The organism is Pseudomonas sp. MF6755 (assembly GCF_016405635.1).
Lineage (GTDB): Bacteria > Pseudomonadota > Gammaproteobacteria > Pseudomonadales > Pseudomonadaceae > Aquipseudomonas > Aquipseudomonas haemolytica.
The window spans coordinates 56314-113984 of the sequence record NZ_JAEKDA010000013.1 but is presented as its reverse complement, the minus strand read 5'-3'; the positions used below and the strand labels follow the sequence as shown (position 1 = coordinate 113984).

Sequence of the window (57671 nt, the reverse complement as noted above, 5' to 3'; positions counted from 1 at the left end):
TACCTGGTGGCTGCTGACATAGCGCCCGGTATACGCCGACATCCGCGACGGGCCGCAGATGGTGCCCTGGGTATAAGCGCGGCTGAAACGCACACCGGCGGCGGCCAGGCGGTCGATATTCGGCGTGTGCAAATGGGCATGGCCGTAGCAAGACAGGTAATCGCGGCGCAGTTGGTCGCACATGATGTAGAGCACGTTGCGCACGGGTTGGAGGTTGGACATGAGGCTTCACCGAACGGAGGACAGGTGGGTTTTTTCGCCGTTCGAGGGGTGCGCTGGCAAGTGCATTTGGGGACTGGGTTCTATGCAGTGAGTGCATGGGTGTTGCTACCGGCGCTTTCGCGAGCAAGCCCGCTCCCACACTTGAAATGCGTTCCAAATGTGGGAGCGGGCTTGCTCGCGAAAGCGCCGGTTCAGACGGCGATATTCTCCAGCGTGCAAACGTCTTCATCCACCTCATCAATCTGCTTGATCTGCTCAATCATCGCCTGCGCCAACGGCGACAACCGGTACCCCGCACGGCTGACAATCCCGTAGCGGGTATAACGCTCCTCCAGGTTTTCATCCAGGCCCTCAATCTTCAGGCACACGAGTTCACCCCGAGCCATGTGCAGCACATCGCTGTTGGCGCTGACGATGCCGATGGCGTCTGAACGCAACACCACGCCCATCAGGCTATAGCCGTTTTCACACTCCACATTGGGTTGGTAATCGGGCCGGCCGCTGAGGTCGACGATGACTTTGCGCAGGTTCGGCGGGCGGATAGTCACCGCCAGCGGGTAACTCATCAGCTCGGCAGCGCTGACACTGTCGCGCCCGGCCAAGGGATGGCCGGCGCGGCAGCAGAAATGCCAGCGGCGCGGGCGCAGGCGGTGGGTGTGGTAGTCGGGGTTGGCTTCGAAGTGGCGGGTGTCGGCGACGAAGAATTCGAACTCTTCGCTGAGCAGGCGTTTGCCCAGGCTTTGCCAGTCATCCACCTGAAACTGCACACGGGCCTTGGGGTAGCGCCCGATAAAACTGCCGATGGCGCGGGGGATCAATCCACCTGCCGGCGCCGGGCCGCAACCGAAGCGCAGTTCACCGGCTTCCAGGCCGTTGAACTGGCTGATTTCGTTGGCCAATTGTTGGGCCCCGCTCACCAGCCGCCGCGCATGTTCGAGCAATACCTGGCCCTGCTTGGTGGGCGACAAGTCCTTGCGGCCACGGTCCACCAGTTGGCAGCCGGCACTGTGTTCCAGGGCCTGGATGCTGCGACTGAACGCCGACTGCGACAGGTTCACGGCCACGGCCGCCGCGACAAAACTGCGTTGTTCGGCGAGGGCGATGAAGTGGCGAAGCTGGCGCAGGTCGATATGCATTTTTCACATCAGAAATATCCGGGAAATGCATTGGCTATGCATTAGGTCGACTCCTTATAAAGGCTATCTCTTATGCAGTAAATGTTCGTAAAAACATAAATAAATAACCTTTTGGAATATCTGTTGACGGATATCTCCGGGTTCTGGAGCCGCTTATGAGTCTGTTCAAGTCCTTGCCCCTGGCCGTGTTGGTGGCCGGTAGCACCAGTTGGTCGCCGGCCCAGGCCGCAGAAACACCCGCATCTGCCAGCAAGGGCGAAAGCGCCAGTGGCCAGCTTGAAACCGTCACCGTCACCGCCAGGCGGCGTACCGAAAGTGCCCAGGCCGTGCCGACGCCCATGAGAGTGGTCGGCGGCCAAGCGCTGGAAACCCAGCGGGTGTACCGCATCCAGGATTTGCAGCAACTGGTGCCCAGCGTCAACGTCGCCTATATGCATGCGCGCCAGTCCAGCGTGTCGATCCGCGGCCTGGGCAACAACCCGGCCAGCGACGGCCTGGAAGGCAGCGTGGGGCTGTATATCGACAACGTCTACCTCGGGCGTCCGGGCATGGCGGTATTCGACCTGATGGACATCGAGCAGCTTGAGGTATTGCGCGGCCCGCAGGGCACGCTGTTCGGCAAGAACACCACCGCCGGGGTGATCAATATCAGCACCCGCGCGCCGAGCTTTGCCCCGGAGCGCAGCATCGAGACCTCCCTGGGCGAGGACGGTTACTTCCAGACCAAGGGCACGATTTCCGGCCCGCTCACCGACGACCTGGCCGGGCGTTTCTCGGCCTATCGCACGCGCAGCGACGGCGATATCAAGAACGAACACGACGGCCATGACCTTAACGGCGGCTCACGCCAGGGCTTTCGCGGGCAACTGCTGTACAAGCCCAGCGAGGCGTTCAACCTGCGCTGGATCGGTGACTACAACGAAGAGGATTCCAGCGCCGGCACCCGCGTGCTGTACAGCACCGGGCCGACCATCAATGGCACCAACCTGTATCAAGCTCGGGCCAACGCGGCGGGGGCGACCCTGGTGGATGGCACCCATCGCAAGGTCAACCTGGACAACGACCAGCACGTCACCGTGTTCCAGGGCGGTACCTCGCTGGAGGCCAACTGGACGCTGCCCAGTGACTTTACCCTGACCTCGGTGAGTGCCTACCGCTGGTGGAATTTCACCCCGCGCAACGATGACGGCCTCAACGTACCGGCGTCGTACAACGCCGGGGTGTCGGTGGAAGACAAGCAGTGGTCTCAGGAATTTCGCCTGGCATCGCCCACCGGTGGTTTCTTCGATTACGTGCTCGGGGCCTACTACTTCGGCTCCGACCTGGATAACAAATCCTTCGCCTATTACGGGCCCAAGGCCGATATCTGGAACGGCACGCCGGCCGGTGCGTTGAGCAATGTGAGCAGCGTCGGCAACGGGCATATCCGCACCGACAGTTTTGCGCTGTTTGCCCAAGGCACCTGGCACCTGACCGAGCGCCTGGACTTCACCGCCGGCCTGCGCGGCACCTACGAAGAAAAAAGCGCCTGGGTCACGCGCAATGCCCCAGTGGGCGGCGCTGCTGTCACGGGGGCAGCGGCTACGGCACGGCGCGGGCGTACCGGGGCGTATGACTCGGGTGACCTCAATCAGTACAGCGCCACGCCGTCAGGGCTGCTCAACCTCAGTTATCACTTCAATGAAAACCTGCTGGGCTACGCAACGCTGTCCCATGGCGAGAAGTCCGGTGGGGTCAACCTGGCAGTGGGGTCTGCGCCGACGGCCGGGGCCGACTCGCTGCTGATCGGCACCGAGCGCGCCAACAACGCCGAACTGGGGTTCAAGAGCACCTTGTGGGACCGCCGCCTGCAGCTCAATGCCAACCTGTTCTGGACCCAGGTCAACGGCTACCAGACTAACGCCTACGACCAGGACAACCGCGTGCAGTACCTGACCAACGCCGGTTCCGTGCGCTCGCGGGGCGTGGAAGTGGAAAGCACCCTGGTGCCGATCAAGGGCCTGACCTTGAATATCAACGGCTCCTTCAATGACGTGAGTTACCTGTCTTACAAGGATGCCCCATGCCCGCCGGAAGTCAGCCTGCGCCCGGGTGCACCGGCCTCCTGCGACTTGAGCGGCCATCAGGTGGTGGGTGCGTCAAAGTGGATCGCCAATGCCAACGGCGAGTACAAGTGGAACCTGGCTAACGGCTTCGAACCTTACGTCACCGCCAGCTATGCGTTCCGTTCCAAGGCGGTGGGCACGGTGGAAGATTCCGACTACGGGCAGATCCCGGCCTATGCGGTGGTCAACCTGTCCACCGGCCTGCGCGGCAATTATGAGCAGGGGCAGTGGGATGTGTCGCTGTGGCTGAAAAACGCCTTCGACAAAACCTACTACACCACCCTGTGGACCGGCGGTAACGGCGGTTACGAGGGCCTGCTGGGCACGCCGCGCACCTTAGGCGTGACTGGGCGCTACGACTTCTAGGTCGGTGCGATAGGTGGCCGGGCTGAACACCCGCGTCACCAGCAGCATCGCCACCACGGTCACGGCCAGCACCACCCAGGCGCTGACAAAACTGCCGGTGAGTTCGCGCAGCCAACCGGTCAGCCACGGCGAAATCGCATTGATCAAAAAGCCTACGCCTTGCACGAACGCCGCCAGTTGCCCGGCTACGCGAGGGTCGCGATGGTGGTCCAGGGTCAGCAGCAGGCTCAGGGCAAAACACGCGCCCAGGCCGAAGCCGATCAGCGCTACCCACAGGTGCGGGAACTGCTGTGGGGCCATCAGCAGGCCGAGGTAGCCGATGGTTTGCGCCAGCAGGCTGATGCTGAGCAGTGGGCGACGGTCAATGCCGCGTTGCGCAAGCACCGGCATCAACAGTGCAGCGATCACCTGGAAAATGGTCATGAACGCCAGCAATGAACCGCTGGGCAGCACGCCCCAGCCCAGTTGCTGATAGTAAGCGGGCAGCCACGCCACCATGCTCATATAGCCGCAATTCACCAAGCCGAAATACAGCGCCAGCAGCCAGGCGCGGCGATTGCGCAAGCCCTTGAACGCCGGTGCCTGCTGAAGATTGCGTGCGGCGCCCAGCGGCAGCCAGGCCCACAACAGCAACGCCCCCAGCGCCGGCAACAACCACACCCCCAGGCCCGCCTGCCATTGCTGGAAATGCGTGGCCACCACCGGGCTGAGCAGCGCCGCCAGCCCACCGCCGGCCATCAGCGAGGCCGAATACACGCCCATCGCCACCGGCACGCGGTGATGGAATTGGCGCTTGATCATGGCCGGCACCAACGCCTGGATCAGCGCCACGCCCGCACCACCGAGCAAGGCGGTGACCAACAGCGCCGACGCCTGGCCCATCAGCCAGCGCGCCAGGCACGCCAGTAGAATCATCAACAAGCCCAGGGCGATACCGCGACGTTCGCCCAAGCGGGCTTCCACGCGTACGCCCACCAACGCCACCAGCCCCATGCACACGACCGGCAGGCTGGTGAGCAAGGCGCTGCTCTGGAAGCTGAGGCCGGTGGCCTGGCGAATCTCGCCGAGCAAGGGGCTGATGGAGCTGAGGATGGGGCGCAGGTTCAGGCCTAGCACCACCAGCAGGCCCCAGCCGGCAAGTTTGCCCATGAATGAATGGTTAAGCGTCATGCAGGACCTGTCGGGTGCGCGAAAGAGGTATGAAGTATGGAGAGGACACGGGGTATGCTGAAATTAAATATAACCATGCCAATCAGTGGCAAACGCAATGGTGATGCCTTTGTTCGATCCTGTGTTGTTGCGCAGCTTTGTCGCCGTGGTGGATTGCGGCAATTTCACCCGCGCCGCCGAGCGCCTGCATTTGACCCAGTCCACCGTCAGCCAGCAGATCCGCCGCCTGGAAGACGCGGTGGCCTGCCAGTTACTGGATCGCGACCAGCGCCACGTGGTGGCCACCGCCGAGGGCGAGCGTTTGCTCGCGTATGCGCGCCGCATCCTGGCGCTGCACGAAGAAGCCGCTGACGTGTTGATCAACCAGCAAAGCGACGGTGTGCTGCGCCTCGGTGTGCCGGAGGATTTCGCCGCCGAGCGCCTGATGCCGTTGCTCTCGGCGTTTGTCGTGGCCTATCCACGGGTACGGCTGGAAGTCACCAGCGGCCTCGGCCCCGAATTGCAGCGCCAGTACCGAAGCGGTGAGTTCGATGTGTTGCTGGTCAAACAGATGGGCGACAGCGACGACTGTGTAGCGTCATGGCCAGAGCCGTTGTATTGGGTCGACAGCCTGAGCACCCCGGCGCTGGGCCGTGACCCACTGCCGTTAGTGGCGTTCCCGGTGGGCGGCCTGTACCGCAATGACATGCTCCACCATCTTGAACGGTGCGGCTGGCGTTGGCGTATCGGCTACTCCAGCGCCAGTTTGGCCAGCGTGTGTTCAGCGGTGGCGGCAGGGTTAGGCATCAGCCTGCTGCCGGAGCGAGTGCTGCAACCGGGCCATCGCATACTCGGCGCCGAGAGTGGCTTGCCCGCCGTCCATGGGGTGCGGCTGGCGCTGTATGGCCGCAGTGGCTTGGGCGCGGCGGGGCAGACATTGTTGGGTGAATTGCTGGCGTTATGCGGTGGAAACCCGCACTGACTCATACCTTTGCGGAATATTTTGTATGCCTTTAAGGCATTGAAAAACAACAGCTTGGCGCTAGGCCACGGCACACGTGGGTTTGGCGCTGACGGGCAGTTTTGTTATTCAATTTTGATCTATTTATAACTTCAAAGATTACTTTAAGAAATAAGTGTCTGGCCCCGATGATTCAGCCCACGACGGCCTTACATGCAGGCCCGTCGGTTTTTCAAAACCGTAGGGAGTGAATCAATGGGCAATGTCCAGACCGCCGCCAGTGCACACGAGGCGCAATGGCGCCAGGCACCGGGTGGTGAGTTGGTCGACCTTGGCCGGCCGCACCGCGCGCCGTTGGGGCAATTGCGAACGCAGAAAACGCCAAAGCGTTTCTCCAGCCGTCGCGAAGGGATTTTGCTCGGTCTGCTGGTGCTGGCCCTGCACGGGGCGGTGATCTATTGGGTGAGCCAGAAGCCCACCCCGGTGCTGCCGATTGTGCCGCCGGAAATTCCGCCGATGACCATCGAATTTTCCCAGCCGGCGCCGCCGGTGGTTGAACCGCCACCGCCTGTACCGCCGCCACCGCCGCCGCCCGTGGTCGAGCCGCCTGCGGTCGTGGATGAACTGGCGGCCAAGCCTGCGCCGCCTAAACCGGTTGCAAAACCCAAGCCCAAACCCGTGCCAAAACCTGAGCCCAAGCCGGCGCCCAAGGCCGTCGAACAGCCGCCTGCACCGCCTACGCCAGCGCCACCGGCTGCGCCCGTACCCGCGGCACCAGCTCCGGTGACACCTGCTTCGGCCAACGCCGCGTACCTGAAGAACCCGGCGCCGGAGTACCCGTCACTGGCCCAGCGTCGCGGGTGGGAAGGCACGGTGTTGTTGCGCGTGCACGTGCTGGCCAGCGGCAAGCCGGGTGAGATCCAGGTGCAGAAAAGCAGTGGTCGCCAGCAACTGGATGACGCCGCATTGGCGGCCGTGAAGCGCTGGAGTTTCGTGCCGGCCAAGCAGGGCGATGTGGCCCAGGACGGCTGGGTCAGCGTACCGATCGATTTCAAGATTCATTAATTATTCGGCTGCACAGAGGGAAAACATCATGGCATTAGCATCTCCACTTGAATCCATCGAAAGCGCGGTGATCTGGCTGCTGGTGGTCTTTTCGGTCGCTACCTGGGGCCTGGCTTTATTGAAGGGTGTGCAGTTCGGTCGCCTGAAGGCCCAGGATCGCAAGTTCCACAAACAGTTCTGGGCGGCGTCGAGTCTCGATTCGGCGGCTGAATTGGCTGAGACCCAACCGGGTGCCGCCGCTCGTGTGGCCCAGGCCGGTTATGCCGCGATCCAGGTGGGCGACGCCACTCACGCTGCCGACTTGAGCCAGGCGATCAATCACCAGGACCGCCTCGAACGTGCCCTGCGCCAGCAGATCGTACGTGAGCGTCGCTCCCTGGAAACCGGCCTGGCGGTGGTCGCCAGTATCGGCAGCACCTCGCCGTTTATCGGCCTGTTCGGCACCGTGTGGGGGATCATGGAAGCGCTGAAGGGGATCAGCGCGGCCGGCTCTGCCAGCCTGGAAACCGTGGCGGGGCCGATTGGCGCGGCACTGGTGGCGACCGGTGTGGGGATCGCCGTCGCGGTGCCCGCAGTGCTGGTCTACAACTATTTCCTGCGCCGCCTGAAGCTGACGGCGGCAGACCTGGATGACTTTGCCCACGACTTCTATAGCCTGGCGCAGAAGAACTCATTTCGCGTGTTGCTGCACCCGGCACTGACCAAAGCCAGCGCCGGCCAGCCGCAAAAAGTCAAGGAGGCGTCCTGAGATGGCCTTCTCCACGCAAGACAGTGATGAGGTGCTGAGCGAGATCAACGTCACGCCGTTGGTAGACGTGATGCTGGTGCTGCTGGTGGTGTTTATCGTCACGGCACCGCTGTTGACCAACTCGATCCCGATCAACCTGCCCAAGACCCAGGCCGTGGCGCCGGTGGAGCAGAAAGACCCGCTGGTGGTAAGCATCGATGGCGCCGGCAAGTTGTTTATCAACAAGGACGAAATCCAGCCGGACCTGCTGGAATTCAACCTGCAGTCGGCCAAGGCCAAGGACCCCGATGTGCGGGTGCAACTGCAGGCTGACGATGGAGTGAACTACGGCGAAGTGGCGCGAGCCATGGCGTCGATCGAGCGCGCAGGGATTACCAAGTTGTCGGTGATCACCGCACGTTAGTTTCAACAAGCCTCGACAAGTTTTTGGCCGTTTCCTTGGCAGGGTGCGGCCTTTTTTTTTGCCTGCGATTCTGGCTGCACCGCTGTGCTCAAGGTGAAAAGAGGGAAAGCCCTCCCACATGTGTACCTCGTGCAGGTTTGTTTTTTTGGTTATTAATAAATAGCTTCTTATTCCTTAACGAATATAACCCCCGTCCCTATACTGGTCAGCAACGTTAAACGCTGCAGGAGGGCACACCCATGCACAGCGAGTCGATTCGTTATCTGATCGTGCCGGGCTGGCAAGGATCGCCAGAAGATCATTGGCAAACCCATTGGCAGCACAGCCTGCCCAACAGCGCACGGGTGGAACAGGCCGACTGGCTGACGCCGCGTCGCGAGGATTGGGTGGCCGCACTGGCCGAAGCCATTGCTGCCGACAGCACACCGGTGATCCTGATCGCCCATAGCCTGGGTTGCATCACCGTGGCCCACTGGGCCGCCACCGCACCCGTGCATTTCTTGCGTCAGGTACGCGGTGCCTTGCTGGTGGCCCCGGCGGATGTCGAGCGCCCAGCCTGTGCGCCCGCCCTGCGTAACTTCGCGCCGATTCCCACCGACCTGCTGCCGTTCCCCAGCCAGGTGGTCAGCTCCGACAATGACAGCGCCGTCAGTGCCCCCCGGGCCCTGGAGTTGGCGCGTCAGTGGGGCGCCGAAGCCGGCATCTTGTCGGGCGCAGGGCATATCAATGTGAAGTCCGGCCACCGCCGCTGGGAGCAGGGTTTCGCCTACCTCTATCGCCTGCAAAATCGCCTCGAGCACCATGCTCGGCGCAGTGCATAATATTTTTTCAACGCCCCGTCCCTGAGTGGATTGGGGCGGGAGCCTGCCATGAGTCATGAAACCTTCGGCCAGCCATTGCTGACCTTTCCCGACGCCGAAAAAAGCCCGTTGAGCATCCGCGCCAAGGCGCTGGTGTTTGTCGACCCGCGCTCACGGCAACTGCGTGAAGAGCTGGAAAGCCTCGCTCCGCGTGCCTTGCCCGTATTGATTCGTGGCGAGACCGGTAGCGGTAAAGAGCTGCTGGCGCGACATATTCATCGAGGCAGTGATCGCACGGGCTTGTTCGTATCGGTCAATTGCGGCGCGATCAGCCCCACTTACGCCGATGCCGAGTTGTTCGGTTATGCCGCCGGCAGCCACAGCGGCGCAGCGAGCAGCCGGGCTGGTTGGTTCGGCTCGGCCAATGGCGGCACCTTGTACCTGGACGAGATCGGCGATTTGCCGCTGCCGATCCAAGTGAAGTTGCTCGCGGCCTTGGAAAACCACGAAGTCACCCGCGTCGGAGCTCATCAGCCAAGCCCGGTGGATGTACGCCTGGTGGCCGCCACCAGCATCGACCTGGCCCAGGCTGTGGCCGTCGGCAAGTTTCATGAGCGTCTGTTTCATTACTTGAGTGAAGGGCAGTTGGAGCTGCCGGCGCTGCGCGAGCGGGTCGGGGATATTTTGTCGCTGTCTGAGTATTTTCTCGGTATCTACAGCCAGCGCCTTGACTTGCCCGTGCCGCTGATCAGCGACGCCGCCCAGCATGTGCTGGAACACCACACGTGGCCGGGCAATACCCGTGAACTGGAAAACGTCATTCACTTCGCCTTGCTGGTGAGCAGCGGCGATGAGATTTTGCCCGAGCATTTGAACCTGCCGGTGGCAGGTTCACCGCTGGAGCAGGTGCGACGGATCTATGCCAGTGCCAGCCCAGCCGAGCAGGAATCGCTGCGCAAATTCCTACATGAACAAAATGGAATATCAACGTGAATAAAAGATATTGTTCGGGAATAAAAAATCTAGGTATTGTCCCTTCCACGCCGCGATAGCACTTCGCTGGCACACCACAAAAAACGGTCGTCAGAGACGCCCCGGAATTTCGATAAGGACACTGCATGAAAAAGGTTCTGTTGTTTACCGCACTGGCGGCTGCCCTGACTGCCGGCTTCGCCCAGGCCAACGAGAAACTGGTGGTAGCCGCCACCCCGATCCCGCACGCCGAGATTCTCGAGCTGATCAAGCCGACCCTGGCCAAAGAAGGCGTGGACCTGGAAATCAAAGTCTTCACCGACTACGTGCAGCCTAACGTGCAAGTGGCTGAAAAACGCCTCGACGCCAACTACTTCCAGACCCTGCCGTACCTGGAAAACTTCAACAAGGGCAAGGGCACCAACCTGGTTACCGTGGTCGGTGTGCACGTTGAACCTTTCGGTGGTTACTCGAAAAAGATCAAGAATATTTCCGAGCTCAAGGATGGCGCCACCGTGGCTATTCCGAACGAGGGCTCCAACAGCGGCCGCGCCCTGTTGTTGCTGCAAAAGGCCGGTGTGATCACTCTGAAAGACCCGACCAACGCCTTGGCTACGCCGAAAGACATCGCCAGCAACCCGAAAAACCTGAAATTCAAAGAGCTGGAATCGGCCCTGCTGCCACGAGTGCTGGACCAGGTTGACCTCGACCTGATCAACACCAACTACGCCCTGGAAGCAGGCCTGAACCCGGCCAAGGACGCCCTGATCATCGAAGACGCCAAGTCGCCTTACGTGAACTTCCTGGTGGCTCGCCCGGACAACAAGGACAGCGACGCGATCCAGAAGCTGTCCAAGGCCCTGACCAGCCCGGAAGTCAAAGCCTTCATCGAGAAGAAGTACAACGGTGCGGTAGTGCCGGCGTTCTGATGTAACTCAAAACCCCCTTCAAGGTTTGAACGCCGACGGCTATTACAGCGTCGGCGTTTTTTTACGCCTGAACCTTGGAATGCGGTCAAAACTGTGGGAGCGGGCTTGCTCGCGAAAGCGGTCTACCAGTAACGGATGCGCTGACTGAGACACCGCTTTCGCGAGCAAGCCCGCTCCCACATTAGATTTGCGTAGGTTCACCTATTGGGTGAGTTGATCGCCCTGCGTAACGCCACCAACCATTTCACCAACTCCTGCGGATCAATCGGTTTCGCTTCGTTCATCGTTCATTCCCTCGAAACACAGACCCTTCAACCATAGCCTGCACCTGCCCACCCCGCGAATTCGGCGGTTATCTTTTTGGGTGATATCAATATGCTATTTAGGTATTTAAATTTTACTTTTTATACCTTTAAAGTTCGCGCTACCCGGCGTTACCCACGCCGGAACGGATTGCGCTCGCCGCCTTACCCCGCGGCGTCATGGACTCAAGATGACCTTCGATTTCGCATTTATCCTCAGCACCCTGCCGGCCTTTCTCAAGGCTGTGGGCGTGACGTTGCAAGTGGGCCTGATCGCCATTGCCACCTCCTTGCTGGTGGCGCTGATCAATGCCGCGCTGCTGGTGTTTCGCACGCCGTATCTGTCGCGCCTGGTGGCGCTGTACGTGGAGCTGGCGCGTAATACGCCGCTGTTGATCCAACTGTTTTTCGTCTACTTCGCGCTGCCGGCCCTGGGTTTGAATATCTCCGGGTTCTGGGCCGCGATTATCACCATGACCTTCCTTGGCGGCGCTTACCTCACCGAAGTGCTGCGCGCCGGGGTGGAAGCGGTGCCACTGGCGCAGATCGAGTCGGGCAAGTCCATCGGCCTGTCCGACTGGCAACTGCTGCGCCATGTGATCCTGCCCCAGGCCGGCATCCTCAGCCTGCCGGCGCTGTTCGCCAACTTTATCTTCCTGCTCAAGGAAACCACGGTGGTCTCCGCCGTGGCGGTGCCGGAGATTCTCTACACCACCAAGAGCTACATCGCTCTCTACTACAAGACCTACGAAATGCTCGCCGTGTTGACGTTGATTTGCGTGCTGCTGTTCCTGCCGTTGTCGCTGTTGCTCAGCCGCTTGGAAAGGAGGCTCCAGCATGGCCAGTTCGGGTCTTGAGTTGTTGTGGGTGTCGTTGCCGCAACTGGGCAAGGGCGCTGCGCAAACCCTGTCGATTTCTTTCTTGAGTATTGCGTTCAGCACCGTGGGCGGTGTGTTGTACGGCGTGCTACGTACCTTGAATAAGCGGCTGATCAACGCGGTGCTGCGGGTTTACCTGGAGCTGTTTCGCGCGATTCCGGTACTGGTGTGGTTGTACCTGCTGTTTTTCGGCTTGCCGATTTTCTTCGGCTTGAGTATTCCGAGCTTCTGGTGTGCGGTGCTGGTGCTGTCGTTGTGGGGCGCCAGTGAGGTCGGCGAAGTGGTGCGCGGCGCACTGCATTCGCTGCCCCGTGGCCAGCGCGAAGCAGGCTTGTCGATTGGCCTGTCCGACCCACAGTTGTACGGCTACGTGCTGCTGCCCCAGGCCCTCAAGCGCATGACCCCGCCGACCATCAACGTCTACACGCGCATCATCAAGACCAGCTCCCTGGCGGTGCTGATCGGCGTGGTGGATGTGATCAAGGTCGGTCAGCAAATCATCGAGCGCACCTACGAATCGGTATTGATCTACGGCGCGCTGTTCCTGTTTTTCTTCTTTATCTGCTACCCGTTGTCGGCCGCCTCCAAGGTGCTGGAACGGCGCTGGGCCCAAGCATGAGCGCATTGATCGAGTTCCAGGGTTTCAACAAATTCTTCGGCGAACAGCAGGTGCTCAAGGGCATCGACCTGAGTGTGCAAAGCGGCGAAGTAGTCGTGATCCTCGGCCCCAGTGGCTGTGGCAAAAGCACCTTGCTGCGTTGCCTCAACGGGCTGGAAGTCGCGCACAGCGGCAGCCTGCGTTTCGCCGGTAACGAGCTTTTGGACAAAAGCACCGACTGGCGCCAGGTACGCCAGGACATCGGCATGGTGTTCCAGAGCTACCACCTGTTCCCGCACATGAGTGTGCTCGACAACATCCTGCTCGGCCCGCTGAAGGTGCAAAAGCGCGACCCCCGTGAGGCCCGTGAGCAGGCAGAAAAACTCCTCGAGCGTGTGGGCCTGGCCGACAAGCGCGACGCCTTCCCACGCCAGCTCTCCGGCGGCCAGCAGCAACGCATCGCCATCGTCCGCTCGTTGTGCATGAACCCCCAGGTGATGCTGTTTGACGAAGTCACCGCCGCACTCGACCCGGAGATGGTCAAGGAGGTACTGGAGGTGATCCAGGGCCTGGCCCGCGATGGCATGACCCTGTTGATCGTCACCCACGAAATGGCCTTCGCCCGCGCCGTCGCCGACCGCGTGGTATTCATGGAGGCCGGTCGCATCCTCGAACACAACACCCCCGAGGCATTCTTTACGAACCCGCAGACCGCACGCGCGCAGCAGTTCCTGGAGAAGTTCTCCTTTGTTTCAACACTGCCCAAGAAAACCAAGGAACTGGAGCTGATATGAAAAAGTTACTGCTGCCACTGTTTGCCGTCGCCCTACTGGCCGGCTGCGATAAAAAGGCCGAAGAGCCCACCCAACCGGCGGCTGCCGCCGTAAGTTCCATCGATAAGATCAAGGCGCGGGACAAGCTGATCGTGGGTGTCTTCACCGACAAACCACCGTTCGGCTTTGTGAACGAAGCCGGTCGCTACGTCGGCTTCGATACCGACATCGGCCGACAATTTGCCAAGGACCTGCTGGGCGACGAAAACAAGGTTGAATTCGTTGCCGTGGAGCCGGCCAGCCGCATCCCATTCCTGCAAAGCGACAAGGTCGATTTGATCCTCGCCAACATGACCGTGACGCCTGAGCGCAAGGAAGCGGTGGACTTCACCAACCCCAACCTGAAAGTCGCGGTACAGGCCCTGGTGCCGAATGACGGCGCGGTAAAAAACCTGGATGACCTGGCGACCCGCACCACCATCGTCACCACTGGCACCACCGCCGACATCTGGCTGACCAAGAACCACCCGGACTGGAAGCTGCTCAAGTTCGAGAAAAACTCCGAGTCGCTGCAAGCGTTGTCGGCGGGTCGTGGTGACGCCTATGCCCAGGACAACCTGGTGCTGTTCAGCTGGGCCAAGCAGAACCCGGGCTACCGCGTGCTGGAAGAGAAACTTGGTGATGAAGCACCCATTGCCCCGGCGGTGAAGAAAGGCAATATCGAACTGCGCGACTGGGTGAATGCCGAGTTGGCGAAGCTGGGTGAGGAGAAGTTCTTGCTCAAGCTCTATGACCAATATGTGCGTAAAGAGCTGAGCGATGACACCAAGCCTGAGAGTGTGATTGTTGAAGGCGGGAAGTGGCAGGGCTGATTCCTGGTTCGTGTAGTGACTGAACTACCGCTTTCGCGAGCAAGCCCGCTCCCACATTTGACCGAGTTCCCTCTTTGGAATGCAGGCTAATGTGGGAGCGGGCTTGCTCGCGAAGAGGCCGGCACTGTCACCGCCTACTCCGGCCAATGCCAGGCGGGTGCATCCAGAATCCCTTGCCCAACTATCTGGGTCTCCCCCAACACCTTCTCCAACACAATCGAATTACACCCTTCATCCTGCTGCAACGCCGCAATCAAGCGACTGGCATGGGACACCACCCACACCTGGCAGTTATCCGACGCCTGGATAATCAAGCGCGCCAACGCTGGCAACAGGTCCGGATGCAGGCTGGTCTCGGGCTCGTTCAATACCATCATGGTCGGTGGCCGTGGCGTCAGCAGCGCGGCGATGAGCAGCAGATAGCGCAAGGTGCCGTCCGACAACTCCGCTGCCGACAAGGGGCGCAGCAGACCTTCCTGGTAAAACTCGATTGCAAAGCGTCCGCCCTGCAAGGGCTCGATGTTCAACCGTGCGCCGGGGAACGCATCGCCCACGGCGCGCTGCAACGCCTCGGGGTCGCCGATTTCGCGGATGGTCTGCAAGGCCGCGGCGAGGTCGCGGCCGTCGTGGTGCAGCACTGGCGTGCGCGTGCCCAATTGCGGTTGGCGCGCAGGCGCGTCTACGTCACTGCGAAAGTGGTCATAAAAGCGCCAGCCGCGAATGTTCTCCCGCAGCATCAACACCTCCGGCGAGCCTCGCAGGCTGCCCACCTGGTCGAACAGGCTGTGATAGGCGGGCGTGTGCTGGGCCAGGACATCCCAGCCACGACCGTCACGGGCCCGCACCATTGGGCCGGAGCGCTGCACGAGCAGGCTGGCGGGGCGATAGAGAGGGCCCGCCCAGATGCATTCCTTTTTCACCTCTGGGTCCAGCGAGAAATAACTGATGCCTGGCGAAGGCAGCCCCATGGAGATGGCGTAGCTGAAATCTTCCCCGGCAAAACCCAGCCGCAGGCGTTTGACGCTGTGGCGCGCAGTCGCCTGAATCGGCACATCGCCGTCACGCATGCGCCGGCTGATGGTCTCCGGCCCGGCCCAGAAGGTCGAATCCAGCCCGCCTTCACGGGCCAGGGCATTGATCACCCCACCCTGGGCGGTTTCCGCCAGCAGGCGCAGGGCGCGATACAGGTTGGACTTGCCGCTGCCATTGGGCCCGGTCACCAGATTCAACCGGTCCAGGGGCACCACCAATTTATTGATCGAGCGGTAATTGGCCACCGCGAGGGTTTTCAACATGTGCTTTTAGCCAGCGTGGGAACCATTGGAGTATGGGATCCTCCATGCAGATAAGGAACCCTGATCTAAGCTCACAGTCGCATACACACTTGCACATTGTGTCCCGCAAAAGGAGCCTGCATGGGCGGTCGCACTTCGATATTTATTTTCAGCCTTGGGCTCCTGGCGCTGCTCAGTGGCTGTGGCCAAGACAAAGCCGAGCCCAAGCAGCATTCCCGGGTGTTTGTGCAAACCGTGCAGTCAGCGGATTTTGCCGCGGCGGTAACGCTGACCGGGGATATCCAGGCGCGGGTGCAGACCGACCTGTCGTTTCGCGTGGGCGGCAAGATCATCCAGCGCATGGTGGACGTGGGCGACCGCGTGAGCGCCAAGCAAGTGCTGGCCAGGCTCGACCCCAAGGATTTGCAGACCAACGTCGATTCCGCCCAGGCCCAGGTCGTGGCCGAGCAGGCACGGGTCAAGCAGACCGCTGCGGCCTTTGTGCGCCAGGAAAAACTCCTGCCCAAAGGCTACACCAGCCGTAGCGAATACGACGCGGCCCAAGCCGCGTTGCGCAGCAGCCAAAGTGCCTTGGCCGCCGCCCAGGCGCAGTTGGCCAATGCCCGCGAACAGTTGGGCTACACCGCGTTGGTTGCCGATGCCCCAGGGATTATCACCGCGCGCCAGGCCGAAGTCGGCCAGGTGGTACAAGCCACCGTGCCGATCTTCAGCCTGGCCCGGGATGGTGAGCGCGACGCAGTGTTCAACGTCTATGAATCCCTGCTGGTGGAGCCGCCGCCGGATGCGCCAATCACTGTCAGCCTGCTGGATAACCCGAGCATCAAGGCGGTGGGCAAGGTCCGTGAAGTGACCCCAGCCGTGGCCGCCAATACCGGCACCCTCCAAGTGAAGATCGCCCTGCAAAGCCTGCCCAAAGGCATGGAGCTGGGGTCGGTAGTGAGCGCCACTGCCAATGGCCCGGCCAAGGCCAGCATCGAACTGCCTTGGTCGGCGTTGACCAAAGACCTCAGTGAACCTGCCGTGTGGCTGGTGGATGCCGACGGCAAGGCGCAACTGCATAAGGTCAGCGTGGCGCGTTACCTCACTGGCAAAGTGATTATTGGCGACGGCCTCAAGGGCGGTGAAAAGGTCGTGGTGGCCGGTGGGCAATTGCTGCACCCGGGCATGCAGGTCGAAATCGCCCAGCCAGGAGCCCAGCCATGAAGCACCTGACGGTTGTACTCGCTGCCAGCCTGCTGCTGATGGCCTGCTCCAAGGAAGAAACGCCGCCAGAACCGGTGCGCCCGGTGCTGTCCATGGAAGTGAAGGCTGAAGACCAGGAAAACCTCGGCCGCTTCGCTGGCACCATCCAGGCCCGCTATGAAAGCAACCTGGGGTTCCGTGTGTCCGGTCGCATCGCCCGCCGCGCCGTGGACGTGGGTGCCGAAGTGGAGAAGGGCGCGTTGCTTGCCGTACTCGACCCCACCGACCAGCAGAACCAGTTGCGCGCCGCCCAGGGCGACCTGGCTCGCGTGCAGGCGCAGTTCATCAACGCTCAGGCCAATGCGCGCCGGCAACAGGAGCTGTTCAACCGCGGTGTTGGCGCCCAGGCCCAACTGGATGTGGCCCAGACCGACCTGAAAACCACACAGGCGACCCTCGACCAGGCTCGTGCTTCGGTCAACCAAGCCAAGGATCAACTCAACTACGCCGAACTGCGCACCGATCACGCCGGCATCGTCACCGCCTGGAATGCCGAGGCCGGCCAGGTGGTCAGCGCCGGCCAGCAAGTGGTGACCCTGGCCCGCCCCGACATCAAGGAAGCAGTGATCGACTTGCCCGCCGGCCTGGCCGAGCGCCTGCCTGCGGATGTGGTGTTTCTGGTCGCCGGGCAACTTGACCCCAGCGTGCATACCACCGCCGTCGTGCGCGAGATCGAACCCCAGGCCCAAAGCGCCACGCGCACCCGCCGCGCGCGCCTGAGCCTGGCCGAAACACCGCCCGCGTTCCGCCTGGGCACGGCGATCAGCGTAACGTTGAGCACCGCCATCGCCCCACGCATCGAGCTGCCCCTGAGCGCGTTGCAGGAAGGCGACGGCAAGACCCGCATCTGGTTGCTCGACACACAGACCCAGACTGTACAGCCACGCGAGGTCACGGTGCTGAGCCGTAGCGCCAACAGTGTCTTGCTCAATGGCGGCGTCAAACCCGGCGAGCGTATTGTCACCGCCGGCGTGAACAGCCTGAAACCCGGGCAAAAAGTCAAAATCGACGAGGGCAGCCCGCGATGAAAGGGAGCTTCAACTTATCCGACTGGGCCCTCAAGCATCAGTCCTTCGTCTGGTACCTGATGTTCGTCGCGCTGCTGATGGGCGTGTTCTCGTACATGAACCTGGGCCGCGAGGAAGACCCCTCGTTCACCATCAAGACCATGGTCATCCAGACTCGCTGGCCGGGTGCGACCCAGGAAGAAACCCTCAAGCAGGTGACTGACCGCATCGAGAAAAAACTCGAAGAGCTGGACTCCCTCGACTACGTGAAAAGCTACACCCGACCGGGCGAGTCCACGGTATTCGTGTTCCTCAAGGACACCACCAGCGCCAAGGCCATCCCGGACATCTGGTACCAGGTACGCAAGAAGATCGACGACATTCGCGGCACCTTCCCCCAGGGCTTGCAGGGGCCGTCGTTCAACGATGAGTTCGGTGATGTGTTCGGCTCGGTGTACGCCTTTACCGGCGACGGCTTGTCGATGCGCCAATTGCGTGACTATGTGGAGCAGGTGCGCGCCGAGATTCGTGCGGTGCCAGGGCTGGGCAAGGTCGAGATGATCGGCCAGCAGGACGAAGTGATCTACCTGAATTTCTCCACGCGCAAGCTCGCGGCCTTGGGCATTGATCAGCGCCAAGTGGTGCAAAGCCTGCAATCGCAAAACGCCGTGACCCCCGCCGGGGTGATCGAGGCCGGGCCGGAGCGCATCTCCGTGCGCACCTCCGGGCAGTTCGCCTCGGAGAAAGACCTGGCCAACGTCAACCTGCGCCTCAATGACCGTTTCTACCGGTTGGCGGACATTGCTGATATCAGCCGTGGTTACGTCGATCCGGCGCGGCCGATGTTCCGTTTCAACGGCAAACCCGCCATTGGCTTGGCCATCGCCATGCAGAAGGGCGGCAATATCCAGTCGTTCGGCAAGGCCCTGCACCAACGCATGGACGAACTGACCGCCGACCTGCCGGTGGGCGTCGGCGTGCACAAGGTTTCCGACCAGGCCGAAGTGGTGGAAGAGGCCGTCGGCGGCTTTACCAGTGCGCTGTTCGAGGCGGTGATCATCGTGCTGGTGGTGAGTTTTATCAGCCTGGGTATGCGCGCGGGATTGGTGGTGGCGTGCTCGATTCCGCTGGTGCTGGCGCTGGTGTTCGTGTTCATGGAGTACAGCGGCATCACCATGCAGCGTGTGTCACTTGGCGCGTTGATCATCGCCCTCGGCTTGCTGGTGGATGACGCGATGATCACCGTAGAGATGATGATCACGCGCCTGGAAAAAGGCGAAACCAAGGAACAGGCGGCGACCTACGCCTACACCTCCACGGCGTTCCCGATGCTCACCGGCACCCTGGTGACTGTGGCCGGCTTCGTACCCATTGGCCTCAACGCCAGTTCGGCGGGTGAGTACACCTTTACGCTGTTCGCGGTGATCGCCGTGGCGATGCTGGTGTCGTGGGTGGTGGCGGTGCTGTTTGCGCCGGTGATCGGTGTGCATATCCTCAGCGCCAATGTGAAACCCCACAATGCCGAGCCGGGGCGCATTGGTCGTGCCTTCAACGGCGGCATGCTGTGGGCGATGCGCAACCGCTGGTGGGCCATCGGTATCACCGTGGGCCTGTTCGTGGCGTCGGTGTTTTCCATGCAATTTGTGCAGAACCAGTTCTTCCCGTCGTCGGATCGCCCGGAAATCCTCGTCGACCTCAACCTGCCGCAAAACGCCTCGATCAACGAGACGCGCAAAGCTGTCGACCGCCTTGAAGCGATCATCAAGGACGATCCGGATATAGCCCGTTGGAGTACCTATATCGGCCAGGGCGCGATCCGTTTTTACCTGCCGCTGGACCAGCAGTTGGAAAACCCGTACTACGCGCAGCTTGTCATTGTGAGTAAGGGCCTGGAAGAGCGCGGTGCCTTGATCGCCCGTCTGCAACAGCGCCTGCGCGATGATTTTGTCGGCATCGGCAGCTACGTGCAGCCGCTGGAAATGGGCCCGCCAGTGGGGCGGCCGATTCAGTACCGTGTGTCGGGCAAAGATATTGATCAGGTACGCAAGCACGCCATTGAGCTGGCAACCTTGCTCGACCAGAACACCCACTTGGGCGAGATCATCTACGACTGGAACGAACCGGGCAAAGTGCTGCGTGTCGATATCGCCCAGGACAAGGCGCGGCAACTGGGGCTGTCGTCGGAAGACGTGGCGCAATTGATGAACAGCGTGGTCAGCGGCGCCTCGGTGACCCAGGTGCACGATGATATCTACCTGATCAACGTGGTCGGCCGCGCCGAGGATGCCGAACGCGGCACCCCGGAGACCTTGCAGAACCTGCAGATCGTCACGCCCAACGGCACCTCGATTCCGCTGCTGGCATTCGCCACTGTGCGTTACGAACTGGAGCAGCCGCTGGTGTGGCGCCGCGATCGCAAACCGACGATTACCGTCAAGGCGGCGGTGCGCGATGAAATGCAGCCGACGGACTTGGTCAAGCAACTGGCACCGACCATCGAGCAATTCGGCGCTGACTTGCCAGTGGGCTACAAAGTCGCCACTGGCGGCACTGTGGAAGAAAGCGGCAAGGCCCAGGGGCCTATCGCCAAGGTGGTGCCGTTGATGCTGTTCCTGATGGCCACTTTCCTGATGATCCAGTTGCACAGCGTGCAGAAGATGTTCCTGGTGGCGAGCGTCGCGCCGCTGGGCCTCATCGGCGTGGTGCTGGCGTTGATTCCCACGGGCACACCCATGGGCTTTGTCGCGATCCTGGGTATCTTGGCGCTCATCGGCATCATCATCCGCAACTCGGTGATTCTGGTGACGCAGATCCACGAGTATGAAGTGGCTGGCTACACGCCGTGGGATGCGGTGGTGGAAGCCACCGAGCACCGCCGCCGGCCGATCCTGCTCACGGCTGCCGCAGCGAGCCTGGGCATGATCCCCATTGCCCGCGAAGTGTTCTGGGGGCCGATGGCCTACGCGATGATTGGCGGGATTATCATTGCGACGTTGCTGACGCTGCTGTTTTTGCCGGCCCTGTACGTAGCCTGGTACAAGATTCGTGAGCCGGAAAAACAATAGACCTGACCATCGGTGCCTTCTTGCAAGGATGTAAGAAGGTTCCTGGAAACACTTTCCCTACAGTCGACCGGTGTTAAGTGTTTTACCCTCCGGGCCTGATCTTGTTTGGAAGGCCCACGTCATGCGCCGCTTAGTGCTGGTTTTTTGCCTGTTGCTGTCTCCTCAACTCTTCGCCGGCACCGTGCTGGAAAATGCGCGGTGGCGCGTCGAACTCGACCCCGCCACGTTGGCGCTGCGCGTTACGCCCGCGGGCGAGGCCTCGGTGCAAGCCTCCAGCGGTGTGGCCGCACACGCCGTCGCCGATATGCAGGCCGATGCTGAACAGGCCTCTTGGCAATGGGACACCGGCGCCTACCACCTGACCGCCCGCCTTGAGCAGAGCGACCTCGCCCTGACCATCAACGCACGCGATCCGGGTGAGTTGCCCCTGTTACACCAACCTGCCGAGGCCATGGGCCAAGGCTTGATCTGGCCCTTGGCCGAAGGGCATTACGTGCCCGCCGGCAACGGCGTATGGAAGACCTTTTTGCTGGAGCAGGGCGAGGTCAACACCACGCAGGACCTCAGCCTGCCGCTATGGGGCGTGGATCACGGCAACTTTACCTTGAACTGGCTGCTGACCAACCCTTACAACAGCCGCTTGGAGTGGTCGGCCGACGGTGAAGGGCTGGCGCTTTCCTTGGCCCATGAATTCACCCGCCTCGAGCCTTCGGCGCCGATGACCTTGCGTCTGCACTTGGGCGCCGCCGACCCATTGGCCGGGGCTAAACGTTATCGTCAATGGTTAGTGGAGCAAGGGCGTTATGAGCCGTTGCTGGACAAGCTGCGCCAAACACCAGAGGCTGAAAAACTGCTGGGTGCCAGCCATGTCTACCTGTGGGGCAATGACCTGTTGGGGCTGGATGATGTGCGCGACTGGCCGCTGCTGTTGAAGTTGCTGCGCGGCCATGAACTCATGGGTTTGCTGGACAAAGAGGCAGCGCAGGTGCTGGCTCGAACTGGCACGTTGGACCGCTATCAAAAGACCGTGCTGTTGCGCGGCGTCAACTCGGCGATCAACAAAAAAGCCCGGCAAACCTGGCAGGCCACTGACGAGCCGGACATGCTCAAACTTGCCGAGGGTTATGGCGCATTGCGTCATAAACTGGCCACAGCGTTTGCCGGCGCCTTGCGTGACAACCCCGAAACCTGGGGCAGTACCCTGTCGGCCAAGACCCTCAAGTCGCTGCAAGACGCTGGGCTCCCGCGTCTGCTACTGACCCTGGGTGAAGGGTGGGAAGGTGGCCTCTGGCACCCCGAAGCGATTCAGGCGGGCGTCAACGCCGGCTACCTGATGGCGCCGTACGATTCCTATGAAACCGCGTTATCCACCACTGAAAACCCGGACTGGACCACTGCTCACCTTGGCGCCAAAGCCTATCGTGACTGCGCCATCGTGTTGAAAAACGGCACGCTCAAGACGGGTTTCCAGCAATCGGGCCACTACACCGACCCACGCTGCGTACGGCCACTGCTGGAGGCGCGAACCAAGGCAGTGCAAGCCAGGGCTGGGTTCAATGCGTGGTTCCTCGATGCCTACGCCACCAGCATGGTCTTCGACAGCTACCGTGACGGCGCCGCAATGACCCAGGCGCAAAACGCCGAAGGCAATATCGACGCTTCCCGCTGGCTCAACAGCGTACTCAAGCTGCCGGCGGGTTCCGAAGACGGCAACGCGATCACCGCTCAAGGCATCCTGTTCGCCCACGGTATGCAGACCCCAGTAATTGGCTGGGGCGACCATCAAATGACCAAGGACAAGCAGTCGCCCTATTACGTCGGCAACTGGTACCCGCCGGAGCAACCGACGGTGTTTTTCAAACCTGTGCCATTGAAAGAGCCGTTTCGCACGGTGTATTTCGAGCCGAGCATGCGCCTGCCGTTGTACCAGGCGGTGTTCCACGGTTCGGTCATCACCACCCACCATTGGCTGTTCGATAGCCTGAAATTGAGCAATGTGCAGGTTGAGAATGAGTTGACCCAACTGCTCTATAACGTGCCGCCGCTGTATCACCTCAGCGCTGCGACACTCAAGCAGCGTTTGCCGGTGATTCAACGCCAGGACCGGTTTTTCCGGCCGCTGCATCAGCGCTTGGCGACCCAGGCAATGACTGATTTTCGCTGGCTGACAGCGGACAAACAGGTGCAGGAAACCACCTTTGCCGACGGGACACGGTTGGTGGCGAATTTTTCGGCTGGGGAAAAACACGGGTATGCCGGGCACAGCGTGACGGCGTTGGTGGCGGGTGAAAAACCGGTGGTGTACCAGATGGATTAGTCGTGCCGGTGAGGCCTTCGCGAGCAAGCCCGCTCCCACATTTGGAATGCGTTCCCCTGTGGGAGCGGGCTTGCTCGCGAAGACGTCAGCCCAAACAACGCAGGTCTAAAGTTTGCGCCACACACTCGCCAACCAAGGCTGCTGCTCCCGCGGCAACCCAGCAGGCCGGTAGTAATGCTCCAGCTCTTCAAACCCCGCTTCAGTCAGCAGCGCCCGCCACGCCTGCAGGTCGTGATAGGCCCCATACCGTGGCCCATTCCAGCCTTCCTGGTTTTCGCCCCGAGGGTTGGAGCTGAACAGCACGCCCCCGGGCTTCAACGTGCCATGCAGTTGTTTGAGAATGCGCGGCAGTTCCTGCTTGGGAATATGAAACAGCACCGCATTGGCAAACACCCCATCGAAGCGCTCGGCGGGCAGGTCCAGCTTGAGAAAATCCTGCTGCAACACCTCACAGCCGCTGTCCTCCCGCGCCATTTGCGCGAAACGCTCAGAGCCATCGAGCCCCACGGCGATATGCCCCATGCGCGTGAAGGTCTGCAAATCCCGGCCCGGCCCGCAACCGAAATCCAGCACGGTAAAGGGCGCCGAGCTCTGGATATGCCGCAGCAGCGCGTCGATGTTCTGGCTCACATCGTGATCGCGGGTGCCGTCACGGAAGTCTTCGGCCACTTTGTTGTAATGGCCGAGGGTGGTGGCGGTGATTTGGTCGAGGTCGTCGGGGGCGAGTTTCATGGCGTGGCGCACCGCTGCGGTTGAGGTCGTCGGACTATACCTCAGGGCGCATCTCATGCCGTTGAAAGACGTGTAATCGGTGTAGGGTCTTTCATGGTGTTTGTCCCGTGGATATCTGACATACCGCGTTGCCAGACTCTGGGTAACATTCGGCCCTTAATTAATTAAAGAGGGCTGTAAATCCATGGAAGAGGAAAATCGTCCACTCGCAGGTAAGAAAGTCACTGCGAACAAGGTGGACCAATACGCCACGAAATTGAGCAACGGGCTGCTGTGGCTCAATGAGCGAGCCTGGCCACTGACGGTGGGGATCCTGTCGGTGGCGGGCTTGTATTTGTACCAGTACATCCAGGTTGAAAAGGTACCCCTGAGTATCTTGTCGGCGGCCGCGTTCACCGCATTGCCGGCCATGTTCGCCATGTTGGTGTTCGTGATCGGCATGATGGGCGCGTCGATCCTGATCCCCACGTTCATCTTGTTCAAGCGCTTGAACAGCACAGGCGTGCGCCTCAGTGATCAACTCAATCTAAGCCCGCTGTCGCCGCAAGTGACGGCCCAACACCGACGGTTATTGCTGCACTGGGCTGCCAGCCTGGTCGTCATGGGTATCTTCTGGATGTCCGCCGTGTACCTGTCGGTGAACGCCGAAAGTGGACCCTTGCTGACCATCAGCTGGATCGTGGCGATCGTGGTGGCGGTACTGGCCTATGTCGGCATCATCATTCGTGCCCGTCCCGCCCAGGTTGCACTGCGTGACCTGTCCGGCGAATTCTGGCTGGCCAGTGTCGGTGCCGGGGTCGTTCAGATGCTGGTGATCCTGATGGTGACGGTGCCGGTCTCCCGCGCCTTCCGCGAGTATTCCGACAGTGCAGTGCTCTTTGCACCGTTCATGTTTGCCGAACTGGTCGTGCTGTTCCTTGTCCAGGGGTGTGGCGCCTGTCTGGTGGTGTGCATGCGGGATCACAAGAACCCGGTTGCGTTCGCGTCACTGGCGGCCTTTGCGCTTATAGTTTTCCTGGGGCTGATCCCCTCGAGCGGGTCGAAATTGGGTGGGTTGCCGCTGCAAGGTTCCGCTTCGGGAGGGCGCGTTTGTACGCTGATGACCTGGACCGGTGAGGCCAAGGTTCCCCGCGTGCTGGTGGACGCCGATAACCCGCAGCGCAGCGTCAAGCTGCGGGTAATGGCCGACTCAGACGGCAGCTATATCGTGCGACCCTGGCAGGCCAAGGAAAAAACCATCACCTTCGTGCCACACGCCAGCGTCGCCCAGTTGGATGAGTGCCCGTGAGCTCAGCGCTTGTTCAACATCCGCGCCAACCGGTCCCCACCGAGCTGAATCACGGCGACCAAGACCACCAACAGCACAATCACCGTGAGCATGATCTGCGTGTCAAAACGCTGGTAGCCATAGCGGTAGGCAATATCGCCCAGCCCACCGGCACCAATTGCCCCGGCCATGGCCGATGAGTTGATCATGGTCACCAGGGTGATGGTGAAGCCGCCGACGATCCCCGGCAGCGCTTCCGGCAACAGCACATGCCAGATGATGTGCCAGCGTCGGCAGCCCATGGCTTGCGCGGCTTCGATCAGGCCGTGGTCGACCTCGCGCAGGCTGACTTCGGCGATGCGTGCAAAGAACGGCGTGGCGGCGATGGTCAGCGGCACCACGGCTGCCCACACGCCATAGGTGGTGCCGACGATCAGCCGGGTAAACGGGATCAGCGCCACCATCAGGATCAGGAATGGAATGGAGCGAAACAAATTCACGAACGCCCCCAGCGCGCGGTTAAGGACCGGCGCCTGATAGATGCCGCCCTTGTCGCTGGTGACCAGGAACACCGCCAGCGGAATCCCCACCAGCAATGCGATCAGCGACGACACGCCGACCATCAACAAGGTGTCGATGGCGCCCTGCACTAAACGATCAAACCACATAACCGAGCACCTCCACCTGTTGCGCCCAACGCCCGGCGCGATTGCGCAACTCTTCGGCGTTGTGCGGCGAGTCATTCACCGCCAGCAGCAATTGCCCCAGGGCATGCCCCTGGATGCGTTCCACACCGCCTTGCAGCAAGCGCACGCGCCCGCCGAGGGCGCTGAACAGCGCGGCGAGGTCCGGCTCGTCGGTATCGCTGCCGGTGAACTGCAAGCGCAGCACCAATGCCGCGTCGGCCGAGGTTTGGGCGGGTTGCAGACGATTTTGCAGCTCGGGCGGCAAGCCGTGTTGCAGTGGTGCGAGCAGGGTCTTGCTGACCTCATGCCGGGGGTTGCCGAACACTTGCCACACCGGGCCTTGCTCGACGATTTGCCCGTGTTCCAGCACCACCACGCGGTCGCAGATTTCGCGGATCACTGCCATCTCATGGGTGATCAACACGATGGTGAGGCCCAGGCGTTGGTTGATCTCGCGCAGCAGGGCGAGAATCGACTGGGTGGTTTCCGGGTCGAGGGCCGAGGTGGCCTCGTCGCACAGCAGAATCTCGGGGTCGTGAACCAGTGAACGGGCGATGCCGACACGCTGTTTCTGCCCGCCGGAGAGCTGCGCCGGATACGCCGCGTGCTTGTCCTGCAAACCCACCAGTTCCAGCAGCTCACGCACCTTTTGCTCGCGCTGGGGCTTGGGTACGCCGGCAACCTTGAGCGGCAACTCGACGTTCTGCCACACGGTCTTGGCCGACATCAGGTTGAAGTGCTGGAAGATCATGCCAATGCGACGTCGCAGCGCCACCAGGTGGTCTTCATCGAAGCTGCCGATGTCCACTTGATCGATCAGCACCCGCCCACTGCTGGGTTGCTCGAGGCGGTTGATGGTGCGAATCAGCGACGACTTGCCGGCGCCGCTGCGGCCGATGATGCCGAACACCTCGCCGCGCTGGATCGCCAGGTCGATGCCTTGCAGGGCGTGCACTGTGCCGTCGTAGGTCTTGCCCAGGTTGATGAAACGCACATGGGCGCGGTTGAGATCCGGGTGCAGTTCAGTCTGCTCGGCGTCCCTGAGCGTATTACCCAGGTCGCGCAGTTGGGCATTGGCGGCGGTCATTTTTTGTCGTCCCAGCCCACTTGGTAGAGCTTGCCAAGGGATTTATCCAGAGCGGCGCGCACTACCGGCGAGTGCTGGTAGATATCGACGAACTTGATCACCCGAGGATCGGTTTTGCTCTTGGGCTGGATCACGAACTGAATCACGTATTCCGGGTGGTCGAGGCCGTCGAACAGCAGCGCCGACTCTGCATCGAAGGTCTTGGACAGGCGGATATACGCCGGGTAGCCCTGCACCAGGTCGGCGTCGTCATAGGCGCGGACCAGTTGCACGGCTTCTACTTGCAGGATCTTGATCTTTTTCGGGTTGGCGATGATGTCTTCTTCGGTGGCCTTGTAGCCTACGCCCGGCTTGAGGGTGATCAGCCCCGCCTTGGCCAACAGTTGCAGGCCACGGCCGCTGTTGATCGGGTCGTTGGCAATCGCCACGCTGGCGCCCTCGGGCAGATCGTTGATGGCTTTGTACTTTTTCGAGTACAGCCCGATGTTATTGATGATGCCCGGCGCGTAGGGCACCAGGTCAAAACCGGCGGCGGCCTTGGCGTTTTCCAGGAAGGGAATGTGCTGGAAATAATTCACGTCGATATCGCCGGCAGCGAGGCTGACGTTGGGGGCGATCCAGTCGGTGAATTCCACCAGCTCGACTTTCAGGCCCTGTTTTCCGGCTTCGGCGACAGCGGCTTCCAGGGGAATGGCGAAGGCGGCGGTGGTGCCGATTTTCAGCGGCGCGTCGGCGCCGAATACCGCTGTGCTGAATAACCCGAAGGCCAGGGCCAGTGCTTTGACTGGGTGGGTGAGCAGGGTCTTTTTCATAATCAATTTCCAGTCATAAGGTGTTGGTACAAACAATGAAGATTCAATGTGGGAGGGGGCGGTAGGTGGAGCCGGTGTGTTGTTCGGGCAGGCGGGCGGTGCCTTGGAAGACTTTTTCGCGCAAGGTGCCGGTCTCATAGGCGGTCTTGTAGGACCCACGCTTCTGCAACTCCGGTATCACCAGGTCGATGAAATCCACATAGCTCTCCGGCGTCACAATGCGCGTCAGGTTGAAACCATCCAGCCCGGTTTCGCTGATCCAGGATTCCAGCTCATCGGCGACGTGTTCGGGTGAGCCGACCAAGGTGATATAGCGACCGCCAAGGGCGTGCTGCTCGAGCAATTTGCGCCGGGTCCAGTCGTTGTTTTGCAGGTTCTTGGTGGCCGACTGGATCGCGTTGCTCTTCACGTACTGGATCGGCTCATCCAAGGCGTACTGGGCAAAATCAATTGCCGTCGAGGCCGAAAAATGCGCCACACCGGCTTCCGCGCTGGCGTAGCTGAGGTACTCGGCGTGCTTGCGCCAGGCCAACTCTTCGGTGGCGCCAACGATGACGTTGAGGCCCATGAATACCTTGATGTCCTGCGGGTTGCGCCCGGCTTCCACTGCGCTGGCACGCACCTTGTCCACCTGGAGCTTGGTCGCGGCCTTGTTCTGCCCGCTGATAAACACGCACTCGGCATGCCGCCCGGCGAACAGCAGGCCACGCTCGGAACTGCCGGCCTGGAACAGCACCGGCGTACGTTGCGGTGACGGCTCGCAGAGGTGATAGCCCTCCACCTGATAGAACTCGCCGTGATGCTCGACCTTGTGCACCTTGCCCGGTTGCGCGTACACCCGCGCCTGGGGATCGTTGAGCACCGCATCGTCTTCCCAACTGCCTTCCCAGAGCTTGTACAGCACCTCCAGGTATTCATCGGCCTGGTCGTAGCGTCGGTCATGCTCGACCTGTTCGGTGAGCCCCATGGCCTTGGCGGCGCTGTCGAGGTAGCCGGTGACGATGTTCCAGCCGACCCGGCCACGGCTCAGGTGGTCCAGCGTGGACATGCGTCGGGCGAACAGATAGGGCGGCTCGTAGGTCAGGTTGGCGGTGAGGCCGAAGCCCAGGTTCCGGGTAACGGCGGCCATGGCCGAGACCAGCAGCAACGGGTCGTTGACCGGCAGCTGGATCGACTCCTTGAGCGGCACATCAATGGAATTCTGGTACACGTCGTAGACACCGACGATGTCGGCGATAAACAAACCATCGAACAGCCCGCGCTCGAGAATTTGCGCCAGCTCGGTCCAGTATTCGAGGGTCTTGTACTGGGTCGAGTTATCCCGTGGGTGCGTCCACAAGCCGTGGTTGATATGCCCGATGCAGTTCATGTTGAAGGCATTGAGCAGGATCTTCTTTTTGCTCATCAGATGGTCCCCCGCAGCGGCGGGTTTTCATCGTTGAGGTAGTAGTTGCCTACCGCGTGATACTTCCAGCGTACCGGGTCGTGCAACGTGTGCACCCGGGCGTTGCGCCAGTGGCGGTCCAGGCCATGTTCGGCCAGGGTCGCCTGGCTGCCCGCGAGCTCGAACAAGGTGCTGCCGGCTGCCAGGGAAATCTCGGTGCTCAAGGCCCGCACTTCGGCCACGGCGATGGACGCAGCGGCGACGGTCTGGGCATTGCTGTCGGCCTGGGCACGGTCGAGGAATTCGCCTGAGCGCTCCAGCAACGCCTCGGCGGCGTGCAGGCGAATGCTCAGGTGGCCGAAGCTCTTGAGGGTCAGCGGGTCTTCGGTGGCGTTGTCGTTGCCCGAATCGATCCACGGGCGGGTCTTGGTGCGCACAAAATGCAATGCATCTTCGAAGGCGGCGCGGGCGATGCCGGTGTCGATGGCGGCATGAAGGATCTGCGCCAGCGGGCCAACGGTGGTCGGGCGTTCGAAGGCGCTCTGGAACGGGATCACGTCCTGCGCTGCAACCCACACGTTGTCGAACACCACCGAGCCGCTGCCAGTGGTGCGCTGACCGAAGCCGCTCCAGTCGTCAATCACCGTCAGGCCCGTGCTGTCGTGGGGCACGAAGGCCAGTTGCTGGATGCCATTTTCATCCACCACCGAGGTGGGGATGCGTTGGGCATAGAGCGCGCCCGTGGCGTAGAACTTGCGCCCGTTGATGCGAAAACCATTGCCATCGCGGGTGAGGCTGGTCACGCGGTCATGGGCGGTCTTGGTGCCCAGTTCCGCCAAGGCATTGCCAAAGCGCTGGCCGGCCAGCACCTCGGCATACAGGCGTTGCTGCTGTTCGGGGCTGCCGTTTACGCGCAGCACTTCGAGGGCGTAGAAATGGTTTTGCGGGATCTGGCCCAAAGAGCCATCGGCCTCGGCGATCAGGGCGATGACTTTGGCCAGGGTGACGTTGGAGACACCCGCGCCACCGTAGGCCTTGGGCACGCTGATGCCCCACAGGCCGGAGCGGGAAAACACGTCCAGCTCGGGCAACGGCAGGCGGCGTTCACGGTCGCGCTGGGCGCTGTCGCGGCGCAAGTCGTCGGCCAGGTCGCTGGCGACAATGAGGGCTTGTTCATCGCTGGTGATGACCGCGACGTGGTGAGAAAGGGTCATGAGTTTCTCCAGAAGCTCGTGGAATAAGTGTTCTGGTCGGTTAAATCCAGGAGTGACGAGCAGGTAAAGTGCCGTTCAGTCGATAGGCACCGATAGCGTGATACTTCCAGCGCACCGGGTCGTGCAGGGTGTGTACCCGGGCGTTGCGCCAGTGCCGGTCGAGGTTGAATTCGGCCAGGGTGGCGCGGCTGCCGGCCAGCTCGAAGAGCTTCTCAGTGACCTGCAACGACACTTCGGTGGTCAGCACCTTGGCCTCGGCCACGGCAATCGAAGCGCGTGCGGCGGACTGCGCGGTGATCGGTGCGGCGCTGACCTGGTCGAGCACCTGGCCGGCCTTGCGCAGCAGTACTTCGGCGGCGTGCAGTTCGATCTTCAGCTTGCCGATATCGGCGATCACATACAGGTCGTCGCTAGCCCGCTCGACCTTGGCGTCGATCCAGGGGCGTGAGCGTTCGCGTACGAAGGCGATAGTGTCGTCAAGGGCGCCACGGGCGATGCCGGCGTCGATGGCCGCCTGGATCAGTTGCGACACGGCACCCTGGATATTCGGGCTTTCGCCCAGGCGCCAGTTGTCGATGACCAACTCCGGGTCCACCGGCACCCGGTCCAGCAATACGGTGCCGCTGGCGGTGGTGCGTTGGCCAAAGCCCGACCAGTCGTCCACGATGCGCAGCCCTTCGCTGCCACGCCGCACAAAGGCCATGACTTGCTTGCCGTCATCGTTCAGCGCCTTCACCGCCACCCAGTGGGCAAACAGTGCGCCTGTGGAGTAGAACTTCTGGCCGCTGACCACGAACCCATCGCCTTCGGCCGTGAGGCGAGCCTTGAGCTCCAGGGTATTTTTGGTGCCGCGTTCCGGGCCGCCGTTGCCGATGCGCCAGCCGTCGAGCACGCTCTGGAACAGCTGCTTTTTCTGGCGCTCGGTGGCGGTGCCCTGCAACAGGTGCAGGATGCCGAAATGGTTTTGTGGAATCTGCCCGAGGGCCGGGTCGGCTGCGCTGATGATCGCGAAGACTTCGGCCAGGGTCACAAACGACACTTGCGGGCCGCCGTATTCGCGAGGGATGGAAATACTGCCCAAGCCGCTTCGGGTGAATTGCTCCAGCTGTGCCCATGGCAGTTTGCGTTGCTGGTCGCGCTTGGCGGCTTGCAAGCGTGCCGCCTGTGCCAGCTCATGGGCGGCGCTCAACGCCTGGGCGTCGTCGCGCAGCACCGTGGCCGGCAACAACAGGGGAGCTATGTCCAGATCACTCTGGGGGGGTGTTAGAGCCAAGTTAGACATCAGCGCCGCTCCTTGGCTGCACGCAATGCCCTGGCGTTGTGCACCGGGGTAATTCTGACCATACCGACCTCGCATTCAATGAAATGAAAACAGAAAAATCAGGAATGTCCGGTGGTCCGGTGCATATACCCTAAGCGTGTTTATTTTTTAAATAAACTAACTTTTAGGAATATGCATAGAAGGGCTGTCACCCCGGCTCACAGGGTGAACCGAAGCGACGCGGTTGATAGCCCGTCGCAGGCGTTGCCTGGCTGGCGGGTGCTGCTGACGCGCAGGCGGCGATGCGCAAGGTGCGGGAGGGCGCCCAGCGTGAATTATTCCCGACACGATCAAGAATGCAGTACGTGACGTCCAACCGGCAGTCGTCGCCGGCTTCGATAATGACGTGGGGCGGCACCCACACCTGTACCGCCATGCCGACGCTTTTGGCTTGGATTTTCGGCAGGTCCAGGCGTACATCGCCCCAGCGCAAGGTAATGGCATCGCCTGAGCTCATGTTCAGGTAAGGCTCGATGGTCAGCGGAATGCCGCGTCGTACCTGGCTGCTGTTGACGCCGTAGCGGCGGATCGTCTCGGGCAGGTCGACGGGGGCCAGATGCTGGTTTTCATCGCTGCTGTCATTGTTGAGGCGAGGCGAGGGTTGGCCGCCGGGGTAGTTGGTCTTGACCCGCACCAAGGTGACAGCCGAGCGCATAGGGCCATGGCCGATTTGCAGGACTTGGTAATGGACGCGCGCCGGACCGTCCTGCACAAAGCTTTCTGGCACGCACAGGTGGGTGAACGTGCCGATCTTGCAAGCCGTCACCTTGCGCGAGGCGGCAAAGCAGTTGTTCCAGAACAGTTCGATCAGGTCGCCTTCTTCCATGCCCGGGTAGGGAGAAATATCGACCTGCAAGTGTGTGGAGGCCAGGGCGCTGATGCCGTTTCCAATCGCCTGGGGCAATTTGGGGGCAGTGAGCATGGCCGGGGGTTGTGTGTGTGTCATAGGTACTCTCCTTGATGCAGCCAGCAGCAATCGTTCCGAACCCTCGGCGCACAGGCGCGAGGCGTTTCGAAAGGCACGATTCAGTCAATAGCCGGGATGGGATCCAATCCTCAAGGCGCTAGATAAGAGGGTTGGCCAAGGAGCGTCAATGGAGGCAAAAGGCTAAACGGCGAGTTTGAAGATATTCAGACGGGTCTGACGGGGAGGGGGATTTTAAGGGGGTTATGGCGGGGTGTTTTACGCGCTGGAACGGCAACCTCTTGTAGGAGCGAGCTTGCTCGCGAAGAACGTTAACGATAACGCGGTGAATCAGATTTACCGTGTCGCCTGGGCGTTTTTCGCGAGCAAGCTCGCTCCTACAGAGGGTGGGGGGTCAGTGGGCGAGGAATTTGCTGAGGAACTGCCGGGTGCGTTCTTCCTTGGGGTTGGCGAACAACGCCTTGGCTTCGCCTTGTTCGACGATCACGCCCTTGTCGAAAAAGATCACCCGGTTGGCCACATCCCGGGCGAAGCTCATCTCGTGGGTGACGATGACCATGGTGCGGTTTTCCTCGGCCAGGCTGCGGATGGTCGACAGCACTTCGCCTACCAGCTCTGGGTCGAGGGCGGAGGTGGGTTCGTCGAATAGAATCACCTCCGGCTCCATGGCCAGCGCCCGGGCAATCGCCACGCGCTGTTGCTGGCCGCCAGACAGCCGCCTCGGATAGGACGCTTCCTTGCCCGCCAGGCCGACCCTGGCCAGCAGCTTGCGACCCAACTCGGTCGCCGCCTCGCGTGGCATCTTCTTGACCACGATCGGGCCTTCGATAACGTTTTCCAGCGCGGTGCGGTGAGGGAACAGGTTGAAGTTCTGGAACACAAAGCCCACGTGCTGGCGCAGGCGCCGCACCAGGCCCTGTTGCTGGTTGAGCGGCTTGCTGCTGTCGATCTCGATGTCACCCACCTTGATGCGGCCGCTGGTAGGTTCTTCGAGGAAATTCAGGCAGCGCAGGAAGGTGGTCTTGCCCGAACCGCTGGGGCCGATGATGGCGACGACTTCGCCTTCCTTGACCTCAAGGTCGATGCCGTTGAGCACCACCTGACCGTTGAATTGTTTGGTCAGTTTTTCAACCACGATCATGCTTCAAGACTCCAGGTCATGCCGGTTGACCCGGTCTTCCAGACGATTTTGCAGATGCGCCAGGATGCTCGCCAGGATCCAGTAGATCAGGGCTGCGGACAGATACATGGTGAAAATTTCGAAGGTACGCGCCGACACCAGTTGGGCCTGGCGGAACAGCTCTGGCACCTGGATAGTGGCGGCCAGCGCGGTGTCTTTGACCAACGAGATAAAGCTGTTGCCCAGGGGCGGCAAAGCCGTGCGCATGGCCTGCGGCAGGATGGCCCGGCGCAGGGTCTGTGCGCGGGTCATGCCGATGCTGGCGGCGGCTTCCCACTGCCCACGCTCGATGGACGCGATGGCGGCCCGCAGGATCTCACAGGCGTAGGCGGCCATATTCAGCGAAAAGCCGATCATGGCCGCCGGAATCGGATCCAGCTCGATGCCCACTTGCGGCAAGCCGTAGTAGATCAGGAACAGCTGCACCAGCAAGGGCGTACCGCGAAAGAACGACACGTAGACCCGGGCAGTCCAACTCAGCAGTTTGAAGCGCGACAAACGCATCAACGCCAGGCCGAAGCCCAACAGCAAGCCGAAAAACATCCCGCCAAGGCTGAGAATCACCGTGTAGTACGCGCCCTTGAGCAGAAAGGGCGCGGAGTCCAGCGCGAGTTGGAAACCTGCTTCCATTACTGAGTGACGTCAGCGTTGAAGTACTTCTCGGACAGCTTCTTCAAGGTGCCGTCGGCGCGCAGTTTGTCGAGGGCCTTGTTCACCGCGTCGAGCAGTTCAGGCTCGCCTTTGCGCAGGGCGATACCGGCTTCCTGGCGGGAGAAGGCGTCACCGGCAGCGGCGGTGTCGGGTGCTTTCTTGGCGTATTCCAGGGCGGCCAGGCGGTCGATCAGGATCGCGTCGATACGGCCGATGCGCAGGTCCTGGAACTTGGTCGGGTCATCGTTATAGGTCTTGATGATGGCTTTAGGCTGGTTGTCCTTGAGCCATTGTTCGTAGTTGGTGCCCAGGCCCACGCCGATTTTCTTGCCGGCCAGGTCGTCGGCGGTCTTGATGGTGTCGACGTTCTTCTTCAGCACCAACGCCTGAATACCGGAGACGGTGTAAGGCTTGGAGAAGTCGTACTTTTTCTTGCGTTCTTCGGAGATGGTCACTTGATTGACCACGGCGTCCAGGCGCTTGGATTCCAGGGCGGCGAGGATGCCGTCCCATGGCGTGGCTTGCAGCTTGACCTTGACGCCCAGTTCCTTGGCCAGCGCTTCGGACAACTCCACCTCGAAGCCGCTGAGCTTGCCGCTTTCATCGACGAAGCTGAACGGTGGGTAGGTGCCTTCCAGGCCGATCTTGATCTCGCCGGCCTTCTTGATGTTGTCCAGCTGCTCGCCGGCAACCGCCTGGCCCAGCCAGCCGGCGCCAAGCGCCAGGCCCAATGTGCCGACCAGCAGCGTGCGACGTAATACAGAAATAGTCATGGAGAGCCCCTGTGTTTTTATGGTGAGCGAAGCAAGTGACGCGGTAGTCGTATCCTGCCTTAAAGCGCGGTGCGCGTCTTCGCCTGCGGCGCGATGATAAAGCCGGTTTTTAAGACTTGAAAATAATATAAATCTAATTTCATATTCATTTAAGGAATATGCCGCAGGTTTATTGTGGGAGCGAGCAATCCCGCTCCCACACATTCAGTTGAAAGCCGAGTCATAGGCAAACAACGCCGGCGCCCCACCGGTATGCAGGAAGATAATCGGCCCATCCGCAAATCGCTGGCGCCCGATGCCATCCAGCAAACCGGCCATGGCCTTGCCCGTATAGACAGGGTCCAGCAGCAGACCTTCCTGGCTGGCCAAAAGTTTGATCGCGGAGAGGGTGCCGGCGTTGGGCTCGCCATAACGGGGGCCGAAATATTCGTCCCACAAGGTCACCTTGAAGGCGTCGGGAATCTCCATACCCAGCAACTCGGCGGTGCGTTCGGCCAGGCCCTGCACTTTGGGGAACTGCGCTTCTTCGGTGCGCGACACGGTAATACCGATCACCGGCAACTGCGGCAGCACTTCGCTCAAGGCCAACGCCAGGCCGCTGTGGGTACCGGCGCTGCCGGAGGCGAGCACCACGGCGGCGAATTCAATGCCACTATCTTCAACCTGCCCGGCCAGCTCCAACCCGGCACGCACGTAGCCCAACGCACCGAGGGCATTGGAGCCGCCGATGGGCACCAGGTACGGCTTCTTGCCATTGCTGCGCAAGCGGTCGGCGAGGGCGTTGAGTTGGTCATCGGCGTTGTCAAGGTTCTCCACCAGCTCGACTTTGGCGTCGAACAGGTCCAGCAGCAGGCGGTTGCCGTTGCCAAGGTAGTTGGGGTCTTCGGTACCGGTGGGGTTTTCTAGCAGGGCGACGCAGCCCAGGCCAAGTTTGGCGGCGAGCGCGGCGGTCTGGCGTACGTGATTGGACTGTAATGCGCCAGCGGTTACCAGGGTGTCGGCGCCCTGGGCAATGGCGTCAGCCGCCAGGTATTCAAGTTTGCGCAGCTTGTTGCCACCCATGGCCAGCGGCGTGGTGTCATCGCGTTTGACGTAGATGTCCCTGCCCAGCCAGGCCGACAGCCGCTCGAGTTTTTCCAGGGCGGTGGCGCCACCCAGCAGTTCCAGACGGTTAAAGCGGTCGAGCTGTTGTTTGATCATGGTTATGCACGGTGACTAAGTGATTGAGGGACTATAGGCAGGCACTTTTCATCGGGCAACCGTCAATCGCTTATACCGGATAGTTCTTAGGCTCATACCATTGGTTCTTAAGAGCTGCCAGGCTGCATACCGTAAAGTGATGGCCATTTCGTCAGGAGTGAATACCGTGAGTGAGCGTTCCAGTCATTGGCAATTGCAGACCATCGTCAGCCAGCTGCGCGGCGCCCGCGACCAGTGGCGAACGCGTAACGGTCGCTTGAGTGGCGAGCATGGTGGTCGCGAGTTGCCGTCCCGCGAGGCGGTGGCGCAGATCCTTGAAGCCTTGTGCGGCGCATTGTTCCCGATGCGCCTGGGCCCGGTGGACCTGCGCGAAGAAAGCGAAGACTTCTACGTAGGGCACACCCTCGACGTGGCGCTCAACGCCTTGCTCGCTCAAGCGCGCCTTGAGTTGCGCTACGCCGCACGCCAGGGCGGTGAGGACGACAGCGGGGTGGATGCCCACGCCATCCGCCTGATCCAGGATTTTGCCTTGGCCTTGCCCTCCCTGCGCAGCCTGTTGGATACCGACGTACTGGCGGCCTATCACGGCGATCCGGCCGCCCGCAGTGTGGATGAAGTGCTGCTGTGCTACCCGGGCATCCTGGCGGTGATCCATCATCGCCTGGCTCACCACCTGTACCGTGCGGGTTTGCCGCTGTTGGCGCGGATCAGTGCGGAGATTGCCCATTCGGCCACCGGCATCGATATCCACCCGGGCGCGCAGATCGGCCCGAGCTTCTTTATCGACCACGGCACGGGCGTGGTGATTGGCGAGACGGCGATCATCGGCGAGCGGGTGCGCATCTACCAGGCCGTGACACTGGGCGCCAAGCGCTTCCCGGCGGACGAAGACGGGCAGTTGCAGAAAGGCCATCCGCGCCACCCTATCGTTGAGGATGACGTGGTGATTTATGCCGGGGCGACGATCCTGGGGCGGATAACCATCGGCCAGGGTTCGACCATTGGCGGTAATGTGTGGCTGACCCGCAGCGTGCCGGCGGGGGCGAATATTACCCAGGCGAATCTGCAGCATGATGATGGGGCGCAAAAATAGTGCAGGTCTTGGAAATCACACAAAACCCTGTGGGAGGGGGCTTGCTCCCGATAGCGGAGTGTCAGTCAAAAATGAATTGGCTGAACCACCGCCATCGGGGGCAAGCCCCCTCCCACATTTGACTGCATTCCAAATTTGAACCGTATTTCAGTCAGTAATCGCTGAACGATTTGTCTCCTACACCCGTCATACCAATCCTTGAGCTAGTGTAGGAATTACCTACCACTCAGCCCTGCGATTAGTCCCAGACCGCCTATCCATGTTTAACTTGAATGTTCGTTCAAGTTAAACCGGTGGTTCGCTGCCCGCTCACAACAGGAGGCTTACCTTTGCTGAGTCCGTTATTTACAGCCACATCTCACACCCCAGGGGTGCATCGTTCATGAGTGCATCGTCCACCCCATCCAGCGGCATGGTGCGCATGAATGCGCCCGTTTTCTACTTTGCCGCGACTTTTATCCTGCTGTTTGGCATTACCGTCATCGCTATCCCGCAACAGGCCGGTGCCTGGCTGTTGGCAGCGCAAAACTGGGCGGCCAATACGGTCGGCTGGTACTACATGCTGGCGATGACCCTGTATCTGGTCTTCGTGGTGGTCACCGCGCTATCGGGCTACGGCAAGATAAAACTCGGTGCCGACCACGACGAGCCCGAATTCAGTTACCTGTCCTGGGCCGGCATGCTGTTCGCCGCCGGGATCAGCATCACGCTGTTTTTCTTCTGCGTCTCGGAGCCGTTGACCCACTTGGTGCAACCGCCCCAGGGCGAAGCAATGAACGCCGATGCGGCGCGCCAGGCCATGCAGGTATTGTTCCTGCACTGGGGCCTGCATGGCTGGGGCGTGTTCGCGTTTGTCGGCATGGCCCTGGCGTATTTCGCCTATCGGCATAACCTGCCGCTGGCGTTGCGTTCAGCGCTGTACCCGCTGATCGGCAAGCGCATCAACGGGCCTATCGGTTACGCGGTGGATGGCTTCGGCATCATCGCCACGGTATTCGGCCTGGGCGCCGACATGGGCTTTGGCGTGTTGCACCTCAACTCCGGCCTGGACTACCTGTTTGGCATTGCCCATACCCAGTGGATTCAGGTGGGCCTGATCACCCTGATGATGGGCGCGGCGATCATCGTTGCCGTAGCCGGTGTCGACAAGGGTGTGCGGGTGATGTCCGACATCAACATGCTGCTGGCCTGTGCGCTGCTGCTGTTTGTGTTGTTTGCCGGGCCTACCCAGCACTTGCTCAACACCTTGATCCAGAACATCGGTGACTACCTGGGCGCATTGCCCACCAAGAGTTTCGATGTGTACGCCTACGACAAGCCGAGCGACTGGCTGGGTGGCTGGACAGTGTTCTACTGGGCCTGGTGGATTGCATGGTCGCCGTTCGTGGGCTTGTTCATCGCCCGTATTTCCCGTGGCCGGACCATCCGCGAATTTGTGTTCGGCGTGCTGTTGATCCCGTTGGGCTTCACCCTGGCGTGGATGTCGATCTTCGGTAACAGCGCCATCGACCAGGTGCTCAACCATGGCATGGCCGCACTGGGCCAGTCGGCCATCGATGATCCGTCGATGAGCCTCTACCTGCTGCTGGAAACCTACCCATGGAGCAAGACCGTTATTGCGGTCACTGTGTTTATCAGCTTTGTGTTCTTTGTGACCTCGGCTGATTCGGGCACCGTTGTCCTGTCCACGCTGTCGTCCAAAGGCGGCAACGCCGATGAAGACGGGCCGAAGTGGCTGCGGGTGTTCTGGGGCGCGATGACGGCACTGGTCACCAGTGCGTTGTTGTTTGCCGGTAGCATCGATTCGCTGAAATCGGCGGTGGTGCTGACCTCGCTGCCGTTCTCGTTGATCCTGTTGTTGATGATGTGGGGGCTGCACAAGGCCTTTTACCTCGAGTCGCAAAAGCAGATTGCGCAGTTGCATTCGCTGGCGCCGGTTTCGGGCTCACGCAAGGGCACGGGTGGTTGGCGTCAGCGTTTGAGCCAGGCCGTGCATTTCCCGTCGCGGGACGAGGTGTACCGCTTCCTTGAAACCACGGTGCGTCCGGCGATTGAAGAAGTGACGGCAGTGTTTGTCGAAAAAGGCCTCAACGTCGTCACTCAGCCCGACCCGTCCAACGACAGCGTCAGCCTGGAAATCGGTCACGGCGAAGAGCATCCGTTCGTTTACCAGGTGCAGATGCGCGGCTATTTCACGCCTTCATTTGCACGCGGCGGCATGGGTTCCAAGCAGCTCAACAATCGCCGCTACTACCGGGCGGAAGTGCACTTGAGCGAGGGCAGCCAGGACTATGACCTGGTGGGCTACACCAAGGAGCAGATCATCAACGACATCCTCGATCAGTACGAGCGTCACTTGCAGTTCCTGCATCTGGTGCGCTGAGTAATATGCGGTAAACCGTTCCTCTCAAGTAGGCCTTTGCTGTAAAAGGAAGAGGCAGACTTAAGCGATTCAGCTGTTTAAAAGGCCTGGGAATATGCATATTCCCAGGCCTTATTTGGCCCAGATCAAGAGAGGATTCGATGACGTACATTGCTGCCGAAAACCGCTATGAATCTATTCCTTATCGCCGCGTAGGTCGCAGTGGATTGGTGCTGCCGGCACTGTCCCTGGGGCTGTGGCACAACTTTGGCGACAGCACCCCGATCGACACCCAGCGCGCACTGCTGCGCACGGCGTTCGACCTGGGTATCAACCACTTCGACCTGGCCAACAACTACGGCCCGCCCTACGGCAGCGCCGAGATCAACTTCGGCCGGTTGCTGCGCGAAGACTTCAAGCACTATCGCGACGAATTGATCATCTCCAGCAAGGCCGGTTGGGACATGTGGCCCGGCCCTTACGGCCAGGGCGGTGGCTCGCGCAAATACATCCTGGCGAGCCTGGACCAGAGTCTGCAACGCCTGGGTGTCGACTATGTGGATATCTTCTACTCCCACCGTTTTGACCCCGATACCCCTCTGGAAGAAACCGCCAGCGCCCTCGCCACCGCCGTACAACAAGGCAAGGCGTTGTACATCGGCATCTCGTCCTATTCCGGGGTGAAAACCCGCGAAATCGCAGCCTTGCTCAACGAGTGGAAAGTGCCGCTGCTGATCCACCAACCGGCCTACAACCTGCTCAACCGCTGGGTGGAAAAAGACCTGCTGGACACCACCGAAGAACTCGGTGCCGGGGTGATCGCCTTCACGCCGCTGGCCCAGGGCTTGCTTACCGACAAGTACCTCAATGGCGTACCGGCCGATGCACGGGTCAATCGCCCGGGTGGCGGCTCGCTGCAAGCCAAGCACTTGTCCGAGGCCAACATCGCCCATGTGCGCGCACTGAATGAAATCGCCCAGCGTCGTGGCCAGAGCCTGGCTCAGTTGGCCCTGGCGTGGACGTTGCGTGATCCACGGGTGACCAGTGCGCTGATCGGCGCGAGCCGGCCGGAGCAGATCATCGAGAACGTCGGGGCGTTGAAGAACTTGAGCTTCAGTGCTGAGGAGCTGGCGGAGATTGATCGGTTTGCGCAGGAAGGCGGGATCAACCTTTGGGAAAAACCATCTACCGCTGAATAACCTGACACTGCTGGGTTAAAAGTGTGGGAGGGGGCTTGCTCCCGATAGCGGTGAGTCAGCCAGCACAGAGGTGACTGACAGGTTGCTATCGGGAGCAAGCCCCCTCCCACATTTGAACTTCGGCAGGCTCTAGAACGGTACGTCGCCCAGAATCGTCGCCCGATGCATCACCCGCCGCTGCGGCCGGTAATCATCCACCGCGTAATGCTGTGTCACGCGGTTATCCCAGAACGCCACGTCATTTTCCTGCCAGCGCCAGCGTATGGTGAATTCCGGGCGGGTGGTGTGGGCGAACAGCAGCTTGAGAATCGCTTCACTCTCAGGCGGTTCCAGCTCATTGATCTTGGTGGTGAACCCGTCACTGACAAACAGCGACTTGCGCCCACTCACCGGATGCGTACGCACCACGGGATGGGACAGCGGCGGGTTTTTCCTGCGGGTTTCTTCCCAGCGCGCCAGGTCTTCGGCGCTGTTGCCGAAGCGCTCCAGCGGGAAGGATTTGGTGAAGTCGTGGGTTGCAGTCAACCCCGTGAGCAGCACCTTCATCGGCGTGGATAACGCCTCGTACGCCGCAATGCCGCTGGCCCACAGCGTATCGCCGCCAAACGCCGGCAGCAGCTTGGCGCTGAGCACCGCGCCGAGGGCCGGAGTGGGCAGGAAGGTTACATCGGTGTGCCACACGGCGTTGTCGCGCACGTCAGTGACGGCGGTGTCGAGGATCAGCACTTCAGGCTGTTCCGGCACGTTGGGGTAGATCGGGTGGATGTGCAGGTCGCCGAAGTGCGCCGCGAACCGCGCCTGTTGCTGCGGGGTGATCGGTTGGCCACGGAAGAACAGCACCGAGTGGGTAAGCAGCGCCTGCTCGATGGCATCGCGATGTTCGACGCTCAGCGGTTGGGTGATATCGACGCCACTGATCCGGGCGCCCAGGGCGGTGCTTAATGGGGTAACGGTCAGGCTGCTCAATTGAGTTCTCATTTCTTAGTGTGCCTGGCCGTGCCATGGCACTAATTTACGCTGCAGGGCGCGCAGGCCCATTTCCATGGCGAATGCGATCAGGGCGATCACCAGGATCCCCAGCACCACCACATCGGTGACCAAAAACTGCGCCGCCGACTGCACCATGAAGCCCAGGCCACTGGTGGCCGCGATCAGCTCGGCCGCGACCAGGGTCGACCAGCCCACGCCCAGGCCGATACGCACACCGGTGAGGATGTCGGGCAGCGCGCTGGGCAGGATCACATGGCGAATCAGTTGTGTGCGGGTGGCGCCCAACGATTGCGCGGCACGCAGCTTGGCCGGGTCGACGGTACGCACGCCGGTTGCGGTGGCGATGGCAATCGGGGCGAAGATTGCCAGGTAGATCAGCAGCACTTTGGACAGCTCACCGATGCCGCACCAGATCACGATCAACGGCAGGTAGGCCAGTGGTGGGATCGGCCGGTAGAACTCGATCAGCGGATCGAGAATGCCACGGGCAATACGGTTTGCACCGATGGCAATCCCCACTGGCACGGCAGTCAGCACCGCAAAGCCCAGCCCCAGGCCGATTCGGCTGAGGCTCGCGCCCAGGTGCTGCCACAAAGTGGAGTCCATATAGCCGGTGGTCGCCAGCAGCCAACCCTTTTGCAGCACGGCGGAGGGTGGCGGCAGGAACAGGGGTTCGATCAAGCCGGTGGCGGTCACCGCCCACCAGAGGGCGAGCAAGGCGACCAGGGTCAATAGGCTGATCCAGCGCGTGCTCAGGCTGCGGCGTACCGGGATAACGGCATGCGCCACTGGCTGGGTGGCCGTGGCGGGAAGTTCGTAGCTGCTCATGCGTACACCTGCCGTTGGGAGAACACTTTACCCAATACGTGTTCGCGGGTTTCGATAAAGCGCGGGTCGGATTTGATCGCCCGCGCCGATTCACCGGCGGCATAACGTTGGCCGAAATCCAGGTGTAGACGTTCGACGATCTGGCCGGGGTTGGGCGCCAGCAAGATCAAATCCGTGGCGAGGAACACGGCTTCTTCAATGTCATGGGTAATCAGGAATACCGGCTTGGCCGTGCGCCGCCAGACTTGCAGCAGAAGCTCCTGCATCTGTTCGCGGGTGAAGGCATCGAGGGCGCCAAAGGGTTCGTCCATCAGCAATACCCGTGGGTCTGCCGCCAAGGCACGCGCCAGGCCGACGCGTTGCTTCTGGCCACCGGAGAGCTGCCAGATACGGCGGCTGTCGAAACCGGCCAGGTCTACCAGCGCGAGCATTTCGCGGGCGCGTACTTCGCGCTGCGCCTTGGGCACGCCGGCCAGTTCGAGGCCGAAAGCCACATTGGCCAGCACGTCCTGCCAGGGCAGCAGGGCGTCGTCCTGGAACACCACCCCGCGCTCGGCGCTGGGGCCTTTGACTGGCACACCGTCGAGGGTGATACGCCCGGCAGAAGGTTCGACAAAACCGGCAATCAGGTTCAGCAGCGAAGTCTTGCCACTGCCGGACGGGCCGAGGGCGACCAGCAGTTGCTGCGGCCCAAGGTCCAGTGAAATGTCGGACAGTACCGGTTCCGGGGCGCCTGGGTACTGTGCGCTGATGCGCTCCAGTTGTAGCAAGGCCATCGCAATGAACTCCTGATCAGTGGGTGATGAACTTGGCGCTGACGTAAGGGGCGTAGTCCGGCAGCACGGCGTCGACCTTGCCTTGTTCCTTGAGGAACACCGCGGTATCGGTCACCGCCTTGGTGGTCGGTGCGCCCAGCAGGGTTATCTGGTCAGCGGCCAGCGGGTAGACGTTGCCTTGCAGCAGCAAGGGGATGTCGCTGGGCTTGGCGCCGGAGAGTTTCACCAGCTTGTCGACGTTGCCTGTGTCGGCGAGCCAGGCTTGTGGGTCTTTGCGGTAAGCGGCGTAGGCATCCAGGGTGACCTTGGCGAAGGCGGTGACGATCTCCGGGTGCTTCTCGGCGAAGTCTTTACGCACGATCCAGGCATCAAATGTCGGCGCGCCAAACTTGGCCAGTTCGCCGGAGGTGATCAGCACCTTGCCGTTTTCCTTGGCCACGCCCAGGGCTGGGTCCCACACGTAGGTGGCGTCGATATCACCGCGCTTCCAGGCGGCGATGATGGCGGATGGGGCGAGGTTGAGGATGGTGACTTTGGCCGGGTCGATGTTCCAGTGTTTCAGCGCGGCCAGCAGGCTGTAGTGGCCGGTGGAAACGAAGGGTACAGCGATCTTTTTGCCGACCAGGTCCTGGGGGCTGTTGATCCCCGAACCGTTACGCGCCACCAGGGCTTCGGCGCCGCCTATCTGGGTGGCGACGAGAAAAGTTTGTACTGGGACTTTGCGGGTGACTGCGGCGGTCAGCGGGCTGGAACCGAGGTAGCCGATCTGCACGTCGCCTGAGGCGATGGCGGCGATGATGTCGGCGCCATTGTCGAATTTGCGCCAGTCGATCTTGGCATTGGTGGCTTTTTCATAGGCGCCGTCGGCTTGGGCGACTTTGGCCGGGTCCACAGTGGTCTGGTACGCAATGGTCACATCCGCCGCCTGGGCAAACAGGCTGGCACCGGCCAGGGACAATGCGGCCAAGAGGCGCAGAGGGGTCAGCAATTTCAAGGGAAGCTCCTCAATCAGGCGGCCGAGGGTCGGCGTGTGAGGAGACTAAATGATCTAAGAACCCGAAAATAAATAACGTTTTCGAATTAGCTTATGAGGAGAAAGGTTGAAGCAAATCTTCAATCAGGCGAGGGGCAAAATGTGGGAGGGAGCAAGCCCCCTCCCACACAAGCTTCAGTTGCTGATGGCGAGGATGCTGGCCTGGTACGAGCCGACAAACACATCAAAATCGCCCACTTCGTTCTGCTCCAGTTCGGCCTGTTGTGCCAGCGACTTGCGTGCCAGCTCTTCGAAGCGCGCCTGCTCGTCTGCCGGCAACGGCTCGTTACGGAAGTGCGCGGCATGCACCTCGCTCTGATGCAGGGAGAACTGCGCAAAACTCTCTTTGCGCTCAGCCATTGCCGCCAACACCTGGGCCGATGGTGTCAGGGATGGGTCCCTGACCTTGGCCAACTGAGCGTCCAGCGCTTCACTGTGTTCGGTGATGCCATGGCTCTCATCGAGCAGCGCGGCCAGTGGTGCAATCTTCTCCAGCAGCTCGGCCGCCCACTCCTTCATATCCACCGCCTGGCCGTCACGCTGCAATTGCAGGCCCGGACGGCGACCTTCCTTGACCACGCTGAGGAAGTTGGAGGTGGCGTTGCCGCACTCGTTGTTGGCGAACAGTGGGCTGTCGTTCAGCGAGCAGTACAGCAGGAACGCGTCGAGGAAACGCGACTCCGGCAGGTCAATACCCATCGGCAGGAACGGGTTGATGTCCAGGCAGCGCACTTCGATGTACTGAATGCCACGGGCCATCAGTGCCTGGATCGGGCGCTCGCCGGTGTAGGTCACCCGCTTGGGACGGATATTGGAGTAGTACTCGTTTTCGATCTGCAGGATGTTGGTGTTGAGCTGCACCCACTCACCATCCTTGTGCGTACCGACTTCGACGTATGGCGCATAGGGCGTGGCCACCGCTTCGCGCAGGCTGTCGGTGTAGCTGGCCAGGTCGTTGTAGCACGGCGTCAGGCCGGCCTGGGCGTTGCTCTGGTAACCCAGGTCGCTCATGCGCAGGCTGGTGGCGTAGGGCAGGTACAGGGTGTCGGCGTCGAGCACTTCCAACTGGTGTGAGCGCCCGCGCAGGAAACCGGCGTCCAGGGCCGGCGAGGCACCGAACAGGTACATCAGCAGCCAGCTGTAGCGACGGAAATTACGGATCAGTGCGATGTAGGCCGTGGACTGGTAGTCACGGTCGGTGCCGACAAACCCTTCCGCTTCCTTGAGCAGCGGCCACAACTGTTCCGGCAGGGAAAAGTTGTAGTGGATACCCGCGATGCACTGCATGGTCTTGCCGTACCGCAGGGCCAGGCCCTTGCGGTACACGTACTTGAGCTGGCCGATATTGGAGGTGCCGTAGTAGGCAATCGGAATATCTTCCTCGGCCGGCAACGGGCACGGCATCGAGGGGCTCCAGAGGTACTCGCTACCCAGCTTGGTGTAGGCAAAGCGATGGATCTTGTCGAGGCTGCTCAGGGTATCGGCCGGGTCGGGCAGGGCCGGGGTGATGAACTCCAGCAGCGATTCCGAGTAGTCGGTGGTGATCTGTTCGTTGGTCAACGCGGCGCCCAAGGCTTCGGGGTGCGGCGTTTGCGCCAGGCGACCTTCGCTGGTGACGCGCAGGCATTCGCGCTCGATGCCGTGCAAGCATTGCTCTAGCAGGGAGAGGTGTTCGCGCTTGCCGAGCAGGGCCAGGCGGCGGTTGAGAAGTTCGCTCAAGTTGGATTCCTTCACGCGTCAGTCGCCCCAATATGGGGGTGGGCAGGACGGTCTACAAGGGTGAAGTTAAAACTGGCGTTATCGCCTGGTTTTGAGTCGATTTGATCCGCTTTGAAAAAGCCTACTTCACTCCATGAATTGGGCTATAGCGCAGCAAGAAAATTCCAACGCTGTTATCGCAGCGTCGAAATTAACTCAAATCGAGGGTGGGGAGCTATAGGACAGCGAACGTGCCCTGCGCTTTTGCGACAAGTCTTTCGCCCTGGTACACGTCGGCTTCGACCACCAACGTACGCCGACCGGCATGAATCACCCGGCTGGTGCACAGCACCTCACCGTCTTCCACGGCGCGGATATAGTTGATCTTGCACTCGATGGTGGCGCTCTGCTGGTCGAAACCATGGGCGCTGGAACAGGCCAGCCCCATCGTTATGTCCACCAGGCTGAAAATCGCCCCACCATGGAGCTTGCCCGCGCGGTTGCGCAGGTGCGGCTCCAGGGTCAGGGCCACCTCGGCAACGCCCTCATCCAGGCGTTGCAGGCGGCAGCCGATCAGTTCGCTGAACGCGCTCTGGGTCAAGCCGGCCGGGATTTCCATCAGCGTTTCTTCAACTGTTTGGCGTTGGCAAACAACGATGCCATGGCATTGTTGCTCGGTGCGGCTGGGGTGGTTTCCTTGCGCGGCGCGTTGTTCTGCGATTGGCGCGGTGCCGAACCTGGGCGGGCGCCACGGGCACCGTCGATTTTCTCGCCAGGGGTATCGCTCATGCGCATCGACAGGCCCACGCGTTTACGCGGAATGTCGACTTCCATGACCTTGACCTTGACCACGTCACCAGCTTTCACCGCTTCGCGAGGGTCCTTGATGAATTTCTCCGACAGCGCGGAGATATGCACCAAACCATCCTGATGCACGCCGATATCCACGAATGCGCCGAAGTTGGTCACGTTGGTCACCACGCCTTCGAGGATCATGCCCAGTTGCAGGTCCTTGAGGTCCTCGACGCCGTCCTGGAACTCGGCCGTCTTGAACTCGGGACGCGGGTCGCGGCCAGGTTTTTCCAGCTCTTGCAGGATGTCGGTGATGGTTGGCACGCCGAAGGTTTCGTCGGTGTACTTTTTTGGGTCAAGGCGCTTGAGGAACGCGGCGTCGCCGATCAGCGAACGGATGTCGCGGTCAGTCTCGGCCGCAATGCGCTGCACCAGCGGGTAGGCTTCCGGGTGAACGGCAGACGCGTCCAGCGGGTTATCGCCATTCATCACGCGTAGGAAACCGGCAGCCTGTTCAAAGGTTTTTTCACCCAAACGTGCGACTTTTTTCAGCGCGGCGCGGGTTTTGAACGCGCCATTTTCGTCACGGTGGGTGACGATGTTCTGCGCCAGCGTGGAGTTGAGGCCCGAGATCCGCGCCAGCAGCGCCACGGAGGCGGTGTTCACATCCACGCCCACGGCGTTTACGCAGTCCTCCACCACCGCATCCAGGCCGCGTGCCAGTTTCAGCTGCGACACGTCGTGCTGGTACTGGCCGACGCCGATGGATTTAGGGTCGATCTTCACCAGTTCCGCCAACGGGTCTTGCAGGCGACGAGCGATAGAGACAGCACCACGAATCGACACATCGAGGTCCGGAAACTCCTTGGACGCCAGCTCCGAGGCCGAGTACACCGAAGCGCCCGCCTCGGAAACCATGACCTTGGTCATCTTCATGGCTGGGTATTTTTTGATCAGTTCGGCGGCCAGCTTGTCGGTTTCGCGACTGGCGGTGCCGTTGCCGATGGCGATCAGGTCCACCGCGTGCTTGGCGCACAGTGCAGCAAGGATCGCCAGGGTCTGGTCCCATTTGTTGTGGGGTACGTGTGGGTACACGGTGGCGTGGTCCAGCAGCTTGCCGGTAGCGTCGACCACCGCGACCTTGCAGCCGGTACGCAGGCCCGGGTCGAGGCCCAGGGTGGCACGCGGGCCGGCCGGTGCGGCCAGCAGCAGGTCGTGCAGGTTGTGGGCGAACACGTTGATCGCCTCGGTTTCGGCGCCGTCGCGCAGCTCACCCAGCAGGTCAGTTTCCAGGTGGGTGTAGAGCTTGACCTTCCAGGTCCAGCGCACGACTTCACCGAGCCACTTATCCGCAGGACGATTCTGATTCTGGATGCCGAATTGTTGACCGATCATGCCTTCGCACGGGTGCATGGTGCCCGGCAGCTCGTCGCCGACTTTCAGCGCGGAGCTGAGAATGCCTTCGTTGCGGCCGCGGAAAATCGCCAGGGCACGGTGGGAGGGCATGCTTTTGAGCGGCTCGTCGTGTTCGAAGTAGTCGCGGAACTTGGCGCCTTCTTCCTCTTTGCCGGCGATGACGCGGGCGCTGAGGATGGCTTCCTGCTTCAGGTAAGTACGCAGCTTCTCCAGGAGACTAGCGTTTTCGGCGAAGCGCTCCATCAGGATGTACTTGGCGCCTTCGAGGGCGGCCTTGACGTCGGCGACGCCTTTTTCCGCGTCGATGAAGCGGGCGGCTTCGGTTTCCGGGGTCAGCGACGGGTCGTTGAACAGACCGTCGGCCAAGTCGCCCAGGCCGGCTTCCAGGGCGATCTGGCCCTTTGTACGACGTTTCTGTTTGTACGGCAGGTAAAGGTCTTCGAGGCGGGTCTTGGTGTCCGCGAGCTTGATGTCGCGTTCCAGTTGCGGGGTCAGCTTGCCCTGCTCCTCGATGCTGGCGAGGATGCTGATACGCCGTTCGTCGAGTTCTCGCAGGTAGCGCAGGCGCTCTTCCAGGTGCCGCAATTGGATGTCGTCGAGGCTGCCGGTCACTTCTTTTCGGTAACGGGCGATGAAAGGCACCGTAGAGCCTTCATCCAGTAGAGCGACGGCCGCTTCGACCTGCTGTGGGCGTACACCGAGTTCCTCGGCGATGCGGCTGTTGATGCTGTCCATAAAACCACCTGAAATTCTTAAAATCAGCTCGCCGGCCCGTAAAACAAGGCACGGTGAGGCTGGTTGAGCGGCCCGACTGGCGCCGCTGCCTGGGTCAAGAGGCTGCCTATTGACCCTCGAAATCGAAAAATTCACGACAAGCGGGTAAAAAAAGCCCGGCAGCAAACGGTAACGATCTGACGTTGCCCTGCACGGAGGCGCCGCATTGTAACCAGCGTTCTGCCCTTGGGGGGTACTGCGCCGGAGGTTGTAGGGCGTGGGTTCGCTGGCAGTAGATGAAAAATCTGCTAACAATGCACACGGTGCGTATAACGGCAGCTACGCCATAATGCGCGCCGAGATAAGAGGAGCATCCAATGAGCAGCACCGCACAAACTGCTGAAGGCGAAAAAATTCTCATCGTTGATGACGATCCGGGGCTGAGCAGCCTGTTGGAACGTTTTTTCAACTCCAAGGGCTACCGTGCCCGCGCGGTGCCGAACACCGAGCAGATGGACCGCCTGTTAGGGCGTGAAGTGTTCAACCTGGTCGTACTCGACCTGATGTTGCCTGGCGAAGATGGCCTCACGGCTTGCAAGCGCCTGCGCGGTGCGAACAACCAGATTCCAATCATCATGCTCACCGCCAAGGGCGATGAACTGAGCCGCATCAAAGGCCTCGAGCTGGGCGCTGATGATTACCTGGCCAAGCCGTTCAACCCTGATGAGCTGATGGCGCGGGTCAAGGCCGTATTGCGGCGCCAGGCCCCATCGGTACCGGGCGCACCGGGCAGCGAAGACGAAAGCGTCACCTTTGGCGACTACGAACTGTCGCTGGCCACCCGTGAACTCAAGCGTGGTGAAGAAGTGCACATGCTCACCACCGGCGAATTCGCGGTGCTCAAGGCTTTGGTGATGAACGCTCGCCAGCCGCTGACCCGTGACAAGCTGATGAACCTGGCTCGTGGTCGGGAATGGGATGCCCTGGAGCGTTCTATCGACGTGCAGATCTCCCGATTGCGCCGAATGATTGAGCCGGACCCATCCAAGCCGCGGTATATCCAAACGGTGTGGGGTGTGGGTTATGTGTTTGTGCCGGATGGCACCGCAACCAAGTGACCGATGATTTGCAGGGCGGGTATCCTGGCGTTTGACTCCATAAGGGTCGACGGGATACCCGGCGTCTGCAATTCTGCGAGCACCGCTCGTTCCTGCAAGGTGTGCAGCTTTCATCTATGAAAACCCCGCTGTGGTTCCCGCAAAGTTTCTTCTCCCGCACCCTTTGGTTGGTGCTGATCGTCGTTCTATTTTCCAAGGCCCTCACGCTGGTTTATCTGTTGATGAACGAAGACGTGCTGGTGGACCGACAGTACAGCCATGGTGTCGCCCTGACATTACGTGCGTACTGGGCCGTGGACCCCGAGAACCGTGAAAAGGTGGCAAAGGCATCGACGCTGATTCGGGTTGACGGAGCCGGTGTGCCTGAGGGCGAGCAGCATTGGCCTTACAGTGAGATCTACCAGCGCCAGATGCAGGCCGAGTTGGGCGACGACACAGAGGTGCGGCTGCGCATGCATGTTTCACCTGCGCTGTGGGTGCGGGCGCCAAGCCTGGGAGATGCCTGGATCAAGGTTCCGCTTTATCCGCATCCGCTGCGCGGGCAGAAAATCTGGAACGTGTTGGGCTGGTTCCTGGCCATCGGCTTGCTTTCAACGGCGTCCGCCTGGATTTTCGTCCGTCAGCTCAACCAACCACTCAAGCGCCTGGTTTTTGCCGCTCGCCAATTGGGCCAGGGGCGCAGTGTGCGCCTGCCGGTGAGCGATACGCCCAGTGAGATGACCGAAGTTTACGGCGCGTTCAACCAGATGGCGGAAGACGTCGAACAGGCCGGGCGCGAGCGCGAGTTGATGCTGGCCGGGGTGTCCCATGACTTGCGCACGCCATTGACTCGATTGCGCTTGTCCTTGGAACTGATGGGTAACCATTCCGACCTTACCGATGACATGGTTCGCGACATCGAAGACATGGACGCGATCCTGGACCAGTTCCTGGCGTTCATCCGCGACGGCCGTGATGAGGTGGTTGAGGAGGTCGACCTGACAGACCTCGTGCGTGAGGTGGTTGCGCCCTATAACCAGAACGGTGATCAGGTGCGCATGCGGCTGGAGCCGATCCAGCCGTTCGCGCTGCGTCGGGTGTCTATGAAGCGCCTGCTGAACAATCTTATCGGCAACGCCTTGCACCATGCCGGTTCCGATGTGGAAGTGGCGGCGTACGTCTCCGGCGACAGTGCAGCACCTTATGTGGTGTTGAGCGTGATGGACCGTGGTGCGGGGATCGACCCGGCTGAGCTGGAGGGCATCTTCAACCCCTTCACTCGCGGCGACCGAGCCCGTGGTGGCAAGGGCACCGGGTTGGGGCTGGCGATCGTACGGCGTATCGCCTCGATGCATGGCGGCAATGTGGAACTGCGCAACCGGGAAGAAGGCGGGTTGGAAGCGCGGGTGCGTCTGCCGCTTGGTCTGATGCTGCCTAGAGATGCGGTATAGAGGCAGTGGCAAGCTTTAAGCTTCAAGCTGCAAGAGAAGAGCAAACTGCTTTTGCTCCTTCTTGCAGCTTATAGCTTGATGCTACCAACTGCTCCTCTAGCCTTTGCCCTTGGTCCTCGTCATATTCGGCCCACCATTCTTCTCCAAGTGCTGAATGATGATCCCCGCCACATCCTTGCCAGTGGTTGTCTCGATCCCTTCAAGGCCCGGCGAGGAGTTCACCTCCATCACCAGCGGCCCATGGTTGGAGCGCAGGATATCGACACCTGCAACGCTCAACCCCATCACCTTGGCAGCCCGCAACGCGGTCATGCGTTCTTCCGGGGTAATCTTGATCAAGCTGGCACTGCCGCCACGATGGAGGTTGGAGCGGAACTCTCCCGGCTTGGCCTGGCGCTTCATGGCCGCAATCACCTTGTCGCCCACCACGAAGCAGCGGATATCCGCACCGCCAGCTTCCTTGATGTATTCCTGCACCATGATGTTCTGCTTGAGGCCCATGAACGCCTCGATGACTGATTCCGCTGCCGTTGCTGTTTCACACATCACCACGCCGATGCCCTGGGTGCCTTCCAGCACCTTGATCACCAGCGGTGCGCCATTGACCATCTCGATCAGGTCGGGGATGTCATCCGGGGAATGGGCAAAGCCGGTGACCGGCAGGCCGATACCTCGGCGCGACAGCAACTGCAGCGAACGCAGCTTGTCCCGCGAGCGTGCAATGGCCACGGATTCATTCAGCGGGAACACCCCCATCATTTCAAACTGGCGCAATACTGCGCAGCCATAAAACGTCACCGAGGCGCCGATACGCGGGATCACTGCGTCAAAGCCTTCCAGGGGTTTGCCCCGGTAATGGATCTGCGGCTTGTGGCTGGCAATGTTCATGTAGGCACGCAACGTGTCGATCACCACCATTTCGTGGCCACGTTCGGTGCCGGCCTCGACCAGGCGGCGGGTGGAATACAGACGCGGGTTTCGCGACAGCACAGCAATCTTCATGCAGCACCTGGGGCAGAAATAGTGGAGACCGGGAACACCGGCTTGTCTTGAACGTACTTGACGCCGGGGCTGACCACCAATTGGCCGTCAATCAGCGCCTTGGAGCCCAGCAACAGGCGATAACGCATGGCTTTGCGGCAGGCGAGGGTGAATTCCACCCGCCACACCCGATCACCCAACGCCAGGGTAGTGCTTATCACGTAGCGCACCTGCGCATGGCCGTTGGAGCTCTTGATGGTCTTCATGGTCACCAGGGGCGCTTCACAGCGGCGGTGACGCAGTTGCACCACGCTGCCCAGGTGCGCGGTAAAGCGCACCCATTTTTCACCGTCACGCTCAAAGGGTTCGATATCGGTGGCGTGCAGGCTTGAGGTGCTGGCACCGGTGTCGATCTTCGCGCGCAGGCCCGCCACTCCCAGGTCGGGAAGTGCCACCCACTCACGCAGACCCACAACGGTCAAATGGTCAAATGTCTTCAATATGGGTAACCGGTTAATTCGCCCAGGCCTGAGGAGAAACCTCGGCCAACGCTTTGAATGCGGGCCTGGCGAACCAGTAGCCCTGCATCAGAAATATTCCGCAGTCGAACAGGAAGTCGCGCTCGCCGGCACTTTCGATGCCTTCGGCGATGACAGTAACCCCCAACTGCTCACAGATTGTGACAATCCCCTGGACGATCACCTGGCGGACACGGTCCTGGTCGACATCGCGGATCAGCGCCATGTCGAGTTTGATCAAGTCAGGTTGGAAATCGGCCAGCAGGTTCAGCCCCGAATAGCCCGCGCCGAAATCGTCGATGGCGGTCATGAAGCCGAATTCGCGGTATTCACGCAGAATATTCGTCAAATGGCGATAGTTATCTACGTGCTCGTGTTCGAGGGTCTCGAAAATCAGCCGGTCTAAGGGAAAGTTATGCGCCCGTGCCGCCTCCAAGGTGCTGCGAATACACAGCTCAGGCCGATACACGGCATTGGGCATGAAGTTAATGGATAGGCGGGTTTGCATCCCCAAGGCGGCAGCCCCGGCAATCGCCTGTGTACGGCAACGCTGGTCGAAGCGGTAACGGTTGCTTTCATTGACCTGTGCCAGCACCGACAGCGCGCCCTCGCCGTGGGTGCCCCGCACCAAGGCTTCGTGGGCAAAAACAGAGTGATCCCGAAGGTCTACGATAGGCTGGTAGGCGAAGGCGAAATCAAAGCCCAAGGGCTCGCTTTGCTGGCAGCCAACGCACCGCAGGTCGGGCGAGGTGAGTGAAATGGGAAAGTCGGTCACAGCGAATCCTCGCGAAAACGGGGTGCTACCTGGCGTATCTTAGGTGAGCCTTGGGATTTATGCGTCGAAGGGTTTCAACGGTAAAGTTGCGACATTTTTCAGAGCGAGGAATTCAAGTGGCTCAAAAGCAGGAAGAGGAAGAAAAGGTCCGGCTGGACAAGTGGTTGTGGGCGGCGCGGTTCTATAAAACCCGCGCCCTGGCCAAGGCCGCCATCGAGAGTGGCAAGGTGCACCATCGCGGCGAGCGCTGCAAGCCGGGCAAAGAGCCACGTGTGGGAGATGAGTTGCAGATCCGCGTGGGTTTCGACGAAAAAACCGTCGTGGTTCAGGCGCTTTCTGTCGTGCGCCGTGGAGCACCCGAAGCGCAGGCGCTGTACGCCGAGACCGAAGCGAGTATTGCCAAACGTGAAAGCGCGGCGGCCCTGCGCAAAGCCGGCGCTACCGGCATGACCACCGATGGCAAGCCGAGCAAGAAGCAGCGCCGCGATCTGTTCAAGTTCCGTGGCAGTGGCAACGACGATTGACTGCACAAATCTACAGTCGGCAGCAGATCAAAATGTGGGAGTGGGTAAGTCCCCTCCCACCTTTAGCTCGCGGTATTAAGCGGTTGTGCGCATGACACTCAGTCGCCCGATCACCGGCAGTTTGCCCAGCAATCCGAACACCGGCGCGGTTACCCGCAACAGGAACCCCGACACCTTCGCCGCAAATGGCGTGTAATACCCCCACCCCAGCGCCAACAGCGCCAGCAGCACCCCACCGATGTAATCGTCCTGGCCCCAGTGCGCGCCCGCTACCAGTCGCGGCATCATGAACAGCAGCGCCAGGCCCCAGATCACCAGCACCTGGCCGATGCGCTTGGCAAACACGCTCATGAACATCGCCCAGATCAACAGCACCGAAGCGTGATCGCCAGGGAAGCTCTGGCTGGAACGGTCCTTCAGCTCCCAGGTTTTCTCCAGCCCTGGGAAAAAATCGCTCATTTGAATCGCGCCGCTGATCACCATCGACGGGCTACTGTGCTGCCAGCCCATCTGCGCGGCGAGTTTGGAGAACAACATGCGGATAAACAGCAACAGCAGCAAAATGCAGAGGAAGCCAAAAAACGCCTGGCGCACCTGCACGGCCTTGAATACCCAGTCGCCGCGTATCAGCAAGGCCAGCAGAATCACGCCGACCACTGCATCAAATGGCCGCAGGCTGGCCACGGCCCACACATGCAACCAAGTCGAGTTAGTCGCCAGCGGGCCGTTGAGCAGATGAAACAGCCACTCGTCGAAAATCACACAGAGCATCTGGCCCGTGGGCCACAGCCAAAAACACAGCAGCCCGATAGCGAGTAGATTGCAAAGAGCCCATCGCCGGAGGTCCCACTTGGCTTGGAACAAACCCGGATTGTTCATAAACTGTCCCTCTTCGCTCTATTAAGCTCTCCATTTCCAGGAGAAAGTCGCACCAAGATGGTGCTAAAGCGTTTAATTTTATAAACCTTGTAATCATTTTGTCATCACTTCAGATACCCAGACCTATGACTGATCTACCGGATTCCGACTTCACCCAACGCTTTATCTTCGATGAGAGCGACGCCCGCGGCGAGATGGTCTCGTTGGAGCGCAGCTATGCCGAAGTCCTTGCCAAGCACGCTTATCCGGAGCCGGTCGCGCAATTGCTCGGCGAACTGATGGCAGCCGCCGCGCTGCTGGTTGGCACCATGAAGTTCGACGGGTTGCTGATCTTGCAGGCTCGCTCCGAAGGGCCGGTCCCCATGCTGATGATCGAATGCTCCAGTGAGCGCGAAATCCGTGGCCTGGCCCGTTACGAAGCCGATCAGATTGCCGCGGACGCGACCCTGGCCGACCTGATGCCCAACGGCGTGCTGGCGCTTACCGTCGACCCGACCGAGGGCCAGCGCTACCAGGGTATCGTCGATCTCGATGGCGAAACCCTGTCCGAATGCTTCACCAACTACTTCGTGATGTCCCAGCAAGTGGGCACCAAGTTCTGGCTTAACGCAGACGGCAAACGGGCCCGCGGCCTGCTGGTGCAACAACTGCCAGCCGATCGCATCAAGGATGACGATGATCGCGCTGAAAGCTGGCGCCATATCATCGCCTTGGCCGACACGTTGAAGGCCGAAGAACTACTGGGCCTGGACAACGAAACCATCCTGCACCGCCTGTACCATGAAGAGGCCGTGCGCCTGTTCGATGCACAGGGCCTGCGCTTCAATTGCAGTTGCTCGCGCGAGCGTTCGGGCAATGCGTTGGTCAGCCTCGGCCTGGAAGATGCGCAAAACCTGGTGGTGGAACACGGTGGGCATATCGAGATCGACTGCCAGTTCTGCAACGAGCGTTATCTGTTCGATGCGGCGGATGTAGCCCAATTGTTCGCCGGTGCAGGCATCGATACTCCTTCCGACACCCGCCACTAAAACGTTTAAGCACAGGTAAATCACCTGACAAACGCCGAGATAGCGCTGTTCTGACGGGAGGGCCCTACTCTTTTTGGGCTTTTCTGGCATAATCCGGCCCACTTTTTTCGCGGTAGTAGTGCGCAACTTTCTACTACAAAACGTTTGGAGCACTCGGCCATAGGCCGACGGGGAACCTCATGACGCAAGCCAATAACGCCGTATACACCGATCTGAGTGTTGACGATCTGGTCAAAGAAGCCCTGCAGCGCGGTGAAGGCGTGCTTGCCGATACTGGCGCGCTGGTCGTGGAAACCGGTCATCGTACCGGGCGTTCGCCGGTTGACCGTTTCATCGTTGAAGAGCCTTCCACCCAGGACGCCATTGCCTGGGGGCCGATCAACCGCAAGTTCCCGGCCGACAAGTTCGACGCCCTGTGGGCTCGCGTCGAGGCGTTCAACAACGCGCAAGAGCATTTCGTTTCCCATGTTCACGTAGGGGCCGCAGAAGACCACTACCTGGCCGTGAAAATGACCACCCAGACTGCCTGGCAGAACCTGTTCGGTCGTTGCCTGTTCATCAACCCGGCCCAATACAACCCGGCCGGGCGTGAAGAGTGGCAAGTGCTCAACGTGGCAAACTTCGAATGCGTGCCAGAGCGTGACGGCACCAACTCCGACGGTTGCGTGATCCTCAACTTCGCCCAGAAAAAAGTGCTGATCGCCGGCATGCGTTACGCCGGTGAAATGAAAAAAGCCATGTTCTCGGTGCAGAACTTCCTGCTGCCGGCTTCCGACGTACTGCCGATGCACTGCGCCGCCAACATTGGCGAAGCGGGCGACGTGACCCTGTTCTTCGGCCTGTCCGGCACCGGCAAGACCACCCTGTCCGCCGACGAAAGCCGCTACCTGATCGGTGACGACGAACACGGTTGGGGCGAAGGCGTGGTGTTCAACATCGAAGGCGGTTGCTATGCCAAGTGCATCGACCTGTCCGAGAAGAACGAGCCGGTGATCTGGAAAGCTATCAAGCACGGCGCCGTGCTGGAAAACGTGGTGATCGACGACGCCAAGCACGCCGACTACGCTGACGTCAGCCTGA

General features: G+C 60.9%; 52 protein-coding genes (2 of these 52 only partly in view). 25 read left to right on the top strand and 27 right to left on the bottom strand.

The features are described 5' to 3' along the window. Together JFT66_RS18495 and JFT66_RS18490 are read right to left on the bottom strand one after the other, a co-directional pair. Positions 1–222, bottom strand: partial view of an alkaline phosphatase family protein gene (locus JFT66_RS18495; RefSeq protein ID WP_198859826.1) — the start only. It extends 1386 nt beyond the left edge of the window; 222 of the gene's 1608 nt are visible here — the first part of the coding sequence; it begins with the start codon at positions 220–222; the stop codon falls past the left edge of the window. 191 nt (positions 223–413) lie between these two features. Further along, positions 414–1358 carry a LysR family transcriptional regulator gene (locus tag JFT66_RS18490; RefSeq protein ID WP_198859825.1) on the bottom strand — a complete coding sequence of 315 codons (945 nt, stop codon included), beginning with the start codon at positions 1356–1358 and terminating at the stop codon, positions 414–416. Between the two features lie 155 nt (positions 1359–1513). On the opposite strand from JFT66_RS18490, the gene JFT66_RS18485 reads away from it, so the two are divergent. Continuing rightward, on the top strand, positions 1514–3829 hold the full coding sequence (locus tag JFT66_RS18485) for a TonB-dependent receptor (protein WP_198859824.1): 2316 nt from the start codon (positions 1514–1516) through the stop codon (positions 3827–3829). Here the strand turns inward: JFT66_RS18485 and JFT66_RS18480 are convergent. Further along, complete coding sequence (locus tag JFT66_RS18480) at positions 3800–4999, bottom strand: CynX/NimT family MFS transporter (protein WP_198859823.1); 1200 nt, start codon at positions 4997–4999, stop codon at positions 3800–3802. The genes JFT66_RS18485 and JFT66_RS18480 overlap by 30 nt on opposite strands. A gap of 109 nt (positions 5000–5108) precedes the next feature. On the opposite strand from JFT66_RS18480, the gene JFT66_RS18475 reads away from it, so the two are divergent. From JFT66_RS18475 to JFT66_RS18425, 11 genes are all read left to right on the top strand, one after another. Next, the gene (locus tag JFT66_RS18475) at positions 5109–5960 is read left to right on the top strand and encodes a LysR family transcriptional regulator (RefSeq protein WP_080752926.1); all 852 of its coding nucleotides are present in this window, start codon (positions 5109–5111) and stop codon (positions 5958–5960) included. Between the two features lie 234 nt (positions 5961–6194). Next, on the top strand, positions 6195–7004 hold the full coding sequence (locus JFT66_RS18470; protein ID WP_153838588.1) for an energy transducer TonB: 810 nt from the start codon (positions 6195–6197) through the stop codon (positions 7002–7004). 25 nt (positions 7005–7029) lie between these two features. Beyond that, positions 7030–7752, top strand: coding sequence for a MotA/TolQ/ExbB proton channel family protein (locus tag JFT66_RS18465; protein ID WP_152612311.1), 723 nt, complete (start codon positions 7030–7032; stop codon positions 7750–7752). Position 7753: 1 nt separating this feature from the next. Further along, positions 7754–8155 carry an ExbD/TolR family protein gene (locus tag JFT66_RS18460; RefSeq protein ID WP_005783751.1) on the top strand — a complete coding sequence of 134 codons (402 nt, stop codon included), beginning with the start codon at positions 7754–7756 and terminating at the stop codon, positions 8153–8155. 239 nt (positions 8156–8394) lie between these two features. Further along, complete coding sequence (locus tag JFT66_RS18455) at positions 8395–8976, top strand: alpha/beta hydrolase (RefSeq protein WP_153838589.1); 582 nt, start codon at positions 8395–8397, stop codon at positions 8974–8976. A 48-nt stretch (positions 8977–9024) separates the two neighbouring features. Further along, entirely contained in the window at positions 9025–9948 is a 924-nt protein-coding gene (locus JFT66_RS18450; protein ID WP_034117198.1) for a sigma 54-interacting transcriptional regulator, read from the top strand. A gap of 125 nt (positions 9949–10073) precedes the next feature. Next, entirely contained in the window at positions 10074–10856 is a 783-nt protein-coding gene (locus tag JFT66_RS18445) for a MetQ/NlpA family ABC transporter substrate-binding protein (RefSeq protein WP_034117199.1), read from the top strand. Between the two features lie 493 nt (positions 10857–11349). Continuing rightward, the gene (locus JFT66_RS18440; RefSeq protein ID WP_057725386.1) at positions 11350–12015 is read left to right on the top strand and encodes an amino acid ABC transporter permease; all 666 of its coding nucleotides are present in this window, start codon (positions 11350–11352) and stop codon (positions 12013–12015) included. Further along, the gene (locus JFT66_RS18435) at positions 11996–12655 is read left to right on the top strand and encodes an amino acid ABC transporter permease (RefSeq protein ID WP_034117201.1); all 660 of its coding nucleotides are present in this window, start codon (positions 11996–11998) and stop codon (positions 12653–12655) included. Before JFT66_RS18440 ends, JFT66_RS18435 begins: the two co-directional genes overlap by 20 nt. Continuing rightward, on the top strand, positions 12652–13428 hold the full coding sequence (locus JFT66_RS18430) for an amino acid ABC transporter ATP-binding protein (protein WP_034117202.1): 777 nt from the start codon (positions 12652–12654) through the stop codon (positions 13426–13428). Before JFT66_RS18435 ends, JFT66_RS18430 begins: the two co-directional genes overlap by 4 nt. After that, on the top strand, positions 13425–14279 hold the full coding sequence (locus JFT66_RS18425; protein ID WP_198859822.1) for a transporter substrate-binding domain-containing protein: 855 nt from the start codon (positions 13425–13427) through the stop codon (positions 14277–14279). Before JFT66_RS18430 ends, JFT66_RS18425 begins: the two co-directional genes overlap by 4 nt. Before the next feature lie 134 nt (positions 14280–14413). Here the strand turns inward: JFT66_RS18425 and JFT66_RS18420 are convergent, their stop codons facing one another. Further along, complete coding sequence (locus JFT66_RS18420; protein WP_034117204.1) at positions 14414–15574, bottom strand: AAA family ATPase; 1161 nt, start codon at positions 15572–15574, stop codon at positions 14414–14416. A gap of 120 nt (positions 15575–15694) precedes the next feature. On the opposite strand from JFT66_RS18420, the gene JFT66_RS18415 reads away from it, so the two are divergent. The 4 genes from JFT66_RS18415 to JFT66_RS18400 all read left to right on the top strand — a co-directional run bounded on the left by JFT66_RS18415 (position 15695) and on the right by JFT66_RS18400 (position 23205). Continuing rightward, the gene (locus tag JFT66_RS18415; protein ID WP_198859821.1) at positions 15695–16777 is read left to right on the top strand and encodes an efflux RND transporter periplasmic adaptor subunit; all 1083 of its coding nucleotides are present in this window, start codon (positions 15695–15697) and stop codon (positions 16775–16777) included. Beyond that, the gene (locus JFT66_RS18410) at positions 16774–17844 is read left to right on the top strand and encodes an efflux RND transporter periplasmic adaptor subunit (protein ID WP_198859820.1); all 1071 of its coding nucleotides are present in this window, start codon (positions 16774–16776) and stop codon (positions 17842–17844) included. Before JFT66_RS18415 ends, JFT66_RS18410 begins: the two co-directional genes overlap by 4 nt. Continuing rightward, positions 17841–20888, top strand: a complete 3048-nt coding sequence (locus tag JFT66_RS18405; protein WP_198859819.1) for an efflux RND transporter permease subunit — start codon at positions 17841–17843, stop codon at positions 20886–20888. Before JFT66_RS18410 ends, JFT66_RS18405 begins: the two co-directional genes overlap by 4 nt. Before the next feature lie 121 nt (positions 20889–21009). After that, positions 21010–23205 carry a glycoside hydrolase gene (locus JFT66_RS18400; RefSeq protein ID WP_198859818.1) on the top strand — a complete coding sequence of 732 codons (2196 nt, stop codon included), beginning with the start codon at positions 21010–21012 and terminating at the stop codon, positions 23203–23205. A 105-nt stretch (positions 23206–23310) separates the two neighbouring features. On the opposite strand, the gene JFT66_RS18395 is transcribed toward JFT66_RS18400, so the two are convergent. Then, the gene (locus JFT66_RS18395; RefSeq protein WP_034117210.1) at positions 23311–23937 is read right to left on the bottom strand and encodes a class I SAM-dependent methyltransferase; all 627 of its coding nucleotides are present in this window, start codon (positions 23935–23937) and stop codon (positions 23311–23313) included. Positions 23938–24121: 184 nt separating this feature from the next. Here JFT66_RS18395 and JFT66_RS18390 point away from each other — a divergent pair, with 184 nt between their 5' ends. Next, positions 24122–25225: a hypothetical protein gene (locus tag JFT66_RS18390; protein WP_034117211.1), complete on the top strand. Its 1104-nt coding sequence runs from the start codon at positions 24122–24124 to the stop codon at positions 25223–25225. Between the two features lie 2 nt (positions 25226–25227). On the opposite strand, the gene JFT66_RS18385 is transcribed toward JFT66_RS18390, so the two are convergent. From JFT66_RS18385 to JFT66_RS18335, 11 genes are all read right to left on the bottom strand, one after another. Next, positions 25228–25872, bottom strand: coding sequence for a methionine ABC transporter permease (locus JFT66_RS18385; protein ID WP_153871671.1), 645 nt, complete (start codon positions 25870–25872; stop codon positions 25228–25230). After that, positions 25862–26977 carry a methionine ABC transporter ATP-binding protein gene (locus JFT66_RS18380; protein ID WP_153871670.1) on the bottom strand — a complete coding sequence of 372 codons (1116 nt, stop codon included), beginning with the start codon at positions 26975–26977 and terminating at the stop codon, positions 25862–25864. The genes JFT66_RS18385 and JFT66_RS18380 overlap by 11 nt, the downstream gene beginning before the upstream one ends. After that, on the bottom strand, positions 26974–27789 hold the full coding sequence (locus JFT66_RS18375; protein WP_198859817.1) for a MetQ/NlpA family ABC transporter substrate-binding protein: 816 nt from the start codon (positions 27787–27789) through the stop codon (positions 26974–26976). Before JFT66_RS18375 ends, JFT66_RS18380 begins: the two co-directional genes overlap by 4 nt. A 43-nt stretch (positions 27790–27832) precedes the next feature. After that, positions 27833–29194 (bottom strand): LLM class flavin-dependent oxidoreductase, encoded by a 1362-nt coding sequence (locus JFT66_RS18370; protein WP_034117215.1) that lies wholly within the window; start codon positions 29192–29194, stop codon positions 27833–27835. After that, a complete protein-coding gene (locus JFT66_RS18365; protein WP_198859816.1) occupies positions 29194–30387 on the bottom strand; it encodes an SfnB family sulfur acquisition oxidoreductase in 1194 nt (397 codons plus the stop codon). The genes JFT66_RS18370 and JFT66_RS18365 overlap by 1 nt, the downstream gene beginning before the upstream one ends. 40 nt (positions 30388–30427) lie before the next feature. Further along, complete coding sequence (locus JFT66_RS18360) at positions 30428–31669, bottom strand: SfnB family sulfur acquisition oxidoreductase (protein WP_198859815.1); 1242 nt, start codon at positions 31667–31669, stop codon at positions 30428–30430. Between the two features lie 187 nt (positions 31670–31856). Further along, the gene (locus tag JFT66_RS18355) at positions 31857–32654 is read right to left on the bottom strand and encodes a hypothetical protein (protein ID WP_034117218.1); all 798 of its coding nucleotides are present in this window, start codon (positions 32652–32654) and stop codon (positions 31857–31859) included. Between the two features lie 373 nt (positions 32655–33027). Then, positions 33028–33774 carry an L-cystine ABC transporter ATP-binding protein TcyN gene (tcyN, locus tag JFT66_RS18350; RefSeq protein WP_034117219.1) on the bottom strand — a complete coding sequence of 249 codons (747 nt, stop codon included), beginning with the start codon at positions 33772–33774 and terminating at the stop codon, positions 33028–33030. 3 nt (positions 33775–33777) lie between these two features. Beyond that, a complete protein-coding gene (gene tcyL, locus JFT66_RS18345; RefSeq protein ID WP_003187646.1) occupies positions 33778–34443 on the bottom strand; it encodes a cystine ABC transporter permease in 666 nt (221 codons plus the stop codon). Continuing rightward, positions 34443–35237: a cystine ABC transporter substrate-binding protein gene (gene tcyJ / locus JFT66_RS18340; protein ID WP_034117220.1), complete on the bottom strand. Its 795-nt coding sequence runs from the start codon at positions 35235–35237 to the stop codon at positions 34443–34445. Before tcyJ ends, tcyL begins: the two co-directional genes overlap by 1 nt. 204 nt (positions 35238–35441) lie before the next feature. Further along, a complete protein-coding gene (locus tag JFT66_RS18335) occupies positions 35442–36437 on the bottom strand; it encodes a D-cysteine desulfhydrase (protein WP_153871664.1) in 996 nt (331 codons plus the stop codon). A 166-nt stretch (positions 36438–36603) separates the two neighbouring features. Here JFT66_RS18335 and epsC point away from each other — a divergent pair, with 166 nt between their 5' ends. The 3 genes from epsC (at position 36604) to mgrA (ending at position 41091) form a co-directional block, all read left to right on the top strand. After that, positions 36604–37530: a serine O-acetyltransferase EpsC gene (gene epsC / locus JFT66_RS18330; RefSeq protein ID WP_034117222.1), complete on the top strand. Its 927-nt coding sequence runs from the start codon at positions 36604–36606 to the stop codon at positions 37528–37530. A gap of 421 nt (positions 37531–37951) precedes the next feature. Then, complete coding sequence (betT, locus tag JFT66_RS18325) at positions 37952–39913, top strand: choline transporter BetT (protein ID WP_198859865.1); 1962 nt, start codon at positions 37952–37954, stop codon at positions 39911–39913. A gap of 140 nt (positions 39914–40053) precedes the next feature. Then, positions 40054–41091 (top strand): L-glyceraldehyde 3-phosphate reductase, encoded by a 1038-nt coding sequence (gene mgrA, locus JFT66_RS18320; protein ID WP_153838608.1) that lies wholly within the window; start codon positions 40054–40056, stop codon positions 41089–41091. Positions 41092–41220: 129 nt separating this feature from the next. On the opposite strand, the gene tauD is transcribed toward mgrA, so the two are convergent. The 7 genes from tauD to JFT66_RS18285 form a co-directional block, all read right to left on the bottom strand. After that, positions 41221–42069, bottom strand: coding sequence for a taurine dioxygenase (gene tauD, locus JFT66_RS18315; protein WP_034117225.1), 849 nt, complete (start codon positions 42067–42069; stop codon positions 41221–41223). A gap of 3 nt (positions 42070–42072) precedes the next feature. Beyond that, positions 42073–42909 (bottom strand): taurine ABC transporter permease TauC, encoded by an 837-nt coding sequence (tauC, locus tag JFT66_RS18310; RefSeq protein WP_153871661.1) that lies wholly within the window; start codon positions 42907–42909, stop codon positions 42073–42075. Next, positions 42906–43685, bottom strand: coding sequence for a taurine ABC transporter ATP-binding subunit (tauB, locus tag JFT66_RS18305; RefSeq protein ID WP_034117227.1), 780 nt, complete (start codon positions 43683–43685; stop codon positions 42906–42908). The genes tauC and tauB overlap by 4 nt, the downstream gene beginning before the upstream one ends. A gap of 16 nt (positions 43686–43701) precedes the next feature. Then, entirely contained in the window at positions 43702–44679 is a 978-nt protein-coding gene (tauA, locus tag JFT66_RS18300; RefSeq protein WP_198859814.1) for a taurine ABC transporter substrate-binding protein, read from the bottom strand. Positions 44680–44853: 174 nt separating this feature from the next. Further along, positions 44854–46437, bottom strand: coding sequence for a glutamate--cysteine ligase (gene gshA / locus JFT66_RS18295; RefSeq protein ID WP_153838612.1), 1584 nt, complete (start codon positions 46435–46437; stop codon positions 44854–44856). Between the two features lie 214 nt (positions 46438–46651). Then, complete coding sequence (locus tag JFT66_RS18290; protein WP_052224518.1) at positions 46652–47035, bottom strand: PaaI family thioesterase; 384 nt, start codon at positions 47033–47035, stop codon at positions 46652–46654. Next, the gene (locus JFT66_RS18285) at positions 47035–49359 is read right to left on the bottom strand and encodes a Tex family protein (protein ID WP_153838613.1); all 2325 of its coding nucleotides are present in this window, start codon (positions 49357–49359) and stop codon (positions 47035–47037) included. The genes JFT66_RS18290 and JFT66_RS18285 overlap by 1 nt, the downstream gene beginning before the upstream one ends. A 356-nt stretch (positions 49360–49715) precedes the next feature. Here JFT66_RS18285 and ompR point away from each other — a divergent pair, with 356 nt between their 5' ends. Both ompR and JFT66_RS18275 read left to right on the top strand, forming a co-directional pair. Next, positions 49716–50456 (top strand): osmolarity response regulator transcription factor OmpR, encoded by a 741-nt coding sequence (gene ompR, locus JFT66_RS18280; protein WP_034117231.1) that lies wholly within the window; start codon positions 49716–49718, stop codon positions 50454–50456. 116 nt (positions 50457–50572) lie between these two features. Continuing rightward, entirely contained in the window at positions 50573–51886 is a 1314-nt protein-coding gene (locus JFT66_RS18275; protein WP_034117232.1) for an ATP-binding protein, read from the top strand. Between the two features lie 96 nt (positions 51887–51982). Here JFT66_RS18275 and rimK read toward each other — a convergent pair whose 3' ends face one another. The 3 genes from rimK to rimA are packed head-to-tail and all read right to left on the bottom strand — an operon-like array spanning position 51983 to position 54160. After that, complete coding sequence (gene rimK, locus JFT66_RS18270) at positions 51983–52888, bottom strand: 30S ribosomal protein S6--L-glutamate ligase (RefSeq protein WP_034117233.1); 906 nt, start codon at positions 52886–52888, stop codon at positions 51983–51985. Beyond that, positions 52885–53367 carry a retropepsin-like aspartic endopeptidase RimB gene (gene rimB, locus JFT66_RS18265; protein ID WP_034117234.1) on the bottom strand — a complete coding sequence of 161 codons (483 nt, stop codon included), beginning with the start codon at positions 53365–53367 and terminating at the stop codon, positions 52885–52887. The genes rimK and rimB overlap by 4 nt, the downstream gene beginning before the upstream one ends. Positions 53368–53380: 13 nt before the next feature. After that, positions 53381–54160, bottom strand: coding sequence for a S6 modification regulatory phosphodiesterase RimA (rimA, locus tag JFT66_RS18260; RefSeq protein WP_162524885.1), 780 nt, complete (start codon positions 54158–54160; stop codon positions 53381–53383). Between the two features lie 116 nt (positions 54161–54276). On the opposite strand from rimA, the gene JFT66_RS18255 reads away from it, so the two are divergent. Beyond that, positions 54277–54684 (top strand): RNA-binding S4 domain-containing protein, encoded by a 408-nt coding sequence (locus tag JFT66_RS18255; RefSeq protein ID WP_162524886.1) that lies wholly within the window; start codon positions 54277–54279, stop codon positions 54682–54684. 75 nt (positions 54685–54759) lie between these two features. Here JFT66_RS18255 and JFT66_RS18250 read toward each other — a convergent pair whose 3' ends face one another. Then, positions 54760–55563: a phosphatase PAP2 family protein gene (locus JFT66_RS18250; protein WP_034117237.1), complete on the bottom strand. Its 804-nt coding sequence runs from the start codon at positions 55561–55563 to the stop codon at positions 54760–54762. A 125-nt stretch (positions 55564–55688) separates the two neighbouring features. Here JFT66_RS18250 and hslO point away from each other — a divergent pair, with 125 nt between their 5' ends. Both hslO and JFT66_RS18240 read left to right on the top strand, forming a co-directional pair. After that, the gene (hslO, locus tag JFT66_RS18245; protein ID WP_034117238.1) at positions 55689–56591 is read left to right on the top strand and encodes an Hsp33 family molecular chaperone HslO; all 903 of its coding nucleotides are present in this window, start codon (positions 55689–55691) and stop codon (positions 56589–56591) included. Between the two features lie 179 nt (positions 56592–56770). After that, a protein-coding gene (locus JFT66_RS18240) for a phosphoenolpyruvate carboxykinase (RefSeq protein ID WP_198859813.1) crosses the window boundary here: on the top strand, positions 56771–57671 show its 5' portion. Its footprint extends 641 nt past the window's final position; the window shows 901 of its 1542 coding nt (coding positions 1–901); it begins with the start codon at positions 56771–56773; the stop codon falls past the right edge of the window.

Coding starts and splice junctions, on each gene's coding strand:
- JFT66_RS18490 (WP_198859825.1), bottom strand. CDS start 1,358: ATGCATATCGACCTGCGCCAGCTTCGCCACTTCATCGCCCTCGCCGAA.
- JFT66_RS18485 (WP_198859824.1), top strand. CDS start 1,514: ATGAGTCTGTTCAAGTCCTTGCCCCTGGCCGTGTTGGTGGCCGGTAGC.
- JFT66_RS18480 (WP_198859823.1), bottom strand. CDS start 4,999: ATGACGCTTAACCATTCATTCATGGGCAAACTTGCCGGCTGGGGCCTG.
- JFT66_RS18470 (WP_153838588.1), top strand. CDS start 6,195: ATGGGCAATGTCCAGACCGCCGCCAGTGCACACGAGGCGCAATGGCGC.
- JFT66_RS18460 (WP_005783751.1), top strand. CDS start 7,754: ATGGCCTTCTCCACGCAAGACAGTGATGAGGTGCTGAGCGAGATCAAC.
- JFT66_RS18455 (WP_153838589.1), top strand. CDS start 8,395: ATGCACAGCGAGTCGATTCGTTATCTGATCGTGCCGGGCTGGCAAGGA.
- JFT66_RS18450 (WP_034117198.1), top strand. CDS start 9,025: ATGAGTCATGAAACCTTCGGCCAGCCATTGCTGACCTTTCCCGACGCC.
- JFT66_RS18445 (WP_034117199.1), top strand. CDS start 10,074: ATGAAAAAGGTTCTGTTGTTTACCGCACTGGCGGCTGCCCTGACTGCC.
- JFT66_RS18440 (WP_057725386.1), top strand. CDS start 11,350: ATGACCTTCGATTTCGCATTTATCCTCAGCACCCTGCCGGCCTTTCTC.
- JFT66_RS18435 (WP_034117201.1), top strand. CDS start 11,996: ATGGCCAGTTCGGGTCTTGAGTTGTTGTGGGTGTCGTTGCCGCAACTG.
- JFT66_RS18430 (WP_034117202.1), top strand. CDS start 12,652: ATGAGCGCATTGATCGAGTTCCAGGGTTTCAACAAATTCTTCGGCGAA.
- JFT66_RS18425 (WP_198859822.1), top strand. CDS start 13,425: ATGAAAAAGTTACTGCTGCCACTGTTTGCCGTCGCCCTACTGGCCGGC.
- JFT66_RS18420 (WP_034117204.1), bottom strand. CDS start 15,574: ATGTTGAAAACCCTCGCGGTGGCCAATTACCGCTCGATCAATAAATTG.
- JFT66_RS18415 (WP_198859821.1), top strand. CDS start 15,695: ATGGGCGGTCGCACTTCGATATTTATTTTCAGCCTTGGGCTCCTGGCG.
- JFT66_RS18410 (WP_198859820.1), top strand. CDS start 16,774: ATGAAGCACCTGACGGTTGTACTCGCTGCCAGCCTGCTGCTGATGGCC.
- JFT66_RS18405 (WP_198859819.1), top strand. CDS start 17,841: ATGAAAGGGAGCTTCAACTTATCCGACTGGGCCCTCAAGCATCAGTCC.
- JFT66_RS18400 (WP_198859818.1), top strand. CDS start 21,010: ATGCGCCGCTTAGTGCTGGTTTTTTGCCTGTTGCTGTCTCCTCAACTC.
- JFT66_RS18395 (WP_034117210.1), bottom strand. CDS start 23,937: ATGAAACTCGCCCCCGACGACCTCGACCAAATCACCGCCACCACCCTC.
- JFT66_RS18390 (WP_034117211.1), top strand. CDS start 24,122: ATGGAAGAGGAAAATCGTCCACTCGCAGGTAAGAAAGTCACTGCGAAC.
- JFT66_RS18385 (WP_153871671.1), bottom strand. CDS start 25,872: ATGTGGTTTGATCGTTTAGTGCAGGGCGCCATCGACACCTTGTTGATG.
- JFT66_RS18380 (WP_153871670.1), bottom strand. CDS start 26,977: ATGACCGCCGCCAATGCCCAACTGCGCGACCTGGGTAATACGCTCAGG.
- JFT66_RS18375 (WP_198859817.1), bottom strand. CDS start 27,789: ATGAAAAAGACCCTGCTCACCCACCCAGTCAAAGCACTGGCCCTGGCC.
- JFT66_RS18370 (WP_034117215.1), bottom strand. CDS start 29,194: ATGAGCAAAAAGAAGATCCTGCTCAATGCCTTCAACATGAACTGCATC.
- JFT66_RS18365 (WP_198859816.1), bottom strand. CDS start 30,387: ATGACCCTTTCTCACCACGTCGCGGTCATCACCAGCGATGAACAAGCC.
- JFT66_RS18360 (WP_198859815.1), bottom strand. CDS start 31,669: ATGTCTAACTTGGCTCTAACACCCCCCCAGAGTGATCTGGACATAGCT.
- JFT66_RS18355 (WP_034117218.1), bottom strand. CDS start 32,654: ATGACACACACACAACCCCCGGCCATGCTCACTGCCCCCAAATTGCCC.
- tcyN (WP_034117219.1), bottom strand. CDS start 33,774: ATGATCGTGGTTGAAAAACTGACCAAACAATTCAACGGTCAGGTGGTG.
- tcyL (WP_003187646.1), bottom strand. CDS start 34,443: ATGGAAGCAGGTTTCCAACTCGCGCTGGACTCCGCGCCCTTTCTGCTC.
- tcyJ (WP_034117220.1), bottom strand. CDS start 35,237: ATGACTATTTCTGTATTACGTCGCACGCTGCTGGTCGGCACATTGGGC.
- JFT66_RS18335 (WP_153871664.1), bottom strand. CDS start 36,437: ATGATCAAACAACAGCTCGACCGCTTTAACCGTCTGGAACTGCTGGGT.
- betT (WP_198859865.1), top strand. CDS start 37,952: ATGAATGCGCCCGTTTTCTACTTTGCCGCGACTTTTATCCTGCTGTTT.
- mgrA (WP_153838608.1), top strand. CDS start 40,054: ATGACGTACATTGCTGCCGAAAACCGCTATGAATCTATTCCTTATCGC.
- tauD (WP_034117225.1), bottom strand. CDS start 42,069: ATGAGAACTCAATTGAGCAGCCTGACCGTTACCCCATTAAGCACCGCC.
- tauC (WP_153871661.1), bottom strand. CDS start 42,909: ATGAGCAGCTACGAACTTCCCGCCACGGCCACCCAGCCAGTGGCGCAT.
- tauB (WP_034117227.1), bottom strand. CDS start 43,685: ATGGCCTTGCTACAACTGGAGCGCATCAGCGCACAGTACCCAGGCGCC.
- JFT66_RS18290 (WP_052224518.1), bottom strand. CDS start 47,035: ATGGAAATCCCGGCCGGCTTGACCCAGAGCGCGTTCAGCGAACTGATC.
- JFT66_RS18285 (WP_153838613.1), bottom strand. CDS start 49,359: ATGGACAGCATCAACAGCCGCATCGCCGAGGAACTCGGTGTACGCCCA.
- ompR (WP_034117231.1), top strand. CDS start 49,716: ATGAGCAGCACCGCACAAACTGCTGAAGGCGAAAAAATTCTCATCGTT.
- JFT66_RS18275 (WP_034117232.1), top strand. CDS start 50,573: ATGAAAACCCCGCTGTGGTTCCCGCAAAGTTTCTTCTCCCGCACCCTT.
- rimK (WP_034117233.1), bottom strand. CDS start 52,888: ATGAAGATTGCTGTGCTGTCGCGAAACCCGCGTCTGTATTCCACCCGC.
- JFT66_RS18250 (WP_034117237.1), bottom strand. CDS start 55,563: ATGAACAATCCGGGTTTGTTCCAAGCCAAGTGGGACCTCCGGCGATGG.
- hslO (WP_034117238.1), top strand. CDS start 55,689: ATGACTGATCTACCGGATTCCGACTTCACCCAACGCTTTATCTTCGAT.